The organism is Streptomyces sp. NPDC034049, assembly GCF_055575575.1.
Genome location: NZ_JBVISJ010000011.1, coordinates 115,344 through 172,817 on the forward strand (window position 1 = coordinate 115,344; position 57,474 = coordinate 172,817).

Sequence of the window (57,474 nt, forward strand, 5' to 3'; positions counted from 1 at the left end):
CCCCACCGCTCCCCCTGCTTCCCGGCTCCCCGGCTGCCCCAGGCGCGCCCTACAACCCGACGATCCCGTTCCACCGCCGCGCGAACTCACGCCGTTCCCCGGAGGTGATGTCCCGGGCGACGGCGAGCCTGGCCCGCATGGTGTCGTCGGGGAAGATCAGGGGGTCCTCGGCGAGGGCGGCGGTCTCCTCGTCCTTGGCGGAGGCCAGGACGTCGCGGGCCGCCGGGACGGGGCAGACGTAGTTGACCCAGGCCGCGAGTTCGGCGGCCACGTCGGGGTCGTAGTAGTGGTCGACCAGGCGCTCGGCGGCGGCCTTGTGCCGTGCCAGGTTGGGGATCATCAGGGACTCGGACCAGAGTTCGGCGCCCTCCTCGGGCACGACGAACCGGATGTCCGGGTCGTCGGCCTGGAGTTGGATGACGTCCCCGGAGTAGGCCTGGCAGGCGAGGACGTCCCCGCCGGCGAGGTCCTTGATGTAGTCGTTGCCGGTGAACCGGCGGATGTGGCCGGCCCGGACCCGGGAGGCTACCTGGTCGCAGACGGTGTGGAAGTCGTCCGCGGTCCAGCGCGTGACATCGACACCGTTGCCCTGCATCAGCAGCGCGAACGCCTCGTCCAGCCCGGAGAGGAGGGTGACCCGCCCCTTGAGGTCGTCCGCCCACAGGTCCGCGACCCGGCGGATCTCGCGGCCCACCCTGCGCCGGTTGTACGCGATACCGGTGATCCCCGACTGCCACGGCACGGTGAAGGCACGGCCGGGGTCGAAGGCGGGCGACCTGAGCTGCGGATCCAGATGGCGCCCGACGTTCGGCTGCCGGGCCCGGTCCATCTCCTGCACCCAGCCGAGCCGTACGAACCGGGCGCACATCCAGTCGCTGACGACGACGAGGTCGCGGCCGGTCTGCTGGTGGTTCATCAGGGCGGGGCTGATCTTGCCGAAGAACTCGTCGTTGTCGTTGATCTCCTCGACGTAGTCGACGGCGATCCCGGTGCGCTCCTCGAACGCCTCCAGGGTCGGCCGCCGGGTGTCGTCCTCGTCGTCCGTGTCGATGTAGAGCGGCCAGTTCGACCAGCTCAGCCGCTTGTCCCGAGCCGACAGGTCGACGCCGGCCCGGTCGCCGGGCGCCACGTACGCGGCGGGCACACCGCACCCGGCGATGGCGCCGAGGGACACCCCCGCCCCCAGCAGGGAGCGACGCGTGAGCATGCCCTTCTGGACCCCCGCGCCCCTATGGGCCGAAGGCCCGGAAGGGGCGCGGGGAACTGCGCGACCAGTCACAACCAACCCTCAGCCGTCGACGACCCTCAGCCCAGCGACGTCATCACGTGCTTGATCCGCGTGTAGTCGTCGAACCCGTAACCCGACAGGTCCTTGCCGTACCCGGACTTCTTGAACCCGCCGTGCGGCATCTCCGCGACCAGCGGGATGTGCGTGTTGATCCACACGCACCCGAAGTCCAGCGCCTTCGACATCCGCATCGCCCGCCCGTGGTCCTTCGTCCACACCGACGAGGCCAGCGCGTACTCCACGCCGTTCGCCCACTCGACGGCCTGTCCCTCGTCCGAGAAGGACTGCACGGTGATGACCGGCCCGAAGACCTCCCGCTGGATGATCTCGTCGTCCTGCTTCAGCCCGGAGACCACGGTCGGCGCGTAGAAGTACCCCTTCTCGCCGACCTGGTGGCCACCGGCCTCGACCTTGGCGTGGGCCGGCAGCCGCTCGATGAACCCGGCGACCTGCTTGAGCTGGTTGGGGTTGTTCAGCGGGCCGTACAGCACGTCCTCGTCGTCCGGCTGCCCGGTCTTCGTCTCGGCCGCCGCCTTCGCGAGCGCGGCCACGAACTCGTCGTGGATGCCCTCCTGGACCAGGACACGGGTCGCGGCCGTACAGTCCTGCCCGGCGTTGAAGAAGCCCGCCACCGAGATGTCCTCGACGGCCTTGGCGATGTCGGTGTCGGCGAAGACGACGACCGGCGCCTTGCCGCCCAGCTCCAGGTGGACCCGCTTGAGGTCCTTGGACGCGGACTCGGCGACGGACATGCCGGCCCGCACGGACCCGGTGATGGAGGCCATCGCCGGGATCGGGTGCTCGACCATCAGCCGGCCGGTGTCACGGTCACCGGTGATCACGTTGAAGACGCCCTTGGGCAGGATCGACCCGATGATCTCGGCGATCAGGACGGTCGACGCGGGCGTGGTGTCCGACGGCTTCAGCACGACGGTGTTGCCCGCGGCGATCGCCGGCGCGAACTTCCACACGGCCATCATCATCGGGTAGTTCCACGGCGCGACCTGGGCGCAGACGCCGACCGGCTCACGGCGGACGATCGAGGTCATGCCCTCCATGTACTCGCCGGCCGAGCGCCCCTCCAGCATCCGCGCGGCACCCGCGAAGAAGCGGATCTGGTCCACCATCGGCGGGATCTCCTCGGAGCGGGTCAGCCCGATCGGCTTGCCCGTGTTCTCCACCTCCGCCGCGATCAGTTCCTCGGCCCGCTCCTCGAAAGCGTCGGCGATCTTCAGCAGGGCCTTCTGGCGCTCGGCCGGCGTGGTGTCCCGCCAGCCCGGGAACGCGGCCTCGGCGGCGGCCATCGCCGCGTCGACGTCGGCCTGGCCGGACAGGGGCGCGGTCGCGTAGGCCTCGCCCGTCGCGGGGTTGACCACCTCGGTGGTCCGTCCGTCGACGGCGTCACGGAATTCCCCGTCGATGTAGTTGCGCAGACGACGCAGCTCGGTGCTCACTGCCGGCCCTCCAGATGGGTCCAGGTTGGGGTGTCCATTCCTTGAGACACCACCCTAATCCGCCGCCCCACGTTTTCAACACCCCCGACACCTCGCTGACTGCGAAATCCGCAAGCTACAAGCCCGTAAACAACGAATTTCATCGGTTCAGCCTTGCGGAACTGTCGAGACGTCGTGCACAGTGAGGCCGTGGCCAGTCGAAGCGCAGACCAGAAGGACTCCAGGGACTCCCGGGAGCCCAGGAACGGCACCCCGCAGTTGGACGCCGTCTCCCTCGCCATCGTCGAGCAGTTGCAGGAGGACGGCCGACGGCCGTACGCCGCGATCGGCAAGGCCGTCGGCCTCTCCGAGGCGGCGGTGCGCCAGCGCGTGCAGAAGCTGCTCGACCAGGGCGTGATGCAGATCGTCGCCGTCACCGACCCGCTCACCGTGGGCTTCCGGCGCCAGGCGATGCTCGGCATCCACGTCGACGGCGACCTGGATCCGGTGGCGGACGCGCTGACGGCCATGTCGGAGGTGGAGTACCTCGTGATCACCGCCGGCTCCTTCGACCTGCTGGCGGAGATCGTCTGCGAGGACGACGACCACCTCCTGGAAGTCATCAACAAGCGCATCCGGACCCTGCCCGGGGTGCGGTCGACCGAGAGCTTCGTCTATCTCAAGCTCAAGAAGCAGACCTACATGTGGGGAACCCGATAACCGTGAGGACGCGATACCCGTGAGCCCCAAGGACCTCAGCCAGACCGCGTACGACCACCTGTGGATGCACTTCACCCGCATGTCGTCCTACGAGAACTCCCCGGTCCCCACCATCGTCCGGGGCGAGGGCACGTACATCTTCGACGACAAGGGCAAGCGCTACCTCGACGGTCTCGCCGGTCTCTTCGTGGTCCAGGCGGGCCACGGCCGCACCGAGCTGGCGGAGACGGCGTTCAAGCAGGCGCAGGAGCTTGCCTTCTTCCCGGTGTGGTCGTACGCCCACCCGAAGGCCGTCGAACTGGCGGAACGTATCGCCTCCCACGCGCCGGGCGATCTGAACAAGGTCTTCTTCACCACCGGCGGCGGTGAGGCGGTCGAGACGGCCTGGAAGCTCGCCAAGCAGTACTTCAAGCTCCAGGGCAAGCCGACCAAGTACAAGGTCATCTCCCGCGCCGTCGCCTACCACGGCACCCCGCAGGGCGCCCTCGCCATCACCGGCCTGCCGGCCCTCAAGGCCCCCTTCGAGCCGCTGGTGCCGGGCGCGCGCAAGGTCCCGAACACGAACATCTACCGCGCCCCGATCCACGGCGACGACCCGGAGGCCTTCGGGCGCTGGGCCGCCGACCAGATCGAGCAGCAGATCCTCTTCGAGGGCCCGGAGACGGTCGCGGCCGTCTTCCTGGAGCCGGTGCAGAACGCCGGCGGCTGCTTCCCGCCGCCGCCCGGCTACTTCCGGCGGGTCCGCGAGATCTGCGACCAGTACGACGTCCTGCTGGTGTCGGACGAGGTCATCTGCGCCTTCGGCCGGCTCGGCACGATGTTCGCCTGCGACAAGTTCGGCTACGTCCCGGACATGATCACCTGTGCCAAGGGCATGACCTCGGGCTACTCCCCGATCGGCGCCTGCGTCGTCTCGGACCGCATAGCCGAGCCCTTCTACAAGGGCGACAACACCTTCCTGCACGGCTACACCTTCGGCGGCCACCCCGTCTCCGCCGCCGTCGGCCTCGCCAACCTCGACCTGTTCGAGCGCGAGAAGCTCAACCAGCACGTCCTCGACAACGAGGCGGCCTTCCGGTCCACGCTGGAGAAGCTCCACGACCTGCCGATCGTCGGCGACGTCCGCGGAAACGGCTACTTCTACGGAATCGAGCTGGTCAAGGACAAGACGACGAAGGAGAGCTTCGACGACGACGAGACCGAGCGGATCCTCTACGGCTTCCTGTCCAAGAAGCTGTTCGAGAACGGCCTCTACTGCCGTGCCGACGACCGCGGCGACCCGGTCGTCCAGCTCGCGCCGCCGCTGATCTCCGACCAGTCGACCTTCGACGAGATCGAGCAGATCCTGCGCGCGACGCTGACGGAGGCGTGGACCCTGCTGTAGTCGCGGAACCTGCTGGAGTCGTGGACCACGGCGGACCGCGGCGGACCGCGGCGCCGCGAACCGCCGACGGCAGGGCATGAACGCCTTTCGAACGGCCCGGGGCGCCCCCATCCGAGTGAGATGGGGGCGCCCCGGGCCGTGTGCTGTCCGCCCCCTGCCGCCCCGACTCCCTAGCGTGCCCCTGTAACCGATCGGCCCTGCCTTCGTTCCCCGGACGGGGGGCTCCCCCGGCAATCCTGATCCGAACCGAGGTGTACGCCCATGGTGGCCCCGCCGGACAACGACGTGCTCTGGGCACGTGGTCTGACCTACGCGCACGACGGCTCGCCCGCCCTGCACGGTGTGTCGATGAGTGTCCGGGAGGGCGAGATCCTCGCCGTCACCGGCCCGCGCGGCAGCGGCAAGACCACGCTCCTGCGGTGCCTGTCCGGACAACTTCGGGCCCAGCGGGGAGAGGTCTGGTTCAACAGCGTCCCCGTGCACACGATGGGTGCGCACGCCCGAGAACGGCTGCGTCTGGATCGCTTCGGGTGGATCGACCCCGAGCCGGTCCTCGTCCCCGAGCTGAACGCCTGGGAGAACACCGCCCTGCCGCTGATGCTGCGCGGCACCGGCCGCCGGGCCGCCAAGGCCGCCGCCCTGGAGTGGCTGGAGCGCCTCGACATCCGGGACACCGCCCGCAAGCGCCCGCACGCCCTCCTCCAGTCGGAGCGCCAGCGCGTGGTGGTGGCCCGCGCCCTGGTCTGCGCCCCCACGGTCCTCTTCGCGGACGAACCGACGGCCCCGCTGCACCGCGCCGAACACACCCATGTCCTGCGCACCCTGACCACGGCGGCCCGCTCCCACCGGATCACGGTCGTGCTCGCCACCCACGACCCCGACACGGCGGCCCTCGCGGACCGCACGGTGACCCTCCTGGACGGACGCCACGTGAAGACGGTCCGCCTGCCCGCCACCCCGGAGCCCGAGAGCCGCGCCCCGGCCGGCCGGCCCCGCCGCGCCGGATCCCCCGCCGGCGCGAGCACGGAGCGCTCCGGCCCGGAGGCGGCGGCCCACACCGCACCGGAAGCAGCACCGGCCGCCACCGCCGACGCAGCACCGACCGCCACCACTGAGGCGAGCCGCCCCACGCCCCGAGAACCCCGACGCCCCACCACCCCGGCAGCGACGGACCCCCCGGCCCAGTCGGACCACCCCTCCACCGCCGCAGAGGTAGGCCGCCCCGCAACCGAGGGCGAAGCCAGAACGCCCGCCGACGAACAGGCCCGCCAGCCCACCGAAACCACCGACCGACCAGCCCCCACCCCAGAAGTGGGCCGCCCGGCTGCCGAGGGCGAAGCCAGAACACCCGCCGACGGGAAGGCGCAGCCACCTGCCGAGGCCGACGGCCCGGCGGCCGGGGCGCGCTCCTCCGCCGCCGACGGGGAAGGCCGGGCAGCGTGCTCGCTCTCCGCCTAGCCCGCCGGGCCCACCCCGTGGTCCAGTTCCGTCGGCTTCTCGTGGCCGCGGCCGCCGGCGGCACCGGCTTCCTGCTGCTCTGCGCCCTCGGGCACGCCATGGCCCACCCGCACGCCCCGGCGGGCTCGGCGCTCCGTCTGGCCTGGTGCGTGGCCCCCGCCGCCGCCACCGTGTACTTCGCGGTGACGGTGGCCCGCACCGACCCCGGCACCCGCCCTCGCCCCGGCCTCTCCGCGATCGGCCTCGGTCCCGGCCGGCTCATGGCGATCTCCGCGGTCACCACGGCCCTGTCCACCGTCCTCGGCTCCCTCCTCGCCCTCCTCTTCTTCCTCCACCTGCGCGGCGACCTCACCGGCCTGCCCTTCGACGGCGCGGCCGCCGACGTCCTCGCCGCCGGGCGCCCTCTGCCCCTCCCGGCCGCCCTCACCCTCCTCTCCCTCGTCCCGGCCGTCGCCTCGGTCACCACCGCGCTGGTCCTGCGCCCCAAGGGCAGCGACGCCAGGCCCACCGGCCCCCGGACCCGCTTCATGGCGTACGACACCTTCGCGATCTCCCGGCGCACCGCGCCCCCGGCGGGGGCCACGAGGTACGAGGAGGAGGCGGACGAGGGGGCGGACGAGAAGGGCACGGCCGCCGCCGAGTCCGCCCAGGCGCCGCCGGAACCACCGGCTCCGCGCCCCGCCCCCGGCGGCCTCCCCTGGGGCGTCGCCGTACTGGCCGTGGGCCTCGCCTTCGAGAGCTACGCAGGCCAGTCGAACGACGGCTCCGGCCTCACCCTCCCCGGCGGCTTCGCGGACAGCCCCGCGGGCGTCCTGGGCGGCTGGCTGCTCACCGCGCTCGGGCTGATCCTCGTCGGGCCCGGCCTCACCCATCTCACCGGGCGCCTGCTCCAGTCCGTACGCCCCGGCGCACTGCGCCTCCTCTCCGGGCGCGTGCTCCAGGAGGAGGCCCGGCGCGTCGGGCGTCCCCTCGGCGTGGTGTGCGCGGTGGCCTCCGGCGCCTACGCCATGGCGACGCTGTCCTCGGGCGTGCGCCCCACCGTCGGCCCGCTCACCCTGCTGGGCGGGCTCGTGGTGGCCGGCTGCGCCGTGCTCACCCTCGCGACAGCCGCCGTCGAGGCCCGGCGGGCGCACGCGGACACCACGGCCGCGCTGCTGCGGCTGGGGGCGCCCCGCGTTCTGCCCCGGCGGGCGGCCCTGCTCCGCGCGGCCGCCCTGCTCGCCGTGTTCGGCCCCCTGACCTGGACGATCGCCGAGCTGGCGGCGCGCCCGCTGGCCGCCTGAAAACTCGTACGAAAAAAGTTCGCGCGCGGCGATGAGTTTCGCGGGGACCCCCGGTCTATCCCTGCGAACAGACCGAAACCGATACGACGGATTACGGGAGAGACCTCGCCATGTACCAGCAGATGATCTTCGTGAACCTGCCCGTGAACGACCTCGACGCCTCGAAGAAGTTCTTCACGGAGCTCGGCTACGCGCTCAACCCCCAGTTCAGCGACGAGAACGCGGCCTCCGTCGTGATCAGCGACACCATCGTGGCGATGCTCCTCACCAAGCCGTTCTACGCGACCTTCACCAAGAAGGAGATCGCGGACGCCACCAGGACCAGCCAGGTGCTGCTCTGTCTGAGCGCCGAGAGCCGCGCGAAGGTGGACGAGCTGGTCGAGAAGGCGGTCGCCGCCGGCGGCACCGCCTCGGAGAAGGTCCAGGACATGGACTTCATGTACGGCCGCGCCTTCGACGACCTCGACGGCCACACCTGGGAGGTCGTGTGGATGGACCCGTCGGCGATCGAGGGCTGAAAGCGCCACTCGTCCACCCGCCGCCCGCCCCCGCGCCCCGCCAGGGGCGCGGGGAACTGCGCGAGCAACCCCCACCCACCCGCAGCCGCCAAGCACAGTCGCCCCCACCCTCACAGGCGCCCGGCCCACCCAGCGGAGCGCAATAGCATGGGCGGGTGCAGACGATGCCCGCCCACGCGGCCCACCACGACGACTTCGAGATCGAGACGATCGAGGAGTTCGACGCGACCGTCTCGTCGCGCGGCACGCTCGCCGGATACCGGGTCCAGGCCGTCGATCTGACGGACCGTACGCGCGAACTGCTCGCCACCGACACGGCGCAGGCCGTCTTCCTCGGCTGCCCGATGCGTCCGGAGGCGGCCGCGAAGATACGCACGGACGGCGCCCTGGTCTTCCCGCCCGTCCCCGGCCTGCCCTTCGATCCGTACCGGGGCCTGCTCTACTCCCCCGACGAACTCTTCGCCTCCCTGTCCGACGGCGGCTACGAGGCCACCCCCGACGCCCGCGCGTACGCCTGGTTCCAGCGCACCAAGGCCGACCGCGACGTCTACGCCTCCATGCTGCGCGCCGTCCACGACGACTCCGTCTCGGACGCCCTCGACGAACTCCTCTCCGGCGCCCGGGTGGTGGGCGTGATGGGCGGCCACGCGATGGCACGCGGCACCGAGGCCTACGAGGGCGCCGCCCGCCTCGGCCGGACCCTCGCCCGCTCGGGTCTCACGGTCGCCACCGGCGGCGGTCCGGGTGCGATGGAGGCGGCGAACCTGGGCGCCTACGCGGCGCCGTACGACGACGGGATGCTCGCCGAGTCGCTGCGACTGCTGGCGGGGGCGCCGAAGTTCACGCCCTCCATCACCGACTGGGCGAGCACCGCCTTCGAGGTGCGCACCCGCTGGCCGAAGGGCGGCACCTCCGTCGGCATCCCCACCTGGTTCTACGGCCACGAGCCGCCGAACCCGTTCGCCTCGCACATCGCCAAGTACTTCGCCAACGCCACCCGGGAGGACGGTCTCCTCGCCCGCTCCGGTGCCGGCGTCGTCTTCCTGCCCGGGGCCGCCGGAACCGTGCAGGAGATCTTCGACAACGCGACCCCCAACTACTACGAGTCGCGCGGCGAACCGACCCCCATGGTCCTCGTCGACCGGGCCCACTGGACGCAGACGCTGCCGACCTGGCCGTTGCTCAACTCGCTGGCGCGGGGCCGTTCGATGGAGGCCCGTATAGCCCTCGTCGACCGGATCGAGGAGGCTCCGGACGCCCTGGCCCGTCTCGGGGACCGCCCAAACACTTCTTCGGATTGACATTGCTTATGGCGCGCTTATAAACCTGTGAGGCACATGGGGAGCCGCTCCCCCGGCGGCCCTCCGTCACCCCCACTCCCCTGTGCTTCCCGTGAAGGGCAAACGTGTCCATAACTCCTCGCAGTGCGCGGACTTCGCGCTCCATCGGTGTTGCTCTCGCGTCCGCCGCGCTCGTGCTCGGCGTCGCGGGCAATGCCATGGCCTGCAGCATCAAGGACTTCTCCGCCGTCGCCGAGTGCGACGGCGGCAACGGCGTCATCCGGGTGACCGACGTGGACCCGCTGGGCGTCAAGGCCGAGATCACGGTCTACCTGGAGAACAACGGGGCCGACCTGCGCATGGTCGGCAGCCGGACGATCGAGGACTCCACCGCCAAGGGTGTCACCGTCACCTTCGACGAGGACTGGGAGCCGAACGCCGAGTACCGCATCCACGTCGAGGCCGAGGACTACGTCAACGAGGACCTGCCGATCCTGGTGGCCCCCGCCGACGCCTGCACGGCCGACGCCATCACCCCGCCGGCCGCGTCCAAGGCACCCGGCAAGTCCGCCGACAAGGGCAAGGAAAAGGAGAAGGAGACGGGGAACGGGAACGGAAACGGGCAGGACGACGAGCCGTCCCGGACCAAGACCTCCCCCACCCCGTCCGCCTCCGAGGGCACCGTGCCCGCGGGCTCGAAGGACGACAACGCCCCCTCCCCCGAGGGCGACTCGGGCCTCGCCGAGACCGGTGGCGACTCCAACACCGGCACGATCGCCGGTGCCGCGGCGGCCCTGGTCGCCCTCGGCGCCGGTGCCGTGTACTACAGCATGCGGCGGCGTGGAGCCTCCACCCGCTGACCCCTGTCCGTCAGGGCCGTGGCCCGTACCCCCGCACCACGGGGTACGGGCCACCCGCTGTTCCGGGCTCGCTCACCCGAACGTGGCCCTCCGCAGCCAGAAGTCGAGCAGCTCCCGGTCCCCCAGCACCTGCAACTCCCCGCCGTCCGGCGGCATGCGGCGATAGAAAGCGAGCAGCACCTCGGTGAGCGGCCCGCGCAGCGCCACCGTCGCCTTCTCATGGCCGCGCCGTCGGCGCATCACGTCCTCGGTCAGCTCGATCACCCTCCCCCACCCTTCGGGCGGGGGGACCCCCATCTCGCTCCGCTCGGCGTCAATTTCGGGGGACGTGTCGGTGGCATGCAGATGGATGGTGCGCCCCGGGCCCCGCAGTTCCGCCGCCTCGTCGTGCGGCATGGTGCGCTGCACGAACTCGACGATCTCCAGCCACTCGTCGATCGTGTCGGCGGCGATCTCCGGTGCCACCTCGACCGCCCGTCCCACGGTGAGCGCGGCATCGGCTCCGTGGACGACGAGTTCGTGGGCCATCCGCCGGGCCCAGAACCCCGCACTCCGCTCCCACCCCCACGACCACACGGGCTCCACGGGGCCCGCCTCGCGCAGTGCGGCCACGGTCATCGCGCCGCTCTCGGCGAGCCACGCGTCCAGCGCGGCCGGGTCCCCCTGCCCTTCCGGCCCTCCGTACAGCGGGACGTCCGCCTCGGGGAACTCCTCCTTCGCCCGGGTCCGTACGTTCGCCTCGACCCAGCGCAGAGCGCCGCCGATGTGCCGCAGCAGGTGTTCCAGCGTCCAGTCGGGGCAGGTCGGCACGGTCGCCGTCAGATCGGCGCCGGAGGTCACCAGTTGCCGCACCTTCTTCACCTGGAGCTCGATCTCGGCACAGTAGCGCTCATGTCGCGGCCCGGGTTCCTGCACAAGCATCGCCATGGTGCCGCACCTTATGCGGCCGGACCGGCCCCCAGCACGACGATTTCCGCCCCGTCGAAGCTCACGCCGACCTCGTCCCCTGGCTCCGGCGCGTCCCGCAGCGCACACGCCGCCTCCAGTCGCGGCGCGCCCTCCGGCTGGAGGTGCAGGGCGACATGCGTGCCCCGGAACGTACGCGCGGCCACCGTGCAGCGCAGGCCGTCGGCCGGATCCACCAGCCGTACGCCGGCGGGCCGCACAAGCAGCGTGCACACCCCCTGCGGCGCCCCCTCCGGCACCGGCACCTTGCCCCACACGGTGTCCGCCACCTGCCCCGTCACCGTCGCCTCGACCACGTTGTCGAAGCCGAGGAAGCGGGCCACGAACTCGTCCGCGGGCCGGCGCCACACCTCAAGGGGCGTACCGGACTGGGCGATCCGACCGTCCCGCATCACCACGACCCGGTCGGCCAGCGCGAACGCCTCACCCTGGTCGTGCGTGACCGCCAGCACGGTCGTCCCCAACTCCCCGAAAAGCTGCCGGAGTTCGACGACGAGGCGCTCCCGCAGCGACCGGTCCAGCTGGCCGAGGGGCTCGTCCAGCATCAGCAGGCGGGGGCGCGGCGCGAGGGCCCGCGCCAGCGCCACCCGCTGCTGCTCACCACCGGACAGCTCCCCGACACGCCGGCGCGCGGCCCCGGGCAGCCCGACCAGCTCCAGCAACTCCCGCACGCGTACGGCGCGTTCGTCCTTCGCCGCGCCGTGCATCCGGGGGCCGAAGGCGACGTTGCCGGCCACGTCCCGCTGGGGGAAGAGCTGGTGGTCCTGGAACATCAGGCCGACACTGCGCTTGTGGGCGGGCACGCCCCGCTGGTCCCGCCCGTCGAGCGACACCCGTCCGCCGTCGAGGGGTTGCAGCCCGGCGACCACCCGCAGCAGCGTCGACTTGCCGCTGCCGCTGGGGCCCAGCACACAGACGATCTCGTGCTCGGCGACGTCCAGATCGACCCCGTCGAGCACGGGCCGACCGTCGAACCGTACGGTCGCGTCCTCAAGCCTGAGCAACATCAGAACTCTCCCGTGCGATCGGTACGGAGGCGCTCCAGCACCAGCAGGGCCACCGCGCACACCACCATCAGAATCGTCGAAAGGGCCATCGCCTGGCCGTAGTTGATTTCACCGGGCCGTCCCAGCAGCCGTGCCACGGCGACCGGCAGCGTCGGATTGTCGGCGCGCGCGATGAACACGGTCGCGCCGAACTCGCCGAGCGACACGGCGAAGGCGAACCCGGCCGCGACGAGCGACGCCCGCCGCACCATGGGCAGATCGACCTCGCGCCAGACCCGCCACGGCGAGGCCCCGAGCACGGCTGCGGCCTCCCGCAGCCGTTCGTCCACCGCGCGCAGCACGGGCAGCATGGTCCGCACGACGAACGGGACACCGACCAGGGCCTGGGCGAGCGGCACCAGGATCCAGGACGACCGCAGGTCCAGCGGCGGCTCGTCCAGCGCGATCAGGAACCCGAAGCCGACGGTCACCGCGGACACCCCGAGCGGCAGCATCAGCAGCGCGTCGAAGCCCCGGACCAGCCGGCCCGCGCGCCGGGTGAGCGCGGCGGCGGCGAGTCCGCCGACGAGCAGGGCGATGACGGTCGCGGCGGCCGCGTAGCGGAGCGAGTTCCCGACCGCCTCGATCGGCGCGACCAGGAAGATCCCGCTCTCGTCGCTGGTCAGGGCCTTGTAGAAGCCGAAGCCGGGCGCGTCGAGCGACCGCTCCACCAGCACGCCCAATGGCAGCAGGATCAGTACGACGACGGTCACGAGGACCGTGCCCAGCAGTGCCCACTGCCCCGCCCCGCGCGGCCGCCGGGCGGTGAGCGAGGCGTCCACCAGGCGCAGGGCGGTCTCCCGTCGCCGTACGGTCCACGCGTGCACGGCGAGGATCAGCCCGACCGCGACGAACTGGACCAGCGTCAGCACGGCGGCCGTCGACAGGTCGAAGATCTCCGAGGTCTGCCGGTAGATCTCCACCTCCAGCGTGGAGAAGGTCGGTCCGCCGAGGATCTGCACCACCCCGAAGGAGGTGAAGGTGAAGAGGAAGACCATCAGCGCCGCGGCGGCCACGGCGGGCCCGAGCGCGGGGAGCGTCACCTTCCGCCAGGCCGCGAACGGAGACGCCCCGAGCATCCGCGCGGCCTCCTCCTGCCGCGGGTCGAGCTGCGACCACAGCCCGCCGACGGTCCGGACGACGACCGCGTAGTTGAAGAACACATGAGCGAGGAGGATCGCCCAGACCGTGGTGTCCAGCCGCAGGCCCCACAGTTCGTCGAAGAGCCCGCCGCGCCCGACGAGGGCCAGGAACGCCGTACCGACGACCACGGTCGGCAGGACGAACGGCACGGTCACGACCGCCCGCAGCACGTCCTTGCCCCTGAAATCGAAGCGCGCGAACACATACGCGCCGGGGAGCGCGATCAGCAGTGTGAGCGCGGTCGAGACGATCGCCTGCCAGGTGGTGAACCACAGCACGTGCCGGATCCCCGTGTCCCCCAGCACCTCCGCGATCCGCCCGAGGTCCCAGCTCCCGTCGGCCTTGAGCCCCCGGGCGACGATCGCCGCGACGGGATAGGCGAAGAACACGGCGAAGAACGCGACGGGCACCGCCATGAGCCCGAGCCGGGCCGCGCCCCCCGACCGACGGGGGCCGCGCGGCACGGTCTCGGACGACGACTTCGCTACTTCAGTACCAGGGAGGTCCACGACTTGACCCACTGGTCGCGGTTCTCGGCGATCTTCTCCGGCGCCATGGTCTCGGGGTCCTTCGCCGCCGGCCCGTACTCGGTGAACTCGGCGGGCACGGACGCCCCCTCGACCACCGGGTACACGAACATGTTGAGCGGCATGTCCTCCTGGAACCGCTTCGAGATCAGGAAGTCGATCAGCGCCTTGCCGCCCTTGGCGTTCTTCGCGTTGCTCAGCAGCCCCGCGAACTCGATCTGCCGGAAGCAGGTGCCCTCGGCGACCCCGGTCGGCGCGGTCTTCGGCCGCGGCTTCGCGTAGACGACCTCGGCGGGCGGCGAGGAGGCGTACGACACGACGAGCGGCCGGTCGCCGCCGGCCTTCTTGCCGTCCGTCGACCCGGAGAACTCCTGGTAGTACGCCTGCTCCCAGCCGTCGACGACCTTCACGCCGTTGGCCTCGAGCTTCTCCCAGTAGCCCTCCCACCCGTCGTCGCCGAACTCCGCGGCCGAACCGAGCAGGAAGCCGAGCCCCGGCGAGGAGGTGGAGGCGTTCTCGGTGACGAGGAGATCCTTGTACTCGGGCTTGACGAGATCGGCGTAGGTCCTCGGCGGCTCGATCTTCTTCTCGGCGAAGTAGGCCTTGTCGTAGTTGACGCAGATGTCACCGGAGTCGATGGGCGTGACCCGGTGCTCGCCCTTGTCCAACTGGTACTCGGCGCCGACCTTGTCGAGCCCCTTCGCCTCGTACGGCTGGAAGAGGCCGTTGTCGAGCGCGCGGGAGAGCAGCGTGTTGTCGACGCCGAAGAAGACGTCGCCCTGCGGGTTGTCCTTGGTCAGGATCGCCTGGTTGACGGCCTGCCCCGCGTCGCCGCTCTTGAGCACCTTGACCTGGTACCCGGACTCCTTCTCGAAGGCCTTCAGCACGTCCTTGGAGTAGGCGAAGGAGCCGTGGCTGACGAGGGTGACGGTCTTGGAGCCGCCGGAACCGTCGGAACCGGCGTCGTCCGCCGACGAACCGCACGCGGACAGGGTGACGAGCCCGAGACCGACGGCGAGAACCGTCGCTCTCCTGGTGATGGTGATGCCCACTGGATTCATTCCTCCTGGAGGTGACCAGGAAGAGACGCGGCCCTGCCCGGGGCTCTCGGCGTTCCGAAGGCTCCCGGGCAGGGCGCAACAGCTTGAGTGATGACCGAACTTCCTACCCAGAATGACCTGGGCGAGGTTCAGAGGGTCTGCGGCCCGGATGCCGCACTCTCAGCGCTGTGGCGCTCCCCTGTCGGAATATGAACATGTGCGTACGGGTCTCAGACTACCTCTCGGTCGCCGCGAGCTGACCGCACGCCCCGTCGATCTCCTGCCCCCGGGTGTCCCGGACGGTCACCGGCACGCCATGGGCGGCGATGGCCTCGACGAACGCCTTCTCGTCCTCGGGCCGGGAGGCGGTCCACTTGGAGCCGGGGGTCGGGTTCAGCGGGATCAGGTTTACATGCACCGGCTTGCCCCTGAGCAGCCGGCCGAGCCGGTCACCGCGCCACGCCTGGTCGTTGATGTCCCGGATCAGCGCGTACTCGATGGACAGCCGACGCCCGGACTTCGCCGCGTACTCCCACCCGGCGTCCAGGACCTCGCGCACCTTCCACCGGGTGTTCACGGGGACGAGCGTGTCACGCAGTTCGTCGTCCGGGGCGTGCAGGGAGATCGCGAGCCGGCACTTGAAGCCCTCGTCGGAGAACCGGTGGATGGCGGGCACCAGCCCGACCGTCGACACGGTGATCCCACGCTGCGACAGCCCGAGCCCGTCCGGCTCCGGGTCGGTCAGCCGCCTGATCGCCCCGACGACGCGGTTGTAGTTGGCGAGCGGCTCGCCCATCCCCATGAAGACGATGTTGGAGAGCCGCGCGGGCCCGCCGGGGATCTCGCCGTCCCTGAGCGCCCGCATCCCGTCGACGATCTGGTGGACGATCTCGGCGGTGGACAGGTTCCGGTCGAGCCCGGCCTGCCCGGTGGCGCAGAACGGGCAGTTCATCCCGCAGCCGGCCTGCGAACTGATGCACATCGTCACCCGGTCCGGGTACCGCATCAGCACGGACTCCACGAGCGTCCCGTCGAACAGCCGCCACAGCGTCTTGCGCGTGGTCTCCTGGTCGGTCGACAGATGCCGCACGACGGTCATCAGCTCCGGAAGCAGCGCCTCCCGCAGCTTCGTCCGCGCACCCGCGGGGATGTCGGTCCACTGCTCCGGGTCGTGCGCGTACCGCGCGAAGTAGTGCTGCGACAGCTGCTTGGCACGAAACGGCTTCTCCCCGATCGCGGCAACAGCCTCCTTCCGCTCAGCAGGCGAAAGATCAGCAAGATGCCGCGGCGGCTTCTTGGCTCCGCGGGGGGCGACGAATGTGAGTTCTCCGGGCTTCGGCATAACCCTCCCAGTGTCGCAGATCAACTCGTGTGACCCGTCCCCGTCAGGAAGTCGGGGAGCACGGGCGCGGGCCCCCGCCCCGGCGAACCAGGACGAGGGCCCGTCTGCGGCGCGCGTGGGCGCGGGCGATTCGGATCAGCCGGAGCCCACGAAGAGCACCAGCAGGAGCCAGACCACCGGAGCGGTCGGGAGGAGGGAGTCCAGGCGGTCCATGATGCCGCCGTGGCCCGGCAGGAGCGTGCCCATGTCCTTGATGCCGAGGTCCCGCTTGATCATGGACTCGCCGAGGTCGCCCAGCGTGGCGCTGGCCGCGACGGCGAGGCCGAGGAGCAGGCCCTGCCACCAGGCCCCGTCGTCGATGACGAACTGCATGAGCAGCGCGCCCGCGACCATGGCGAAGGCGATCGCGCCGAGCAGCCCCTCCCGGGTCTTGCCGGGGCTGATGCGCGGCGCGAGCTTGTGCGTGCCGAACCGCCAGCCGACGGCGTACGCGCCCGTGTCGCTGACGACGGTCAGCAGCAGGAACACCAGGACCCGCTGAGGCCCGTCGTCGGCGGCGAGCATGAGCGCGACGAACGTGGCCAGGAACGGCACGTAGAAGGCCGCGAAGACCCCCGCCGTGACGTCCTTGAGGTAGTTCTCCGGCGGTTCGGTCATCCGCCAGACGAGGACGGCGAGCGCGGTGAGCGCCATGGCCACCCACGCGCCCTCGGGCCCGCGCACGTATCCGCTGACGACCATGGCGGCACCGCCGACCGCCAGCGGCACGAGGGGCGCCTTGATGCCCTTGCGTTCCTGCAGGCGCGAGGTGAGCTCCCACAGACCGACGACGACGGCGACCACTATCACGCCGACGAACGCGGCCTTGACGATGAACAGCGACGCGACGATGACCGCGCCGAGCGCGACGCCGACCCCTATGGCGGCGCCCAGGTCACGGCCCGCGCTCTTCTTCTGCGGGGCGGGCTGCGGGGCGTCGGGCATGGGCTCCGGCTTCTGCGGCGCGGCCCCGTGGGGCTGCGCCGACGGCGTCTCGTCACGGAACGGGGGACCGGCCTGCCGAGCGGCCCCCCGGTCGTCGTCCTGGTTCCCGCCATGCGCGGGTACGTCGGGCACGATGGGCATGGGGCGAGTCTGCTGGGCCTCAGGCGCATCGTACGTGGGACCCGCCGGGGCATGCCCCTGGACAGGTCCCCGGTCGGTCGGCGCCCAGTACCCGGCTTGTGGCGGCGCCCCCCAGGAAGAGTCGTTCATCAGACCTCGAGGAGCTCCGCTTCCTTGTGCTTGAGCAGCTCGTCCACCTGGGTGACGTACTTCGCGGTGGTGTCGTCGAGCTCCTTCTCCGCACGACGGCCCTCGTCCTCGCCGACCTCGCCGTCCTTGACGAGCTTGTCGATCGCGTCCTTGGCCTTGCGGCGGACCGAGCGGATGGACACCTTGGAGTCCTCCGCCTTGCTCTTGGCGACCTTGATGTAGTCGCGGCGGCGCTCCTCGGTCAGCTCGGGGAACACCACCCGGATGATGTTGCCGTCGTTGCTCGGGTTGACGCCGAGGTCGGAGTCGCGAATCGCCTGCTCGATGTTGCGCAGGGCGGTCTTGTCGAACGGGGTCACCACGGCCATGCGCGGCTCCGGCACCGAGAACGAGGCGAGCTGGTTGATCGGCGTCAGCGCGCCGTAGTAGTCAGCCACGATCTTGTTGAACATCGCCGGGTGCGCACGACCGGTGCGGATCGCGGCGAAGTCGTCCTTGGCGACCACGACGGCCTTCTCCATCTTCTCCTCGGCCTCGAGGAGGGTCTCTTCGATCACCACTTGCTCCTGCGTGTCTTGAGTAGGCCCGGCAGCTGTACTTGGTCTGGTCGGCGGCCGGCTGCGTCGCGTCTTGTTCCTGCACGGTTCCCGACCGGCAGGACATTGTCCATCCCCCGGTCAGGCTCCGTCCCCCGGGCAGGGGAAGGACCCGGCCTCAGGCCCGGCTTCCCTGATCACCCACGAGAGTGCCGATCTTCTCACCCTTGACGGCCCGCGCGATATTGCCCTCCTTGAGAAGCTCGAACACGAGGATCGGGAGCTTGTTGTCACGGCAGAGCGTGATCGCGGTGGCGTCGGCGACCTTCAACTCGCGGGTGATGACCTCGCCGTAGCCGAGGGAGTCGAACTTGACCGCGTCCGGGTTGGTCTTGGGGTCGGAGTCGTAGACCCCGTCCACACCGTTCTTGCCCATCAGCAGCGCCTCGGCGTCGATCTCCAGGGCGCGCTGGGCGGCGGTGGTGTCGGTGGAGAAGTAGGGCATGCCCATACCGGCGCCGAAGATGACCACACGGCCCTTCTCCAGGTGGCGCACGGCGCGCAGCGGGATGTACGGCTCCGCGACCTGGCCCATGGTGATGGCGGTCTGGACGCGGCTGTCGATGCCCTCCTTCTCCAGGAAGTCCTGGAGGGCGAGGCAGTTCATGACGGTGCCGAGCATGCCCATGTAGTCGGAGCGGGCCCGGTCCATGCCGCGCTGCTGGAGTTCGGCGCCGCGGAAGAAGTTGCCGCCGCCGATGACGACGGCGATCTCCGCGCCGTCGCGTACGACCGCCGCGATCTCACGCGCGATCGCGTGCACCACGTCGGGGTCGACGCCGAGGCCACCGCCCCCGGAGAACGCCTCTCCGGACAGCTTCAGCAGAAACCGGCCGCTCAATTTGCCGTCGTCGCTCTTCTGGGGCTTGGTGGTCATGGGATCTCGCCTCTTCACGTGTCGCACATACGAAGAAGGCCATTGCCGGTGGGGTGGTGTTCGCATCCCATGCGCGGCAATGGCCTCCTCGTCAGATCTGCTGTCGTCCGTATCGCGTCACGCGCGCACGGGGCGGCGTACGCGAACGACTGCACTCGACCCTATCGGGGCCGGGCGCTGGTCGCGTAACGGACTCAGATGCCAACCTTGATGCGCGTGAAGCGCTTCAGGGTGACACCGGCCTCGTCCAGGACCTTCTGGACGGACTTCTTGTTGTCCAGCGCGTAGGGCTGGCCGAGCAGCGTGGCGTCCTTGAAGAAGCCGTTGAGGCGACCCTCGACGATCTTCGGCAGGGCGGCCTCGGGCTTGCCCTCAGCGCGGGTGGTCTCCTCGGCGACGCGGCGCTCGGACTCGACGACCTCGGCCGGCACGTCCTCCTTGGAGAGGTACTTCGGCGCGAAGGCGGCGATGTGCTGGGCGACACCCTTGGCGAGGTCGGCGTCGGCCTTGTCGAGCTCGACCAGAACACCGATCTGCGGGGGCAGGTCGGGCATGGTGCGGTGCATGTAGGCGAAGACGAAGCCGTCGGCGAACTGCGCGAAGCGGTCCAGGACGATCTTCTCGCCGAGGTTGGCGTTGGCCTCGTCGACGTACGCCTGGACGGTCTTGCCGGCCTCGATCTCGGAGGCGAGCAGCGCGTCGAGGTCGGCCGGGGAGGTCGCGGCGACGTGGGCGGCGATGGCGTTCGCGGCGGCCTGGAACTTCTCGCCCTTGGCGACGAAGTCCGTCTCGCACTTCAGCTCGACGAGGACACCGGAGGTGTTGTCGTCGGCGATGACGGAGACCACGGCGCCGTTCTCGGCGGAGCGGCCCTCGCGCTTGGCGACGCCCTTCTGGCCCTTGATGCGCAGGGCCTCGACGGCCTTGTCGACGTTGCCCTCGGCCTCGTCCAGCGCCTTCTTGCAGTCCATCATGCCGGCGCCGGTGAGCTCGCGGAGCTTCTTGACGTCAGCGGCGGTGTAGTTCGCCATGATCTGTGAATCTCTTCTCGGAGTTCGAAGTCTCGAAGTCGGCGTCCGCCGCCGCTCGTAGGGCGGGCGCCCGCCGAAGATCTACGGGCTGTGGGTGAACGGCGGGTGGCGCGTTCGGCGCCACCCGCCGTCATGTCGACAGCCCTACGACCGTGAAGGTCAGGCCTGCTCGGCGTCCGCGGCCGGAGCCTCGGCGGCGGGGGCCTCAGCAGCGGCCTCGGCGGCGGGGGCCTCAGCAGCGGGGGCCTCGGCAGCGGCCTCGGCCGGAGCCTCGGCGGCAGCGGGAGCCTCGGCGGCCGGCGCCTCGTCGGCCTTCTTCTCGCCCTCGAGCAGGTCGCGCTCCCAGGCGGCCAGCGGCTCGCCCGCGGCCTTGTCGCCCTTGCCCTCGGTGGCGACACGGGAGCGGGAGATGAGACCCTCGGCGACCGCGTCGGCGATCACACGGGTGAGCAGCGTGACGGAGCGGATCGCGTCGTCGTTGCCGGGGATCTTGTAGTCGACCTCGTCGGGGTCGCAGTTGGTGTCGAGGATGGCGACGACCGGGATGTTGAGCTTCCGGGCCTCGCCGACCGCGATGTGCTCCTTCTTGGTGTCCACGATCCAGACGGCGCTGGGCACCTTCTGCATCTCGCGGATACCGCCGAGGGTCTTCTCCAGCTTGGCCTTCTCGCGCGAGAGCACGAGAAGCTCCTTCTTGGTCAGACCCGACGCGGCGACGTCCTCGAAGTCGATCTGCTCGAGCTCCTTGAGGCGCTGCAGACGCTTGTAGACGGTCGAGAAGTTGGTGAGCATGCCGCCCAGCCAGCGCTGGTTGACGTAGGGCATGCCGACGCGGGTGGCCTGCTCGGCGATGGCCTCCTGCGCCTGCTTCTTCGTGCCGACGAACATGACCGTGCCGCCGTGGGCGACGGTCTCCTTGACGAACTCGTAGGCGCGGTCGATGTACGACAGCGACTGGAGCAGGTCGATGATGTAGATGCCGTTGCGCTCGGTGAAGATGAAGCGCTTCATCTTCGGGTTCCAGCGACGGGTCTGGTGACCGAAGTGGACGCCGCTCTCCAGCAGCTCCCGCATCGTGACGACGGCCATGGCCGTTCTCCTTGAATTTCTCGGTTGTGCCGCGAGAACCGGACGGCTCCCGCGCCTGACGCCCGCGATGCGCCGTTGCCACGAAGGACCGAGGGGCGCTGATACGGACCGTCCGACGAATCTGACGGACCTCGTACCGGGGCGTGCGAAGTCGACCCGGTGACCCGGATCGCCACCAGAAGTGTACGGGACCCGCGAGGCCCCGGGTGACGCCGATATCCACAACCGACGAGTACTCCACAGATCCCGGCCATGATCGCGCCACTCGCGGGACGCTTTCCCCATGTCCGACGAGATGACCCACGGGGACACACCCCCACGACGTGCCCGCACATGGCCCGCCCTGCTGCTGTGCCTGATGTCGGCGCTGCTGCTCACGGCCTGGACGACGGCACCCCGCGCGGCTCCGGGGCAGGACGCCGCCGCCCCGGCACCACCGACGGCCGAGGAGCCGGTCCCGGCCGTGGCCCGCGTCTGGCCCGTCGGCCTGCGTCCCCTGGTGGCGCGGGTCTGGGAGCCCCCGCCGACCCCGTACGCCCGGGGCCATCGAGGCGTCGATCTCGCCGCGCCGGCCGGGTCTCCGGTGCGCGCGGTGGCACCGGGCCGCGTCGCGTTCGCGGGCCGGGTGGCGGGCCGAGGAGTCGTCTCGGTCGAACTGACCGGCACGGGCGACCCGCCCCTGCGCACGACCTACGAACCCGTCCGTACCTCCGTGAAGAAGGGCGACCAGGTGACGGCGGGGACGCCCCTGGGCACCCTGGAGGCCGTCCCTTCCCACTGCCCGACGGCGTGCCTCCACTGGGGACTGCGCAGAGGGGACACCTACCTGGACCCGCTCACGCTGCTCCCGCCCCGGCTCCTCCGAAGGGGCCCGTCACGCCTGCTGCCGGTGCCCGGGTGAGCGTGCCCGCCCGGCTCCCACAAGGTGCGGTCCCGATGCCGGCACCCGCGGTCTCAGCCCCGCACACCCCGCAGCGCCATGCCCACGGCCGCCTCCGTGATCGCGGAGGGGTCCTCCGCGGCCCCCAACTCGATACGCCGCACGGCCGCGTCCACGACCCCCTGCAACAGCATCGCCCCCAGCCGGGGTTCCGCCTGCCCGAGGTCCGCCAGCGCCTCCACGATCATCGCGACGAGCCCCCCGTGCGCGGCCCGGATCTTCTCCCGCGCGCCGGCGTCCAGCTCGCTCGCCGAGATCGCCACCACGGCCCGGTGCCGCCGGTCCCCGACCAGTTCCAGCTGTGTGCGGACGTACGCCTCGACCTTGTCCTCGGGCCGCTCGACCGCGGCCATCGCCGCCTCGACCTCCGCCGCCCACACGGGAAAGTCGACCTCGCACAGCTCCTCGACCACGGCGGCCCGTGACCGGAAGTACTCGTACACGGACGACCTCGCCAGCCCCGTGCGCTCGGCGAGCGCGGGGAACGTCAGCGCCTCCGTCCCACCCTCGGACAGCAGCGAGCGAGCCGCGTCCAGCAGGGCGGCTCGCTGCATCGACCTGTGCTCGGCCACGGAGGCCGCTCGAATCCTTGGCACGTCATCCACTGTACGGACGGACCGCCACCCACGGGAGTGCCTTCCGCCCACGAGCCCCCGGCGAGCCCTGCCCTGCTCTGCCTCCGTCCCCGCCCGGCCCCCCTTCGGCATCTGACCGGATCGCGACGGTCAACGGCCGAAACTCGCCAGCTTCGCCCGCAGCTGCAGCACCGACTTCGTGTGGATCTGGCTCACCCGGCTCTCGGTCACCCCCAGCACGTTCCCGATCTCCGCGAGGGTGAGCCCCTCGTAGTAGTAGAGCGTCACGACGGTCTTCTCGCGCTCGGGCAACGTGTTGATGGCCCGCGCCAGGAACCGTCGCAGCTCCCGGTCCTCGGCGACCTCGACCGGATTGTCGGCGGCGGTGTCCTCCAGCGTGTCCATCAGACTCAGCCGGTCGCCGCCCTCGCCCCCGACATGCAGCAGCTCCTCCAGCGCCACCACGTTGGCCAGCGACAACTGGCTGAACACCGAGTGGAGTTCGTCGATCGCGATTCCCATCTCGGCGGCGACCTCGCCCTCGCTGGGCGTACGTCTGAGCCGCGACTCCAGCGTGGCGTAGGCCCGCTCGACGTTGCGGGCCTTCTGCCGCACCGACCGGGGGATCCAGTCCAGCGCGCGCAGTTCGTCGATCATGGCGCCCCGGATCCGGGTGATCGCGTACGTCTCGAACTTGATCTCCCGGTCGATGTCGAACTTCTCGATCGCGTCGATGAGCCCGAAGACCCCGGAGGAGACGAAGTCCGCCTGTTCGACGTTGGTCGGCAGGCCGACGCTCACCCGGCCCGCCACGTACTTCACCAGCGGTGAATAGTGCAGGATCAGCTGCTCGCGCAGCCGGTCGTCGCCCGTCGCCTTGTACGTCCGCCACAGCTCGTCGAGTGTCGAGGGGGCGGGTGGGCGTACGGTGCCGCGAGCGGCGGTCGGTACCGCCGCCCGGTCAGACCCGGAGGTGTGCTGGGGCATTCGTCGCCTTGTGCCGTTCTGCCGTGAACTGGGGGTGCCTGGGTGAGCTGTCGGTCTGATGTCGAGTTGCCTGTCCTGAGTCGGAATCCTCGTGAGCGTAGCGTGACTGAGGAGTCGCAGTGCGCGAAGGCCGAGCGATCGCCGGTGCGCAGATACGTTCCGCTGGACGCGCCGCCGGGTCGCGGCCTTCGCGGTGCGTGAGCGATCCGGCGCGCCAACTACCGGGAACGGTAAGGCCGTCGGCGTTCCCCCGGACGGCCGAACAGGCTGCGTCAACCCGACCTCCGATCGGGCGAGACGGAGATCATCGCCTGGCGTGTCAACTTCCAGCCGTCGCCGTGTCGTTCGACGTAACCGAGTGCGCGCAGTTCGTACAGTCTCCCGACCGCGTCGTCCACGGTCGTGCCCGCGCCGCGCGCGACCTCGTCGGGGGCCGCGGCCCCTCGCGCCGGCAGGGCGGCCAGCACCTGCCGCGCGTCGGGTTCCAGCAGGTCACGGGGGAGAACGGGGCCCCGGCGGTCGGGCGCCAGCTCGCCCATGTCACCCACCAGCTCGACGACTTCGGCGGCGTCGGAGACGAGGACGGCGTCGCCCCGCAGCAGGTCGTGCACGCCGGCCGAGAGCGCCGAGGTGGCGGGGCCCGGCACCCCCATGGTGAACCGGCCCAGCCGCTGTGCCGCCCGGGCCGTGACCAGCGCGCCGCTGCGGTGGGCCGCCTCCACGACCACGGTTCCCCTGGTGAGCGCGCCGATGACCCGGTTGCGCTGGATGAACCGGCTCGGCGTCGGGTGCTCCCCCGGCGGCAACTCCCCCACCACGAGCCCCTGTTCCGCGATCCTGCCGATCAGCTGGACGTGCCCCCGGGGATAGGGCCGGTCGACCCCGCAGGCCAGCACGGCGACGGTCGCTCCGCCGGCCCCGAGCACGCCCCGGTGGGCGGCGCCGTCCACGCCGTACGCGCCCCCGGACACCACCACCCACCCCCGCTCGGCCAGCCCCGCGCCCAGTGCCGCCGCCATGTGCGCCCCGTACTCCGTGCAGGCCCGCGCCCCCACGACGGCCACCGACCGCAGGGCCCACATCCGCACATTCGCCGTCCCCCGCACCCACAGCCCCACGGGCCGCCCGTCCCCGAGATCATCGAGCTGCCCGGGCCACTCCCCGTCACCGGGGACGAGGAAGCGGACTCCGGCGTCCCGCGCCCGCTCGAGGTCGCCCGTGGGATCGGCGCGTCCGGCTCGGGCGCACAGGCCCGCCCACCGCTTCTCGGAGGCCTTCGGCAGTGGTCGCCCGCCCTCGGAGAGCCTCTGCACCACTTCTCGGGCTCCGTACTCCCGCAGCCATCGCCCGCCCAGTTCGTCGCCGGGTTCAAGGACACGGGCCAGAAAGGCCCGGTCGAGCCGCTCGCCGTCCGGTGCCCCTCCCTCGCCCGTCACGGCGTGCCCGCCGACGGACCACACGCCTCGGGCATCACGTCAGCGCGCCGATCGCCATCGGCACCCCGCGCGGGACCCCGGTGCGCAGTTGCAGACCCAGGTTGACGTCCGTCGCGTCAGGGCGGTCATGGCCGACCAGGTCGGCGATCGTCCAGGCGACCCGGAGCACCCGGTCAAGCCCGCGTGCGGTCAGCACACCCCGCTCCAGGCTCCGCTCGGCCTCGTCCATCGCGCCCGGGGCGGGATGCCATCGGCTGCGCAGTTCGCGCCCCGGTACCTCGCTGTTCGTCCGCCAGGGTGTACCCAGCAGGCGTTCGGCCGCTCGTTCCCTCGCCGAGCGCACACGGTCGGCCACCGTCGCCGTGGACTCGCCCCGGGCCCCCCGCCCCGTGAGTTCGCTCCGCGTCACCCGGTCGACCTCGACCCGCAGGTCGACCCTGTCCAGCAGCGGACCGGAGAGTCGGGCCTGGTAGCGGCGGATCGACGCAGGCGGGCACTCGCACAGGTCGTCCGTCCGCGAGAACCGACCACAGGGGCAGGGATTCGCGGCGAGGACCATCAGGAACTTCGCCGGGAACCGGACCACTCCCGCGCTGCGCGCGATCACGACGTGACCCGCCTCCAGCGGCTGCCGCAACGCGTCCAGGGCCTGACTGCTGAACTCAGGGGTCTCGTCGAGGAAGAGCACCCCGCGGTGGGCGAGTGAGACCGCTCCGGGGCGTGCGACGCCCTGACCCCCGCCGACCAGGGACTGCATCGTGGCCGAGTGGTGAGGGGCACAGTAGGGCGCGTCGTCGACCAACGGCTTCCCCGGCGGCAGCAGACCGGCGATCGAGTGGACCGCCGTGACCTCGAGCGACTCCTCCCTCGCCAGCTTGGGCAGGACGGTCGGCAGCCGCTCGGCGAGCATCGTCTTGCCCGCACCCGGCGGCCCCTCCAGGAAGACGTGGTGCCCGCCGGCCGCGGCGACCTCCACGGCGGTCCGGGCCGCGAGCTGACCGACGACATCGGCGAGGTCATGGCCCTGGTCCTGCTGCGCGGCCCCCGACGTGTGCATGCCGGTGGCCGCCCCGGTGCCCGGAAGGCGGAGGCCCGCCATGAGTGGGTCCGGGCGCCCCTCGTCGGGCTCCTCGTCCGGCACGGGTTCATCCGTGAGCACGGCGATCAACTGCCGCAGGGTGCGCACACCCAGTACCGAGACTCCGGGCACCAGCGAGGCCTCCGCGGCCGCGCACTCCGGCACCACCACCTGCTCGTATCCGGCCCCGGCAGCGGCCAGCACCGCGGGCAGGATGCCCCGCACCGGCCGGACCCGGCCGTCGAGTCCCAGTTCCCCGATCATCACGATGTCGGACAGCACTCGCGGATCGATCCGTTCGGAGGCCCCCAGGACCGCGCAGGCCACCGCCAGGTCGAAGCCACTGCCCGCCTTCGGCACCGAGGCCGGGCTGAGCCCCACCGTCAACTTCTTCTGCGGCCACTCGGCGCCCGAATTGACCACCGCCGCCCTGACCCGGTCCTTGCTCTCCGTCAGGCTCTTGTCCGGCAGGCCCACCAGGGTGAACGCCGCCACGCCCGGTTCCAGGTCGGCCTGGACCTCGACGACGACTCCCTCGACTCCGACGAGGGCCACGGAGCATGTGCGGGCGAATCCCATCAGGCCACCCCCCGCACGTGCTCCACGACGGGGGCGCCGCGGTCGGGGACGACGACGCCGACGACGTCGATGCGGACGCCGCCCGGCGGGCTGCCCCCGTGTTCCTGGAGCCAGCGTTCCGCGAGGCCGCGCAGCCGTTCGGCCTTGGTCGTCGTGACGGCCGCCATGGGATGTTCGAACGGGCCGGCCCGGCGGGTCTTCACCTCGCAGACGACCAGCGCGTCCCCGTCCCGGGCCACGATGTCGATCTCGCCGGTCCTGCCGCCGCGCCAGTTGCGCTCCAGGACCGTCATCCCGGCCGCGACCAGCCGCCGCGCGGCCAGTTCCTCGCCGTATTTGCCGAGCGCGCCCCGGGCGTTGTTGCCGCGGTTCCCGCCGTCTCGTGCCTCGCTCATGTCGGCACCACCTCCGGCGCCAACACTGAGGGCAACTCAGCCCGCTAGTGGATCTTGGTGGACAAGCAGCCGATTGTGGACAACTTCGTCACCCACACGAAGGACGGCCCGGCTCATCCACTCATGGGGCTCAGCTGCCCGGCAGCTCCAGATCGCTCTTGTTCAGCTCCTCGATGTTCACGTCCTTGAACGTGAGCACCCGTACCTGCTTCACGAAGCGGGCCGGCCGGTACATGTCCCACACCCAGGCGTCCGCCATCGACACCTCGAAGAACACCTCACCCTGGACCGAGTGCACCTGCATCTCGTAGTCGTTGGTGAGATAGAAACGCCGCTCGGTCTCGATCACGTATTTGAACAGACCGACGACATCGCGGTACTCCCGGTAGAGCTTCAGCTCCATCTCGGTCTCGTACTTCTCGAGGTCCTCGGCGCTCATGGCATGTTCCCCTTCAGCCGTGCGATCCCACCATTGTGCGTCAGTCCCGCGAGCCCCTAGACAATTTCGGTGTCGAGGACCACGGGTCTGGCGGGGGGACCCTCGTCGAGCAGTGTGCGAAGCAGTTCGGCGAGTCTGGTCGGGTACACCGTCTCATGCGTCCGGGCCAGTTCCCCGCACGTCCACCAGCGCGCTCCGGCCACACTGCGCCGTTCCAGCTCCGTGAGGCCCGCCGCGACGGGCGCCGCCCCGTGCGTATCGGGGGTCCGGGCCAGGTAGTACCACTCGTCCTGGTCCCAACGGCGCCCGGCGAAGGGGAAGGAGCACCTCCGCCGCCAGAGCACGGGGCCGAGCTCCACGTCCGTGATCCCGGTCTCCTCCTCCAGCTCCCGCAGGGCGGCCTCCTCGCGGGTCTCCGCGCCCTCCACACCGCCGCCGGGCGTGAACCACCAGTCGTCGCTCGGATCGTCCGGCTCGTGCCCGTGCAGCAGCAGGATGCGGTCCCGCGGATCCAGCAGGATCACCCGGGCCACCCTGCGCAGCCCACCCTCGTAGGTGTCCCCGTACGAGCCCCCGTGCGAATCACCGGACGTGCCCCCGTACGAGCCCCCGGACGTGCTCTCAGGCGACACCGGCCGGCTCCGACCGCGTCGTACGGCCGCGTCCGCCGAGCCGCTTGGCGACGGGCCCGTAGGCCGCGCCGCCCAGCACGAGCACCATGCCCACGACGAGCGCGGCGGTGATCAGCCGCAGCGGGCCGGGAGAGGACAGCGCGCCCAGCTTCTCGAAGCCCGTGGGGCGGGCCAGCATGCCGTCCATGGGCCAGACGACGGCGTCCACGCGCGCGTCCACGTGGCCGCGCGGCACCGTGCCGTTGCCGGCCTCCGTGAGGTGGGCGGTGGAGTCCAGGGAGCCGCTGCGCTCGTCGCCGAGGAGGAACAGCCGGCCCTTGGGGACGGTGATCTCCGGGATGCCGGTCAGCTCGGCCTGCTGGCCCGCGGGGAGGTACCCCTCGTCGATCTGCTTGCCGTTGACGGTCAGCTTGCCGTCGGTGCAGCAGGCGACCGTGTCCCCGCCGACCGCGACGACCCGCTTGACCATGGGGGCGTTGCCCCAGGTCTCCTGACGGAAGACCACGACGTCACCGCGCTTGATCTCGGAGCCGTCCACGCGCTCGGCGAGTATGCGGTCCCCGGAGGTGATGGTGGGGGACATCGAGTCGGTCGGCACGGTGTAGGGCGCGTAGGCGACGGCGCCCCAGAGGAAGCCCCCGAGGAAGAGCACACAGCCGAGGGCCACGGCCAGTCCCGACAGCTTGCTGCCGAGCCGTCCGTGGCCCTCGTCCGTACCACGTGTCGTCCCGCTCATCCCAGTGCTCCCCCAGGTCGGAGAATCGACCGTCCGGGCCCCGAGCGGGCCACGGAAGATCGGCGATCTGGGACGGCACCCTACCCGGCGGTACCCGTGCCAGAAACCCTCGGGCTTTCGGTGGCCAGAAGGCGGCGCCTGCGCCACAGCACCAACGGCACCGCGCCCGCGAGGCCGAGCGCGCCGGGAGCGGCGGCGCTCAGGTTCTGGTCGAAGGTGTCGGGAATCGGCAGCGTGGACCAGCGGGTGGGAGGCCAGGCGACCACGATGGCGCGGCCCACGACCTGGCTCACCGGGACCATGCCCTTGTTGCTGTCGTTCTGGTGGTAGCGGGAGTCCAGCGAGTTCTGCCGGTGGTCACCCATGACCCAGATTTTGCCCTCGGGCACCTTCACCTTGAACTGACCGCCGGTGTCGTCGACGGTGCAGGGGGTGTTGCCCGGGTACACGTACGGCTCGTTCAGCGCCTTGCCGTTGACCTTGAGCGGGCCCGTGCCCTTGCACTCCACGGTGTCGCCGGCCACGCCCACGACCCGCTTGATGAGGTCCTTCTCCTCGGCGGACGGCATCAGGCCGATCCAGCCGAGGACGCGCTGCACGGCGTTGGGCTCCAGGGTGGGCTCGCCGTCCAGCCAGCCGTCCGGGTCGTGGAAGACGACGACCTCGCCGCGCTCGGGCTCCGAGCCGAACCACGGGGTGAGCTTGTCGACCAGGACCCGGTCGCCCTCCTGCAGCGTGTTCTGCATCGAGTCGGAGGGGATGGAGAACGCCTGCACCAGGAACGTCTTGATCAGCAGCGCGAGAACCAGCGCGATACCGATCAGGATCGGCAGTTCCTTCCAGAAGGAGCGCTGCTTCTTCCTGGGCCGCTCGTTCCGGTCGCCGTCGCCATCGCCTTCGTCGGCCGAGGCCTGGGCGCCGTTCTCGCCGTCCGTCGGGTCGCCGTCCGGGGAATCACTCCCGGAGCCGCCGGGACCCTCGGAACGCACGGCGTTCTCCACGTCCTCCTTGTTCTCCGCGGCCGGGGAAGCCGCCTCGTCGGATCGCTCCGGCCGTTCTTCGGAACCACCGTGTCCGGACCGTGCGCCGACCGCCAAATCCCCCACATCCACTCCTCACTCCGTACCGCCGCCCGCGCCACAGCCGGTGCAGGCCCACCACTCCCATAACGAGCGGGAGTTCCGCAGGGGTCGGGAGGGGGATCAATCCATTTCGATCCGCGGGGGCCACCCTATGCGAAGCGCCGAGGGCGATGGTCGACCCGCTCGGCACGGCGGAGAACGTGTCAGGCTCCTCCAACTGCCCCCAGTGGCCGACCGGCCAGGCGATGACGACGGCCCGGCCCACGACGGATGCCTCCGGCACCGTACCGGCGAACTGAGCCGTCTTCGAATCGTCGGACTGATGGGCGCGGGAGTCCGCGGAGTTCTCCCGGTGGTCGCCCATCACCCAGAGACGGCCCTGCGGCACGGTGACCTCGAACCGCTGGGTCGAGGGCTGGTTGCCGGGGTGGATGTACGCCGTCTCGTCCAGGGGCATGCCGTTGACGGTGACGCGGCCCTGGGTGTCACAGCACTTGACGGTGTCCCCGCCGACCGCGACGACCCGCTTGATGAGGTCCTTCTCGTCGTCGGACGGCAGAAGGCCGATGAACTGCAGGCCTTCCTTTATCTGCTTGATGACGATCGGGTCCTCGGCGGTGGCCGTCGTCTGCTCGTCCTCCAGCCAGCCGCCCGGGTCCTTGAAGACGACGACGTCCCCCCGGGTGGGCTTGGAGCCGAACCAGGGCGTGAGCTTGTCGACGAGGACCCGGTCGCCGATCTGGATCGTCTGCTCCATGGAGCCCGACGGGATCACGAACGCCTGGACGAGGAAGGTCTTCAGGACGAGGGCTATGAGGACGGCGACACCGACGAGGAGCGGGATCTCCTTGACCGCGGAACGACGTCTGCGCCGCTTGATCTTGCGGGCCAGCTTGCGCCGCTCGACCCGGCTCGGCCGGGCGGCGCCGCCGGACCGCCGGGTGCCGGTGGGCAGCAGATTCTCTGCTGCGGTGCTGGGAGCGGCACCGCGGGGCTTGCCGCGGTTACCCATGCGCACCGCCGGCGGCGGGCACACGCGCGTACGCGTCGGGGCGGTCCAGACGCGTCCAGTGGTCGGCGGGCCAGGCGATCCATTCGGCCCGGCCGATCACGGCGTCGAGGGGGACCATGCCGCCACCGGGGGACCCGAGGTGGTCACGGGAGTCACTGGAGTCACTGCGGTGGTCGCCGAGGAGGAACAGTCTGCCCTCGGGGACGACCACGTCGAAGGGTACGTTCGACGGGCTGTCTCCCGGGTGCAGAAACGACGACTCGTCGACCCACCGGCCGTTCACCTCAAGCCTCCCCTCCTGGTCGCAGCAGACCACCCGGTCTCCCCCCACGCCGACAACGCGCTTGACGTAGTCGGCGTTCCCGAAATAGCCGGTGCCGTCGAACACGACGACGTCACCGCGCCGCGGCTCAGATCCGAAACGGTACGCCAACTTATTTACGAGAACGCGGTCCCCGATCCTCAATGAGTCGGCCATGGAGCTGCTGGGAATCTGGAACGGCTGCATCACGAAGTTGCTGAAGAGCGCCAGAAAAAGCAGGCAGATCAGCACGGTCAGGGTGTATCTCCCGCCCGGCACCCACGCGCCGGCGCGGTCCACCCATGCGAAACGCGACCGCTCCTCCGACCCTCCTGTGTCGGAGATCTCCTCGGAGACCTCGACGCCGGAAGGGCGGGGGGAGCGGTCGCGCTCCATGTGCTGCTGTGCTTCGGTGTCCATCGGGGCCAGATGGTATCCGGCCCCGATGTGACGACCTCTTGTGACTCGAACGCGCGATCAGTTGTCGCGCTTCTCCTTGATCTTCGCCGCCTTGCCGCGCAGCTCGCGCAGGTAGTACAGCTTGGCGCGACGGACGTCACCGCGGGTGACGAGCTCGATCTTCTCGACGATCGGGGTGTGCACCGGGAAGGTGCGCTCGACGCCGACGGAGAACGAGACCTTGCGGACCGTGAAGGTCTCGCGGACACCGGCGCCCTGGCGACGGATGACCACGCCCTTGAACTGCTGCACACGGGAGCGGTTGCCCTCGATGACGCGCACGTGGACGTTGACGGTGTCACCCGGGCGGAACGCCGGGATGTCGCTCCGCAGCGACGCGGAGTCGAGGGAGTCGAGCAGGTGAGACATTTCGTCTGCTTTCTTCGCCCATGCCACAGGTCATAGGCGGGAGCTAGGTGTTACGAGAGGATGCTGTCCGGGTCGGGGCGGGCGTCGTGTCCCCCTGTGGCAGGGGCGCGCGCCGGACGACGCACAACAGCGGCCTATTCTTCCACGCCCTCGGGCCGCCGCCAAAATCGGCCGAACGGAGCGCCCTTCGGATCCGGGGCCCAGCCCAGGATGGAGAGCATCTCGCGGTCCTTCTTGTCGAAGGCCTTCGGGTCGCAGCGCTCGATGAGGTCGGGCCGGTTGGCGGCGGTACGCCTCAGCGCCTCGTCCCGCCGCCAGCGCGCGATCCTGCCGTGGTGGCCGCTGAGCAGCACGTCGGGGATGTCCCGGCCCCGCCACTCGGGGGGCTTGGTGTAGACCGGCCCCTCCAGGAGGTTGGCCATGGCGCCGGGCGCGAAGGAGTCGTCGCGGTGAGACTCGGCGTTGCCGAGGACGCCGGGCAGCAGCCGTGCCACGGCCTCGGTGACGACGAGGACGGCCGCCTCGCCGCCGGCGAGGACGTAGTCGCCGATGGAGACCTCGTACACCGGCATGCGGGTGGCGTACTCGTCGATCACGCGCCGGTCGATGCCCTCGTAGCGCGCCGGCGTGAAGACCAGCCAGGGGCGCTCGGAGAGTTCGACGGCGAGCGCCTGGGTGAAGGGGCGGCCGCTGGGGGTGGGGACGATGAGCGCGGGCCGGGCGGATCCCGTCTCGTAGCCCTGGGCCAGCACGTCGTCGAGGGCGTCGCCCCAGGGGTCGGTCTTCATGACCATGCCGGGGCCGCCGCCGTACGGGGTGTCGTCGACGGTGTTGTGCCGGTCGTACGTCCATTCCCGCAGGTCGTGGACGTGCACGTTCAGCTGTCCGCGCGCACGGGCCTTGCCGACGAGCGAGACGTTCAGGGGTTCGAGGTACTCGGGGAAGATCGTGACGACGTCGAGCCGCATCAGGCCTCGTCCCGGGATGACGCGATCTCCGCCTGGTCGTCGATGAGACCGGGCGGGGGGTCGATGACCGCCCTCTGCTCCTCCAGGTCGATCTCGGTGACGATCTCGCCGACGAACGGGATCATCACCTCGCTCCCGTCGGGCCGTTCGACGATGAACAGGTCCTGGGAGGGCAGGTGCGAGATCTCGGTGATCCGGCCGACCTCGACACCGTCCTCGGTGACCACGTCCAGGTCCATCAGCTGGTGGTCGTAGTACTCGTCCTCTTCCTCCGGCAGCTCCTCCGGGTCCACCTCGGCGATCAGCAGGGTGTTGCGGAGGGCCTCGGCGGCGGTGCGGTCCCGGACGCCCTCGAAGCGCAGGAGCAGTCGGCCGCTGTGGACCCGGCCGGACTCGATGGTGAGGGGGCCCGTCGAGGCGGGGTCCGTGAGCAGGACGGCGCCGGGGCCGAGCCGGAGTTCCGGTTCGTCGGTGCGGACCTCGACGGTGACCTCGCCCTTGATGCCATGGGCGCGGCCGATCCGTGCGACTACGAGCTGCACTGTGCTCGATCTCCTGTCATACGACTCATGCAACGCATACAACTCATGCAACGCATACGGCTCATACAACGCATACGGCTGATGCGACGGATACGACTACGGGCCGGGGACGGCCCAGTGGCCCTCCCCGGCCCGAGCCGGTGCTGCGGATGTTCGTCAGCGGACGTGGTCCACGTCGACGAGGTCGACACGGACGCCGCGGCCGCCGATGGCACCCACGACGGTGCGCAGGGCGCGGGCGGTACGGCCGTTACGGCCGATCACCTTGCCGAGGTCGTCGGGGTGGACCCGGACCTCGAGTACGCGCCCGCGGCGCAGGTTGCGGGAAGCGACCTGCACGTCGTCGGGGTAGTCGACGATGCCCTTGACGAGGTGCTCGAGAGCCTCCTCGAGCATGCTCAGGCCTCGGTCGACTCAGACGAAGAAGACTCGGCGGCAGCCTCGTCCTTCTTCTCGGCCTTCTTCTTCTGGGTGATCGCCTCACCCTTGCCCTCGTCGTCGCCGCCCAGGGCCTCGAACGACGGGCGGGAGGACTTCGGCTGAGCCACGAGGAGCGGCGCCGGAGCGGGCTCGCCCTTGAACTTCTGCCAGTCGCCGGTCTTCTTCAGAATGGCGAGCACGGGCTCGGTCGGCTGCGCGCCGACACCCAGCCAGTACGCGACGCGCTCCTCGTCGACCTCGATGACCGACGGGTGGTACGTCGGGTGGTACTTGCCGATCTCCTCGATCGCACGGCCGTCACGGCGGGTGCGGGAGTCGGCGACGACGATGCGGTAGTGAGGCGAACGGATCTTGCCCAGACGCTTCAGCTTGATCTTGACTGCCACGGGAGTGGGTTCTCCTGGATTTGACGTGATTGGGCACGGCGAGAGAGCCGCGTGGGGTTGCGGTACCCGAGTGCCCGATGGACGCGTCAGCCGGAGGAGAGAGGGGTCCTGTGCGACTGTCGAGTACAGCTAGCCATTGTGCCACACGCTGCGGTTCACCTCCGACCGGGCTGCGCGGAGCCATGCCGAAGCGGCACCCGGCGCCAGGGCTTTCGCTCACCGGCGCTCGCCGGGTGCCGCCTGCATCCACCCTCCCCCGCTCTCGGCCTCGCTCGAGCGGGAGGGGCCCCATCGCCCCAGCGGCACGACTGTCCGCGGCAAGGACGGCCACCGACCGACCACGAGCCCGACACGGCTGCCACGAGCAGCCGTCTGTTCAGCTCGCCGTCTTCTCGGCTCGCCCTCGCCTCACGCCGCGCCCACGACCTCCGGGATCCGGAAGGGCTTGCCGCAGCCGCCGCAGACGATGGGCGCCTGGGCGAGCACGGACGGGACGACGCGGACGTTGCGGCCGCAGTCGCAGACGGCCTTGACCCGGACGCCGCCACCGGAGGAGCCGTGACGGGCGGCCGGGCCCCGGAAGCTGCGGGCCGTGTCCGCGGAGGTCGCCGCGGTGTGGGCCTTGAGGGCGCGCTGCAGTCTGTCGATGGTCGGGCGGTAGCGACGCTTGGCCTCGGGGTTCAGCGTGACCAGCGAGAAACCGCTGCTGGGATGCGGTTCCTCGGGGTGGTCGAGGCCCAGCTCCTCGGCGATCGCGAGGAATCTGCGGTTGTGGTACCGGCCGGCGCGGGAGGTGTCGCGGACCCCGCGCGCGGCGGCGATGCCATGGACTGCCTCATGGAGCAGTCGCTCGAAGGAGAGTTCGTGCCCGCAAGCGGACGACGACTCTCCGATCAGGGACTCGGGAGCGGCAAGATCCGGCAGCTCGGGGTGGTGCCGTTGAATGTCGGCCCACGCCTGTGCCAGCTCTGCGGCGAGAACAGGTGGTGTCTGTGTCGTGCTCACGTAATGACAACGAGCCTGAGTGCCGCTGTGTTCCGATTCCGGGCCATCCCAAATAATTTGCACGTACCCGTCAGTTGCGACTAGTGCGTCCTGACGAGGGCGGGTGCGCTGATCTGCGGAGAAGCCTCGCAGCTCGCCACAAGGCGGTACGTAGTAACACGTACGCCCCGGCGCGTAGACAAGGTCCGCGCGCCGGGGCACCTGGGTTCGGCAGATGCGCAAGGGACGTTTCGGTCGCTCTCCCGGCGGAACGGAGTGCTCTAGTAAGCGCGCGCCACGACGGCGACGTTACCGGGTGCGTCGTAGGAGTCGGGCACCGACCCGTCCTCGGCGACCAGACACCTTACGGTCACCGCGTGCTCCCCGAGCCTGTTCTCGCCGTCCTCGCCCAGCGTCGACCAGGGGATCCGGGCCCAGCCGCCGGCGGTGGCCGCCTCGATCGCCTCGTCGAGGGTGGACACCTCGGTCGTACGGGACTCGCGCCGCTCGCGCGACTGCCTCAGCAGGAGCGCCTGGTCCTCCTCCAGGACGGTGGGGAGCAGGTGCGCGAGCGAGTCGAGGGCGACCGGCTCCTTGCCGCCCGGGATGCGGCGGGCCAGCATCGCGGTGCCGTTCTCCAGATCACGGGGGCCGACCTCGATGCGTACCGGGACGCCCTTGAGCTCCCAGTCGACGGCGCGGCGGCCGAACGGGACGTCCGTGCGGTCGTCCACCTGCACGCGGACGCCCGCCGCCTTCAGCCGGGCACCGAGTTCGCGGACCTTGGCCAGAACCGCGTCGTCCCCCTTGATCGCGACGACGACGGCCTGGACCTGGGCCAGCCGGGGCGGCACCCGGAGGCCGTGGTCGTCGCCGTGCATCATCACCAGGGCGCCGATCATGCGGGTGGTGGAGCCCCAGGAGGTCTGCCAGACCAGTTCCTGTGTGCCGTCCTTCGACAGGTACCGGGTGTTGAAGGCCTTGGCGAAGTTCTGGCCCAGTTCATGACTGGTGGCCATCTGCAGGGCCTTGCCGTCGCCCATCATGCCTTCGAGCGTGAGGGTGTTGATGGCGCCGGCGAAGCGCTCCTTGACGGTCTTGCGGCCGGGGACGACGTCCATCGCGAGGACGTTCACCATGAAGTCCTCGTAGACCTCCCGGTGGATGTGCGCGGCGAAGTCGCGCGCCTCCTCGTACGTCGCGTGCGCCGTGTGGCCCTCCTGCCAGAGGAACTCGCTGGTGCGCAGGAAGAGCCGGGGACGGAGTTCCCAACGGACCACGTTCGCCCACTGGTTGATCAGCAGCGGCAGGTCGCGGTAGCTCTGCACCCACTTCGAGAAGGAGGCGTTGATGATCATCTCGGAGGTGGGGCGGACCACGGCGGGCTCTTCGAGGTCCTTGCCGCCGCCGTGCGTCACGACGGCCAGCTCGGGCGCGAAGCCCTCGACGTGCTCGGCCTCCCGGGTGAGGTACGACTGCGGGATCAGGAGGGGGAAGTACGCGTTCTGCGTGCCCGTCTCCTTGATCCGGGCGTCCATCTCCTGCTGCATCCGCTCCCACAGCCCGTACCCGTACGGTCGGATGACCATGGTGCCGCGCACCGGACCGTTGTCCGCCAGCTCGGCCTTGGTGATCAGATCCTGGTACCAGCGCGGGAAGTCGTCCGCGCGGGGCGTGAGTACGGGTGCCTTTGCCATGGCGGAATGGTACGGGGGCATATTGCGACGATGTGAATTCTTTTTTCCTTCCCTGGACAGTTCGCAAACCGGTGTCCGCGACCCCTGGACGACTCGCCGAGTGCGGAGTTACCTGGCATACGGGGGGAGTGCGAGCGCGCACTGCCACGGGGGCCAGTAAATCCGGCAACGGCAACTCACGGCGGATTGGGGCGCTTTCGATATGACACCTACGCTCGTGCGGCAGCAACTGCCTCGCGCGGGGACCGCATCCCGCGTGGACCGGTGTGCACGCGCGCGTGACTGGGCGGAGATCCAGGAACGGATGCTGGTACCGCTGTACGAGGCCGTGTACCGGCGGCTGGACGTCGGCACCGGGACGCGGCTGCTCGGCCTCGGCTGCGGGTCGGGGCTCGCGCTGCTGATGGCGGCGGGGCGGGGAGCCGCGGTCACCGGCGTCGAATCGGCGGCTCCGGAGAGAGCGGCACTGGCACGGGAGCGGCTGCGGCCGGAGTCCTGGGGCACGCGCGCGTGCGCCGGCGCCCGGGTCGTCGAGGGCGGCCCCGAGGACGTGACCCGCGCGCCCGGTGAACCGCTCTACAACCTGGTGACCGCCTTCGAGCCGATCGGCTGTCTGGCCGGCGACTCCGAGGGTCTCGGTGAACTGCTCGCCTCGGCGACCCCGCTCGCGGAACGCGGCACCCCCGTGGTCCTCGCCGGCTGGGGCCCACCGGAGCGCTGCACCACGTCCGGCGTGCTGCGCGTGGCCACGAAGCTCGCCGACCCGCTGCGCAGCGCCGGCAGCTGGCGCCCGGCGCTGCGGGACGACCTGGAGGAGGTCGCCCAGCGGGCCGGCTTGAGGCCGGACGGCTCCGGACGCGTGGCCTGCCCCTTCGGGTACGCCAACGTGGACAACGCCGTACGGGGGCTGCTGTCGACCGGCCTGTTCGACGCGGCGGTCAGGGCCACCGACCAGGCCCAGGTGGACAAGGAACTGACCGAGGCACTGCATCCGCACCGCCGCCGGGACGGGACGGTCTGGATGCCGAACGTCTTCCGCTACCTGATCGCGCGGACGCCCTGAGAGGCCGATGCCCCGAGCAGTGTCGACGCCCTGAGAGGCCGGGCGTCGACACCCTGAGGAGGTCTTCGAGACGTCTTCCGGCGCGGGTGTGAATGGTGTGAAGAAAGCGGGTCGGTAGCGCTTTCGCTTGGCCAAGTGCCGCACGGCACCCATAGCCTGGCGCATCGTCCAGGGGAACTACACATCCGCGCACGGGAGTTGTCACCGAGAAGCACGACGAGCGACACCACACCCACGCCGTCCACGCACGGCATCCGGCGCCGCGCGCCCGGCCACACCCCCCGGCCGGTCACGCGGCGTCCGCCGTTCGTCCCCGCGGAACCGCGGTCAGCCCATGAACTTCTTGAACTCGTCCGGCAGTTCGAAGTCCTGGGCGCCCTGCTGGCCCGGCAGTCCGAGGGCGCCGCCCTGGGCCGCGGCGGCCCGGCGCGCGGCCTCCTCCTGTTCCTGCTGCTTGCGCTTCATCGGGTTGCCCGAGCGCTGCTTGCCCTTGGCCTGCTTGGGCTGCTTCTTGCTCCGGCCGGGGCCGCCACCCATGCCCGGCATACCCGGCATCCCGGGCATGCCGCCACCCTGGGCCATGCGGGACATCATCTTGCGGGCCTCGAAGAACCGCTCGACAAGGTTCTTCACCGCGCTGACCTCGACACCGGAGCCCTTGGCGATACGGGCGCGGCGCGAGCCGTTGATGATCGTCGGCTCCTGGCGCTCGGCCGGGGTCATCGACTTGATGATCGCTGCCGTGCGGTCGACGTCGCGCTCGTCGATGTTGTTGATCTGGTCCTTGATCTGCCCCATGCCGGGCAGCATGCCGAGCAGCTTGCTGATGCTGCCCATCTTCCTGACCTGCTCCATCTGGGCCAGGAAGTCGTCGAGCGTGAAGTCCTGCCCCTTCTTGGACGCCAGCTTGGAGGCCATCTTGGCGGCCTCTTCCTGGCTGAAGGTCTTCTCCGCCTGCTCGATCAGGGTGAGCAGGTCACCCATGTCGAGGATGCGGGAGGCCATCCGGTCGGGGTGGAACGCGTCGAACTCGTCGAGCTTCTCACCGTTCGACGCGAACATGATCGGCTTGCCGGTGACCGAGGCGATCGACAGGGCGGCACCACCGCGGGCGTCGCCGTCGAGCTTGGAGAGGACGACGCCGTCGAAGCCGACGCCGTCGCGGAAGGCCTCCGCCGTGTTGACGGCGTCCTGACCGATCATCGCGTCGACGACGAAGAGGATCTCGTCCGGGGAGACCGCGTCCCGGATGTCGGCGGCCTGCTGCATCATCTCCTGGTCGATGCCCAGGCGGCCCGCGGTGTCGACGACCACGATGTCGTGGACCTTCGACTTGGCGAACTCGATGGAGTCCTTGGCGACCTTGACCGGGTCGCCCACGCCGTTGCCCGGCTCGGGGGCGTAGACCGCGACACCGGCGCGCTCGGCGACCACGCTGAGCTGGTTCACCGCGTTCGGGCGCTGGAGGTCACAGGCGACGAGGAGCGGCGAGTGACCCTGCTCCTTGAGCCAGCGGCCCAGCTTGCCCGCGAGGGTCGTCTTACCGGCGCCCTGGAGACCCGCGAGCATGATCACGGTCGGCGGCTGCTTGGCGAAGCGCAGACGGCGGGTCTCGCCGCCGAGGATCCCGACCAGCTCCTCGTTGACGATCTTGAGGACCTGCTGGGCGGGGTTGAGCGCCTTGGAGACCTCGGCGCCGAGTGCGCGCTCCTTGACGTTCTTGATGAAAGCCCGGACGACAGGCAGCGCGACGTCCGCCTCCAGGAGCGCGATGCGGATCTCGCGCGCCGTGGCGTCGATGTCCGCCTCGGAGAGGCGCCCCTTGCCGCGCAGGTTCTTGAAAGTCGCTGAGAGGCGATCGGAGAGCGTATCGAACACGGCGGTGTCGGTCCTCGGAGTCGGGGGCGGTGGGCTGCCCTCCAGGGTATCTGTCTGGGTGTGGTCGGGTCTCCACCCCTGTGGATAGTGGCGGCGGAGCCCGGCCGCGTCGGGTGCGGCACCGGACGGCGCCGCACCCGACGTGCTCAGCCGCGCAGGGCCTCCTCCAGCTTCCGCGCCACCGAGACCGCCTCGTCGCCGGGCAGCGGTGCCCCCGTCGGTCCGGTGACGTAGAAGGCGTCCACGGCGTTGGCGCCCAGGGTGCTGACGTGCGCGCTGCGCACGCTGACGTGCGCGTCCTCCAGGGCCCGTCCGATCCGGTGCAGGAGGCCGGGGGCGTCCTGGGCGCGGACCTCGATGACCGTGGCGTGCCGGGAGGCCGCCGCGGCCACCGTGACGCGCGGCGGGGGCGCGACCACGCCCCGCCGCCGGGGGTAGGCCGCGTCGCGCTCGGCCAGCCGTCCGGCGATGTCCAGGGAGCCGTCGAGCGCCCGTACGAGGTCGGCGCGGAGCCGGGCGGCCTGCGGCAGCGAACCGTACTCGGCGGCGACCCGCCAGTTCAGCAGCAGGACCGAGCCCTCGACGCCGTCCGGGAGGTCGAAGGTCCGCAGTTCGGCCGTGCGCACGGTGAGCCGGTGCATGGCGAGTACGCCCGCAACCGTGGGCAGGACGCCCGCCTGGTCGGGCACGGCGATGAGGAGTTCCACACCGAGCGGCTCGGGGTCGGCCTTCTCGTCCTTCTCCTCGGTGGCGGCCTCCGTCTGCGCGCGCAGCGACAGCACCGGCCCGCCCGTGCGGAACGCCTCGATGGCGAGCCGCTCCTGCTCGGCGCTGGTCTCACCGGGCTCCGGCTCCTCCGGGGCGTCCCCGGCGAACAGGGCGTCGACCCGCTGGACCAGTTCGGAGACGAGCGAGGCCCGCCACGACGACCAGGCGGCGGGTCCGGTGGCCAGCGCGTCCGCCTCGGTCAGCGCGTGCAGCAGTTCGAGTGTGCCCGGCGATCCGACGGCGTCGGCCACCGAACGGACGGTGGCCGGGTCCTCCAGATCGCGCCGGGTGGCGGTGTCGACGAGCAGCAGATGGTGCCGGACGAGGGTGGACAGGACCGCCACGTCGTCGCGGTCGAAGCCGATCCTGGCGGCCACGTCCTTGGCGATGATCTCGCCGGCGACGGAGTGGTCGCCGGGCCAGCCCTTGCCGATGTCGTGCAGCAGCGCGGCGACGAGCAGCAGGTCGGGCCGGTGCACCCGGCGGGTCATCTCGGAGGCCTGGACGGCGGTCTCGATGAGGTGGCGGTCGACGGTCCAGATGTGCACGGCGTTGCGCTGCGGCCGGCAGCGCACCCGCTCCCAGTCCGGCAGCAGGTGGGTGATGAGACCCTCGGCCTCCAGCGCCTCCCAGACGTCGACCGTCGGACGCCCGGACCCCAGCAGGGTGACGAGCTGTTCGCGGGCCTCCGCGGGCCAGGGCGTGGGCAGCGGCCGGGCGGTCGCCGCGAGACGGCGTACGGCGTGCAGGGACAGCGGCAGTCCGGCCTGGGCGGCAGCGGCGGCGGCGCGCAGGGGCAGCACCGGGTCCCGCTCGGGCCGGGCGGCGCGGGCGAGCACGACCTCGCCGTCCTGCTCGACCACGCCCTCGGCGAGCGGCGACCGCTCGGGCGCGGGCTTCCCGCCGCCCAGCATGGCGCGCAGCCGGGGCCGCACGGCGCGCGACCGCAGCACGCGCCCCACTTCACGCCAGGTCACATCGCTGGCGTACGAGATGACACGCGCCGCCTCGTACACCTGGCGCAGCAGGGTGTCCGCGTCCAGCAGCCCCAGTTCGGCGGCGACCTGGTCCTGCTCCTGGAGCGCGAGGCGGTCGGTCGCGCGCCCGGTGGTGAGATGGAGCGCGTCCCGTACGTCGAGGAGGCGCCGCCGTGCGTCGGCGAGCCCCTCGCGCGGGGCGTCCGCCAGCCAGGAGGCGGCGACGGCGCGCAGGGCGGTGGCGTCGCGCAACCCTCCGCGCGCCTCCTTGAGGTCGGGTTCCAGCAGGTACTGCAGCTCGCCCTGTCGCTCGGCCCGTTCGGCGCACAGCTCCTGGAGTTCCGGGAGGCGTTTGGGCGCCTGGTTGCGCCAGTCGGCGAGGACGGAGGTCCGCAGCCCGGCGGTCAGGCCCAGATCACCGGCGATGTGGCGGGCGTCCAGCAGCCCGAGGTGCACCTTGAGGTCCTCGCCCGCCGTCTTGCGGGCCTCGGCGGGGGTGCGCACGGAGTGGTCGAGGGCCAGCCCCAGGTCCCAGACGGGATACCAGATGCGGTCGGCCAGCGCGGCCACCGCCGCGTCGTCGGACCCGTCGTGCAGGAGCAGCAGATCCAGGTCGCTGCGGGGCGACAGCTCGCCGCGCCCGTATCCCCCGACGGCCACGAGGGAGACCCCGCGCGGCTCGGCGGCCCCCGCTCCGAAGAGGCCGGCCAGCCAGTCGTCGGTCAGCTCGGACAGGGCCGAACGGCGCGGCGGCCCGGACTGCGCCTCCTCCTGGAGGAGGCGCAGCCGGGCCGCCGCATAGCCGCTGGGTCCCGAGTCCTCTGCATCCGTACGTACGTCCGTACTCGTCACCCAGTGACTCCTGTTCTTCTCTTCGGTCAGAGCGCGTCCGGGCCGCGCTCACCGGTCCGGACCCGTACGGCCGTCTCGACCGGGAGGGACCAGACCTTGCCGTCACCGATCTTGCCGGTGCGGGCGGCCTTGACGATGACGTCGATCAGCTGCTCGGCGTCGTCGTCCTCGGCCAGAACCTCGATCCGGATCTTGGGAACCAGGTCGACCGTGTACTCCGCGCCGCGGTACACCTCGGTGTGTCCCCGCTGCCGACCGTACCCACTGGCCTCGGTCACCGTAAGTCCGTGCACCCCGAAGGCCTGCAGGGCTTCCTTGATCTCGTCGAGCCGGTGCGGCTTGACGACCGCGGTGATCAGCTTCATGCCTCGACCTTCTTGCTCTCAGTGGCGGCAGCGACGCTGCTCGTGGTGCTGGAGATGTGCGAACCGGCGGCCGAGCTGAAGTCGTACGCGGTCTCGGCGTGCAGGGTCTGGTCGACACCGGTGACCTCGTCCTCCTCGGACGCCCGGAAGCCGATGGTCTTCTGGATGGCGAAGGCGATGAGCCAGGTCACCACAAAGGTGTAGCCGATGACCGAGAAGGCGCCGGTGGCCTGCTTGCCGAACTGGTCCCAGCCGCCTGCCTCGGTGGCGAGGAAGCCGACCATCAGGGTGCCGATGACACCGCCGACCAGGTGGACGCCGACGACGTCGAGGGAGTCGTCGTAGCCCAGCTTGTACTTGAGGCTGACGGCCCAGGAGCAGACCGCGCCGGCGACGACACCGATCAGGATGGCGCCGAAGGCGTTGACGTGACCGCCGGACGGGGTGATCGCGACGAGGCCCGCGACGGCGCCGGAGCAGGCACCGAGGGTGGTGAACGCACCGTGGCGGATGCGCTCGTAGATCAGCCAGCCGATGATGGCCGCGGCGGTGGCGATCTGCGTGTTGATGGCCATGCGGGCGGTGGTGCCGTCGACACCGAGCCAGGAGCCGGCGTTGAAGCCGAACCAGCCGAACCACAGCAGGGCGGTGCCGATCAGGACCAGCGGCAGGCTGTGCGGCCGCATCGGGTCCTTCTTGAAGCCGATCCGCTTGCCGACGACGAGGACCGCGGCGAGCGCGCCGATACCGGCGTTGATGTGGACCGCGGTACCACCGGCGAAGTCGATGACGCCCATGTCGAAGAGCCAGCCGCCCGGCGCCCAGACCCAGTGCGCGACCGGGAAGTACGCGAGGGTGACCCAGAGCGCGACGAAGATCATCCAGGCGCTGAACTTGACGCGGTCGGCGAGCGCGCCGCTCATCAGGGCCGGGGTGATCACCGCGAACAGCATCTGGAAGAGGATGAACGAGAACGCGGCGATCTTGTGGGGCTCGCCCTTGGCGTTGGTGACGAAGCTGTCGACGGTGCTCGTGATGTCGATGCCCTGGAGACCGATGGCGTCGAGGTTGCCGATGAAGTGGCCGACGTCACCGCTGAAGGCGAGCGAGTAGCCGTACAGCACCCACAGGATGCTGACGATGCCCAGCGAGATGAAGGACATCATCAGCATGTTCAGCACGCTCTTGGCACGGACCATGCCGCCGTAGAAGAGCGCCAGGCCCGGCGTCATCACCATGACGAGCGCCGCACTGATCAATACGAATCCGGTATCTGTGCCGTTCAATGCCGGTATCTCCTCGTGGTCGGAACGGCCCGTGCGGATGCTGAAGCTGGGGAGCTATCGGGGAGGGCCGACTGTGCTGAGGAGACTGACGCAGCACCGTTTCGCCGGGAGTTTGGAAATGTTTCCCGGAGGTGACGAAGGCCCCCATCACGTTACAGACAGGTGAAACGTGAATCGCGGAGGACGCATCCCGTGTGGGGCCCAGCCTCTGCGGGGGCCTAGGCGGATAACGGTTTCGTATCCGATGGAACTTCCGGTGGGACTTCCCCGAACGGACCGACCGCGGCAGACCATCCGATGACCTGGCATGGGGGAGCCGAGTCGGGCAGATCGGGACGGCCGGCCGCGGGCGGCGTGGAGGGGGCCCGGCGATGTGCCGGGGCCGGATCAGACCGCTTCGGCGGCCTCGGGGAGGTGGACGGCGAGCTGGTCGGTGAGGTCGACGACCTCCGCGAGACCACCGAAATCGCGTACGGCCGTGTCCACCGTCTTGCGGATGCGGGTGTTGACGCGCTCGGAGCGGACCTTGCGCGCGACGTCCATGGCTTCCTTGGCCATGGCGGCGCCCTGCTCGGGCTCACGCTGGAGCAGGTGCACGGTGGCCATGCCGATGAGGTTCAGCGCGTACGACCGCTGGTGTTCGGTGTCGGCGGCGAAGAGGTCGACGGCCCGGCGCATCACGGGCTCGGCGAGCGAGGCATACATGGGGCTGCGGCCGGCGACATAGGCGAGGTCACGGTAGGAGTGGCTGTTCTCGCCGTGCAGTTCGGCCTCGTTGAAGAAGCGGATCCAGTCGGGATCCGGGTCGTCCCACTCCTCGGCGTCCGCGAAGACGTCCTCGGCCATCCGCACGGCCCGCTTGCACTTTCCGGGCTGGCCCATGTTGGCGTAGGCGCGGGCCTCCATCGCATACAGCATCGACTGGGTGCGCGGACTCGCGCAGTCCCGGCTGCCGTACTGGGCGAGATGGATCAGTTCGAGGGCGTCGTCGGGGCGGCCGAGGTGGATCATCTGCCGGCTCATGCTGGACAGGACGTACGAACCGAGGGGCTTGTCGCCGGCCTCCTTGGCCGCGTGCAGGGCGAGGACGAAGTACTTCTGGGCGGTGGGCTGGAGGCCGATGTCGTAGCTCATCCAACCGGCCAGCTCGGCCAGTTCGGCGGCGACCTTGAACAGCCTGCGGGTGGTGGCCTCGGGCTGTGGCTCCTGGAGGAGGTCGGTCACCTCGTGCAGCTGGCCGACGACCGCCTTGCGGCGCAGTCCGCCGCCGCACTGGGCGTCCCACTGCCGGAACATCACGGTCGTGGATTCGAGGAGGTCCAGCTCCGGCTGGGAGAGCCGACCGGCGCGGCGGGCGGCGGGCGACGGCTCGGGCTCCGCGCGCGGGGCGGGGGGCGAGGGGACGAGCCAGCGCTGCATCGGCTCGATGAGGGCCGGGCCCGCGGACAGGGCGAGCGAGCTCCCGAGGAAGCCACGCCGCGCCAGCATCAGGTCGCTGCGCGAGAACTCACTGATCAGCGCCACGGTCTGCGGGCCCGTCCAGGGCAGGTCGACACCGGAGACGGAGGGGGACTGGTGCGCCGCGCGCAGCCCCAGGTCCTCGACGGCGACGACACAGCCGAACCGCTCGGAGAACAGCTCGGACAGGATCCGCGGGATCGGCTCGCGCGGGTTCTCCCCGTCGAGCCACCGGCGTACGCGGGAGGTGTCGGTGGAGATGTGGTTGGCGCCGAGCTGGCGGGCCCGGCGGTTCACCTGCCGGGCGAGCTCGCCCTTGGACCATCCGCTGCGGACGAACCACGAACCGAGCAGTTCGTTCGGGCGTTTCTCAGCGTTCGTCCCGCTTCCGCCGTTGCCGCCCACTGGAACGCCCCCATCCCTGAAACCACCTGTGCGCTGTGTGCGCCAAGCCCTACCAGAATGCCGGTTACCGCGCCGTACGTCCGACCCTCGTCACCCATCGAACGGAAAGACGACTTGCCTCCGGCATACCCACGAGCGCGTACGTCCCCAGGCCCCGTGTACTCAAAGTAATCCTACGATCACGCGTTCGGCCACGGCGATCCCGGAAACGCCACCATTCGCCACCCCTTCGAATGAACTAACGGTCGCCCGTCCGCGATTCACTTGACACATGACGGCCGGGAGTGGCGGAGCGATGCATTCAGGGGCGCGCGCCGACGACCACGCCACCCGGCGTGCCGTAGTGCGCCGCCCATGCGGAAGCAGAGCGTCGCATTCCGACTCCGTCGCGTAACCACCCGCGCGCTGGACCCGTTGGAGGGGGCATGGGCTTCACGATCGGCGGCATCCGGGAGATGCGATCCGGCACGCGTCGACGCGGCCGTACCTCGGAGTGCACGGCCGTGGCCGAGTTCACCGGCCTCTGGGGATGGGATGTCGTCCCCGGCGCGCGGGCGGCTTCGGGCGCGTGCTCGTGCGGCAGGACCACCTGCCCCGCGCCCGGCGCGCATCCTCTCGGCTTCGCGCCTCCCGTCCCCGCCGGAGCGACGCTCGACGAGGTGACCGAGGCCTGGGCCGAGTTCCCCGGCGCCTCCGTGATGCTGCCGGTGGGCCGCTCGTTCGACGTCATCGAGGTCGCCGAGTCGGCCGGGCGGCACGCGCTGGTCCGTCTGGAACGCATGGGCCTCCCCCTCGGCCCCGTGACCGCCACCCCCGAGGGCCGCGCCCACTTCTTCGTCGCCCCCGGCGCCGCCGCCGAGCTGCCCTCCCTGCTCTACCGCATGGGCTGGGACGACCCCTCCGCCCTGGACCTGCGCGGCCTCGGCCCCGGCACCCATGTCACCGCCCCGCCCTCCGACCGCGGCGGCCTCGGCCCGGTCCGCTGGCTCCGCTCCCCCGCGCTCGACTCGGCGACCAGGCCACCGGCCGCGCGCCTGCTGCTCGGCACCCTGGCCTACGTGGCGCACCGGTCCCGGGCCTGACCCCGGCCGCCGCCCACACAGCGAAGCGCCCATCCCCGACTGCACCTCGGGGGCGGGCGCTTCTCCGTCACCACTTCCGAAATTTCGGAGGCTCTCGCGGTCTCAGTCGCCGATCAGCGCGTCCACGAACGCCTCCGGCTCGAACGGCGCCAGGTCGTCCGCGCCCTCTCCCAGGCCGACGAGCTTGACGGGCACACCCAGCTCGCGCTGTACGGCGATGACGATGCCGCCCTTGGCGGTGCCGTCGAGCTTGGTGAGGACGATGCCGGTGATGTCGACGACCTCGGCGAAGACGCGCGCCTGGACGAGGCCGTTCTGACCGGTGGTGGCGTCGAGGACCAGCAGGATCTCGTCCAGCGGCGCGTGCTTCTCCACCACGCGCTTGACCTTGCCGAGCTCGTCCATGAGGCCGGTCTTGGTGTGCAGCCGGCCGGCGGTGTCGATGAGGACGACGTCGGCGCCCTCCTCGATGCCCTCCTTGACCGCGTCGAAGGCGATCGACGCCGGGTCGCCGCCCTCGGGACCGCGCACGGTACGGGCGCCGACGCGCTCGCCCCAGGTCTGGAGCTGGTCGGCGGCCGCGGCGCGGAAGGTGTCGGCGGCGCCGAGGACGACGTTCTTGCCGTCGGCGACGAGGACGCGCGCGAGCTTGCCGGTGGTCGTGGTCTTGCCCGTGCCGTTGACGCCTACGACCATCACGATGCCCGGGGTGTCGAGCGGCGATTCGGTGTGGACCGCGCGGTCGAACTCGGGGACGAGGATCTTCAGCAGCTCCTCGCGCAGCAGCGTGCGCAGCTCCGCCGGGGTGCGGGTGCCGAGCACCTTCACCCGCTCGCGCAGCCGTTCGACCAGTTCCTGGGTGGGCTGGACGCCGACGTCGGCGGTGAGGAGGGTGTCCTCGATCTCCTCCCAGGTGTCGTCGTCGAGGTGCTCGCGCGAGAGCAGCGTGAGCAGCCCCTTGCCCAGCGCGTTCTGCGAGCGGGAGAGCCGGGCGCGCAGCCGTACCAGACGACCGGCGGTCGGCTCGGGGATCTCGATCTCGGGGGCGGCGGGCGGTTCCTCGACGGCCACGGGTGCCGACGCCGAACCGTCCGGGAGGTCCACCTCCTCGATCGTCCGGCGCGGTTCGTCGCGCGGTGTCTCGGCCTCGTCGCCGACATGCGGCTCGGCCGGAGGTGCGGTGATGTCGGGTGTGGTGGGGGGAGCCGGGGGCAGCGGCTTCTTCCTGCGGCTGCCTACGACGAGCCCGCCCAGCACGCCGAGCACGACCACGGCGATGACTACAGCAAGGATGAGTTCCATAACGGGACCAGTATGCGGGACCACCCCCCGACGCGTTCGATCGCCGTACGGGGGGACACGGCCCTTCCACGACCCTGGCCACCTGACGAGCCGTCAGCTAACGTCCCCCTCCACAGCCGCCCGAAGGGGGTCCCATGCCCGTCACGGTCGTCCGTTTCAATCTGGTCGAGCCCGGCGCCACGCCCGCCTCGCTCCGGGCCCGCTACCGGGCCGCCGTCGAGATGGCCGCGTACGCCGACGAGCGGGGCTTCGGCACCGTGCAGACGGAGGAGCACCACGGGGTCGAGAACAACTGGCTGCCGTCGCCGTTCGTCTTCGCGGGGGCCGTGTTCGGGGCCACCCGGCGGATCGCGGTCACGGTGTCGGCGATGATCGGGCCACTGCACGACCCGCTACGGCTGGCGGAGGACATCGCCGTACTGGATCTGGTGAGCGGTGGCCGGCTGGTGACCGTCGCCGGGATCGGGTACCGGCCGGAGGAGTACGCGCAGTTCGACGTGGTCTGGAAGGAGCGCGGCAGGCTCCAGGACGAGGTGCTGGAGACACTGCTCCGGGCGTGGACGGGTGAGCCGTTCACCTACCGGGGGCGCACGGTCCGGGTCACCCCGCGTCCGGGCACCGAGCCGCATCCGCTGCTGCTGGTCGGCGGTTCCTCGAAGGCGGCGGCCCGCCGGGCGGCCCGGCTGGGGCTCCCCTTCTTCCCGAGCGCGCATCTGCCGGAGCTGGAGGCGTACTACAAGGAGCGGCTCGTCGAGTTCGGCACCGAGGGCTGGACGATGATGCCGGCCGCCGAGACGCCGCTGCTGCACGTGGCGGAGGATCCGGACCGGGCGTGGGCCGAGTACGGCGGGCACTTCCTGCACGAGGCCCGGACGTACGCCTCCTGGCAGTCGGCCGGCATCCGGTCGGCCGTGCGGTCGGGGGCGTCGACGGTGGCGGAGCTGCGCGCGGAGGGCGTGTACCGGATCGTCACGCCGGACGAGTGCGTGGCGCTGGGGCTGGACAACTACGTGCTGCATCCGCTGGCCGGCGGGATGCCGGTCGAGGAGGGGTGGCGGGGGCTGCGGCTGTTCGCCGATCGGGTGCTGCCGCGCCTCGCCGGCTGACGTTCGTCCACCCCGGCGAACCGCTGCCCCGGCCCGCTCGGCGGTCGGACCGGGGCGGCGGCGGGGCACGGGCTAGCCCATCTCCTCCAGTGCCTTGCCCTTCGTCTCCTTGACGAACTTCAGGACGAAGGGGATGGAGAGCGCGGCGAAGACCGTGTAGATCACGTACGTCACGGAGAGGTTCCAGTCGGCCAGGGACGGGAAGCTCGCGGTGATGGCCCAGTTGGCGATCCACTGGGCGGAGGCGGCGACGCCCAGGGCGGCGGCGCGGATCCTGTTGGGGAACATCTCGCCGAGCATGACCCAGACGACGACGCCCCAGGAGAGCGCGAAGAAGAGGACGAAGACGTGGGCGGCGATCAGGGCGACCCAGCCCTGGGTGGCGGGGAGCTTGCCGTCGACCAGGTCGTAGGAGAAGGCCCAGGCCTCCAGGGCGAGGCCGATGACCATGCCGACGGAGCCGACGAGGGCGAGCGGCTTGCGGCCGATCCGGTCGACGAAGATCATCGCGATGACGGTGCCGACGATGTTGATGATCGAGGTCGTGAAGGAGTAGAAGAACGACTCGCTCGGGTCGACACCCACGGACTGCCACAGTGTCGCGGAGTAGTAGAAGGCGACGTTGATGCCGACGAACTGCTGGAAGACCGACAGTCCGATGCCGATCCAGACGATCGGCTTGAAGAGGAAGCTGCCGCCGAGCAGGTCCTTGAAGGTCGACTTGTGCTCGCTGTTCATCGCCGACTCGATCTCGGCCACCCGGGCGTCCAGGTCGACGTCCTTGCCCTCGACCTCGGCGAGCACCTCGCGGGCGCGCTCGCGCCGGCCGACGGAGATCAGGAAGCGGGGGGACTCGGGGATCGCGAAGGAGAGCAGGCCGTACAGCACGGCGGGGACGACCATGACACCGAGCATGATCTGCCAGGCCTCCAGGCCGAGCAGTTCACCGCGCTGGTCTCCGTCGGCGGCGTTCAGAATGCCCCAGTTCACCAGCTGGGAGACAGCGATACCGACGACGATCGCGGCCTGCTGGAACGAGCCGAGCCGGCCACGGTAGGCCGGCGGGGCGACCTCGGCGATGTAGGCGGGGCCGATGACGGACGCCATGCCGATGGCGAAGCCGCCGACGATCCGCCAGAAGGCGAGGTCCCAGAGCGCGAAGGGGAGCGCGGAGCCGACGGCGCTCACCGTGAAGAGGGCGGCCGCGATCTGCATGCACCGGATGCGACCGATGCGGTCGGCGATGCGGCCCGCGGTGGCCGCGCCGACGGCACAGCCGATCAGGGCGACGGCGATGACCTGTGCCAGGGCCGTGGAGCCGATGTCGTAGCGGTGGCGGATGGCCTCGACGGCGCCGTTGATCACGGCGCTGTCGTAGCCGAAGAGGAAGCCGCCCATCGCGGCCGCCGCCGCGATGAAGATCACGTGGGAGAGATGGTCGGGCTGAGCGCCGACCGCTCCTGCCCTGGGCTGCGCTGTGCTGGTCACGTCTGTACTCCTCGGCGGGCACGTCGCCGATGTCGGGGGAACGGGCCTGATGATCTGCTGGACCAGCCCCGCCTACCCCCGCTCGGAAACACCTAACGCAGCCGCTGGCTGATCACCTTCGAGACACCGTCACCCTGCATCGACACGCCGTACAGTGCGTCGGCGACCTCCATGGTGCGCTTCTGGTGCGTGATCACGATCAGCTGTGACGCCTCCTGCAGCTCCTGCATGATCCGGATCAGCCGCTGGAGGTTGGTGTCGTCGAGCGCCGCCTCGACCTCGTCCATCACGTAGAACGGGCTGGGCCGCGCCTTGAAGATCGACACCAGCATGGCGACGGCGGTCAGCGACCGCTCCCCGCCGGAGAGCAGCGACAGCCGCTTGACCTTCTTGCCGGGCGGCCGGGCCTCGACGTCGACGCCGGTGGTGAGCATGTTGTCCGGGTCGGTGAGGATCAGCCGTCCCTCCCCGCCCGGGAAGAGCCGGCCGAACACGCCCTCGAACTCCCGCGCGGTGTCCCAGTACGCCTCGGTGAAGACCTGCTCGACCCGCTCGTCGACCTCCTTCACCACCTGCAGCAGATCAGCGCGGGTCTTCTTCAGGTCCTCCAGCTGTTCGCTGAGGAACTTGTGCCGCTCCTCCAGCGCCGCGAACTCCTCCAGCGCCAGCGGATTGACCTTGCCGAGCTGCTGGTACGCCCGCTCTGCCGCCTTGAGCCGCTTCTCCTGCTCGGCGCGGTGGAACGTCTTCGGCTGGTTGCGGGGGTGCTCCGGGTCCTCCGGCAGTTCCTCCCCCTCCGCCGGCGGCGACGGCGGTACGAGCTGGTCGGGCCCGTACTCCGCGATCAGCCCCTCCGGTTCGACGCCCAGTTCCTCCAGCGCCCTGGTCTCCAGCTGCTCGATCCGCATCCGCTTCTCGGCGCCGAGCACCTCGCCCCGGTGCACGGAGTCGGTCAGCTTGTCCAGCTCCGCCTTCAGGCCGCGCCCCTCGTCACGGGCCTGCGCGAGCTCCTGCTCACGGCGTGCCTTGGCCGCGTCGGCGGCGGTGCGTTCCCGCTCCGCGCGGGCGAGGGAGACCTCGACGTGCCGGAGCAGCTGCCGGGCACCGGAGGCGACCGCCTCGGCCACGGCCGCCTCGTGCCGCAGCCGTGCCCTGCGCTGCTCGGCACGAGCCCGCGCCTCACGCTCGGCGCGCGCGGCCCGGTCGAGCGCATCCGCGCGCCCCGCGAGCCCCTTGACCCGCTCCTCGTGCGTCCGCACCTGGAGCCGGGCCTCCATCTCGGTCTGCCGCGCGTTGGCCCCGTCCGCCGCGAGCCGATCCCGTACGAAGGTGTCCGGCTCCTCCTCGACGGGCATCTCCTCGGCCACCGCGAGCCGTTCGGCCAGCTCCTCGGCATCCTGTACGGCCTTGTCGAGCGCCTCCTGGGCGCGTGCGGCGGCGGCCGTGGACCGCTCGGCCTCCCCGGCGGCGCCCCGTGCCTGCCCGGCGAGGCGCCCGAGCTGCTGTGCGACCGCCGACTTCTCCCGCTCGCCCGCCCGGCGCCGCTCCCCCAGCTCCTCCACGATCCCGGCCCGCTCCCGGCGCAGCTCGACCGCGTTCTGCTGGGCCTCGGCCAATTCCTCGCACCGTACGGCCAGCTCCTCCAGCTCGGCCGCCGCCTCGTCGACGGCGGCCTGCACCTCCAGCAGGCTCGGTGCCCCGGCCGAGCCGCCGTGGGCGAAGTGGGCCCCGAGCAGGTCGCCCTCGGCGGTGACGGCGGTGAGGTCCGGGCGCGCGTAGACGAGGGCCTCGGCGTCTTCGAGGGAATCCACGACGACGATGCGGTGGAGGAGGCGGCGGACGGCGGGGGTGAGGTCGGAGGGGGCTCGCACCAGGCGCTCCGCGGGAATCCCCGGGTGCGGCCGGTGTTCGTCCGCGGGTCCGTCGTGGCTGGTCGCGCGGTTCCCTGCGCCCCTTTGGGGCTCGGCCTCGGGAACCGGCGTCGGGTCCTCCAGCCCTCCCGCGGTCAACAGCGCTGCTCGTCCGGCGTCCTGCTTGCGCAGCAGCCGGATCGCCTCCGCCGCGGCGGAGGGTGAGGTCACCGCGATGGCGTCCGCCGCCGCACCGAAGGCGGCCGCGAGGGCGACCTCGTGTCCCGGGGTGACCGTCAGCAGTTCGGCGGCCGGACCCAGTACCCCGCCGAGGCGGTCCTTCGCACCGAGAAGCGCGCCCGTGCCGTCCTTGCGGCGCAGGCCGAGGGCGAGGGCTTCGTGGCGGGCCTGGGTGGCGGCGCGGCGCCGTTCGGCGGTGGTCGTGGCCTCGCGGGCGGCGGCGAGGGCGGTCTCGGCCTCGACCAGTGCCCGCTTGGCGGCGTCGTGCTGTTCGGCCAGGTCGGAGTCGTCGGCGTCGAGATGGTCGACCTCGGCCTTGAGCGTCTCGTACTCCTCCTGGGCGGCGGTGGCACGTTCCCGCGCCTCGTCGCGGGCGGCGGCGAGGCGGTCGATCTCGGACTGGGCGGAGGCCGCCCGGGAGCGGGCGGCGTTGACCTGGCCACCCAGGCGGGCGAGGCTCTCGCGACGGTCGGCGATGGAACGGGCCACGTCCTTCAGCCGGCGCTCCTCGACCATCAGTTCGCGCTCCAGCTCGGCGCGGTGCTCGACCGTGTCCTCCAGGGCTCGCTCGGCCGCTTCGAGAGCCGCTTCGAGTTCGGCCTCCTGCTCGCGGATGCGGGCGGCCTCGCGCTCCATGTCCTCGGGGTCCCGGCCGCGCCGTTCCTCGGGCGGCGCGGAGGTGGCGCTCTTGATCCGGGCGTCGGCGAGCGAGATCGTGCCGCGCACCCGTTCGGCGAGCTGCGACAGCTCGTACCAGGTCTCCTGGGCGCGCTGGAGGCGCGGGGTCAGCCGGCGCACCTCGCCCTCCAGGTGCGCCTCGCGCTGGAGCGCCTTCTTCAGCTCGGCCTCGGCGGCCTCCTTGCGCTGCTTCAGCGCCGCCTCGTCGGCGACCTCCGTCCGGAGCGCCGCGTGCAGACGTACGAGGTCGTCGGCGAGCAGGCGCAGACGGGCGTCGCGCAGGTCGGCCTGGATGACGGCGGCCCGGCGGGCGACGGCGGCCTGGCGGCCCAGCGGCTTGAGCTGGCGGCGGAGTTCGTCGGTGAGGTCCTGGACGCGGGCCAGGTTGGCCTGCATGGCGTCCAGTTTCCGGAGCGCCTTCTCCTTGCGCTTGCGGTGCTTGAGGACGCCGGCGGCCTCCTCGATGAAGGCGCGGCGGCCCATGGGGTCGGCGTGCAGGACGGAGTCAAGCTGGCCCTGGCCGACGATGACGTGCATCTCGCGGCCGATGCCGGAGTCGGAGAGCAGGTCCTGGATGTCGAGGAGGCGGCAGGTGTCGCCGTTGATCTGGTACTCGCTGCCGCCGTTGCGGAACATGATCCGCGTGATCGTGACCTCGGAGTACTCGATGGGGAGGGCCCCATCGGAGTTGTCGATGGTCAGGGACACCTCGGCGCGGCCGAGCGGGGGACGCCCGGTGGTGCCGGCGAAGATGACGTCCTCCATCTTGCCGCCGCGCAGCGACTTGGCGCCCTGTTCGCCCATGACCCAGCTGAGCGCGTCCACGACGTTGGACTTGCCCGAACCGTTGGGCCCGACGACGCACGTGATCCCCGGTTCGAACCGGAGCGTGGTCGCCGATGCGAACGATTTGAACCCACGGAGGGTCAGGGCCTTGAGGTGCACGGCGCTGGACTCTACCTTCCGGCCTTGTCTCACTCCATGAACGCGCGGTTTCACCCATGAACGTGCAGGGCACATCAGACGTTGAAGAGGGTGAGAAAGGTCGGGGACCGAGACGGGGGCTCGGGGACACGGAACAGCTCGGGACCTACCGCCCCGTTCACGGGGACAGAAAGAAGGGACGCCTCGAGAGAAGGCGTCCCTTGCAGATCTGACAACTTAGCGGTTGATACGGGCAGCCCAACCACTGCTGTCTGTCGTGGTGCGATGCAGTGATCAGGTGAGCGCAGGCTCCGCCTGGCGTGCGTCGAGCTCCATGAGCGAGTCGTGAGAAGCGGCAGCCGTCAGCGCGTCGTTCTCCGCCTGGATGCGTCCGAGCTCGGATTCCAGGTCCTGGACGCGCTGCTGGAGCCGTCGCATCTCGGCGAGGAGTCGCGGGTCGGAGCCGCCGACGTAACCGAGAAGCGCCTTTGCCATGATGGATGGTCCTCCACAATGAGTGACCGACCGAAGCGGTGTGGGTCGTGAGGGAATCGCACCCGCATTGCTTGGCACTGTTGAGTTTTTGCTGCCGTCTTCATGCCAAACAGCTAAGGTGCGCGGGGTTGCTTTTAGCGTCTCACCAAAAAGTTTGACGGTCAACACGATCACGCCCCGCTTTGGCGGGCATCCCTCTGCCGCGCGGCCCCGATCGGGCGACGCTGCGGCGACTGCGGGGCCTCTCCTGGCCGGCGGAGCGAGGGGATCATCCTTTCTTCGGAGCCTGCCATGACAAACCCGTCTTGGCAATCACCTGCACATTTCTGGTTTGTGCATGCTCCTGGCATATGCCGGTGGCGCTCCCCTCCGCTCTCGGGCGACTCGCCCCGCGGGTGCGCTCAGCGGATGGCGAAGCCCTCGTAGCCCCCTCGGGGTGTGTCCCAGATCTCGGTCACTCCCACCACGCGCCCGGGCGTGTCGTCTCCCTGGAGCCACTCCAGGAGCCCCTGGCACGCCTCGCGCGGCCCCTCGGCGACCACCTGGACCCGCCCGTCGGCCAAATTGAGAGCAAAACCACTCAGGCCGCCGATCTCCAGGGCCCTGGCCCGGGTGAACCAGCGGAAACCCACACCTTGCACCCGTCCACGCACCCAGGCGACCAGCCGTACATCCTCGCTCATGCCTGCACGCTAACGGGCCAATGTCTCCCGGGCCTCTCCCTCCCCTCGCGCCATGCTGTACCGTCCCCACCCAATGAATCTCATATGAAACTCACTCCTTCGTGTGAGATTCGTGAAGACGACGAACACAACGTTGACGAACTCCCCAACGTTGACCGCAGGACACCGCAAGGACGAGGAAGGCCAAGACATGGGACGCCACCGACGCTCCGCCGCCGGCCGCGCCGCCAGGGGGGGCCGCGCCGCCGGGGTCGCTGACCGGGGCTTCGTTTCCGAAGAGCCGCACTACGGTCCGGAGAACCTGTACGGCTTCGCCGCGTTCCTGGAGGCCGACGCCCAGGCCGCTTCACGGGGCGGTGGCTCGCGCCGTCGCAAGAAGAAGACCGTGACGCCTGTGAAGACCGGTCTCCTCGGTGTCTCCGCCGCCGTCGCCCTCGGCACCGTCGCGGTGGCCACCGGGGCGCTGCCGGGCGGCGACCAGTACACGATCAGCGGGGGCAACGCCAACGAGACGGTGGTGCCCGCCGGCTCGCCGACGGGTGCGGCGAGCCAGCAGGGCGGGACGGACGGCGCCGCGCAGGGGCAGCAGCAGCGCGAGGACGAGTCCACCAGCCGTGACGCCGAGCGCGAGGCCACCCCGTCGAACACGCCGGCCCCCTCGACTCCCCCGTCCGCGGAGAAGCCCGCCGACGAGGCGGACAAGGGCTCCGGCTCCCAGAAGACCAGGACACCGTCCGACCAGCCCACCAAGGAGAAGGAGAAGGGCAAGGAGAAGGACACCACTTCTCCGGCGGAGCTCTCCTCCGAGACCCAGGCCGAGGCCGCGGTCCTCCTGCTGGTCAACGAGGAGCGGGCCAAGGCGGGCTGCGAGCCGGTGGCCGCCAGCAGCGATCTGGCGAAGCTGGCCGAGGCGTTCAGCGAGGACATGGCCCTGCGCGGCTTCTTCGACCACACCGACCCCGACGGCTCCGACCCGTGGGACCGCGCGGCCGCCCTCGGGATCACCGGCCTCGGCGGCGAGAACATCGCCCGCGGCCAGGCGACCGCCGAGGCGGTCATGGAGGCCTGGATGAACAGCCCCGGCCACCGGGCGAACATCCTGAACTGCGACTTCAAGACCCTGGGAGTCGGCGTCGTCCTGGGCGACGGCGGCCCGTGGTGGACACAGGACTTCGGCTACTGAGACAGCCGCGGGCGGAGAGCCGCGAGCCCTTCCGGCCAAGGCGCCACGCCGAACTCGCGCGGCGACCCCGCCCTACGGTCCTCCACGCTCCCAGTCGTCCTCGCCGCCCGGGCCGACCGTGAGGGCTTCGACTCCGAGACCGGTGAGATGCCAGGACGCGAAGTGCGGGTCGGGGCCGATCCGGAGTCCGGCACGGTCGTGGAAGTCAATCACCAACG

Annotated in this window: 53 protein-coding genes and 1 pseudogene (2 of these 54 running past the window's edge); 12 read left to right on the forward strand and 42 right to left on the reverse strand. The window is 70.9% G+C overall.

The genetic code is table 11. The annotated features are described in order from the left end of the window. Positions 1-49: 49 nt before the first annotated feature. Together ACZ52C_RS28745 and ACZ52C_RS28750 are read right to left on the reverse strand one after the other, a co-directional pair. Positions 50-1,207 carry a polyamine ABC transporter substrate-binding protein gene (locus ACZ52C_RS28745; protein ID WP_469077491.1) on the reverse strand — a complete coding sequence of 386 codons (1,158 nt, stop codon included), beginning with the start codon at positions 1,205-1,207 and terminating at the stop codon, positions 50-52. 98 nt (positions 1,208-1,305) lie between these two features. Further along, positions 1,306-2,742, reverse strand: a complete 1,437-nt coding sequence (locus ACZ52C_RS28750; protein ID WP_469077492.1) for a gamma-aminobutyraldehyde dehydrogenase — start codon at positions 2,740-2,742, stop codon at positions 1,306-1,308. Positions 2,743-2,916: 174 nt separating this feature from the next. Here ACZ52C_RS28750 and ACZ52C_RS28755 point away from each other — a divergent pair, with 174 nt between their 5' ends. From ACZ52C_RS28755 to ACZ52C_RS28785, 7 genes and pseudogenes are all read left to right on the forward strand, one after another. Continuing rightward, positions 2,917-3,441: an Lrp/AsnC family transcriptional regulator gene (locus tag ACZ52C_RS28755; protein WP_086805192.1), complete on the forward strand. Its 525-nt coding sequence runs from the start codon at positions 2,917-2,919 to the stop codon at positions 3,439-3,441. 19 nt (positions 3,442-3,460) lie between these two features. Then, complete coding sequence (locus tag ACZ52C_RS28760; protein WP_469077493.1) at positions 3,461-4,825, forward strand: aspartate aminotransferase family protein; 1,365 nt, start codon at positions 3,461-3,463, stop codon at positions 4,823-4,825. Between the two features lie 261 nt (positions 4,826-5,086). Beyond that, positions 5,087-5,803: pseudogene (locus tag ACZ52C_RS28765) on the forward strand (ABC transporter ATP-binding protein); the annotation flags it as partial. A gap of 461 nt (positions 5,804-6,264) precedes the next feature. Further along, a complete protein-coding gene (locus ACZ52C_RS28770) occupies positions 6,265-7,566 on the forward strand; it encodes a hypothetical protein (RefSeq protein ID WP_469077494.1) in 1,302 nt (433 codons plus the stop codon). A gap of 110 nt (positions 7,567-7,676) precedes the next feature. Beyond that, positions 7,677-8,084, forward strand: coding sequence for a VOC family protein (locus ACZ52C_RS28775; RefSeq protein WP_469077495.1), 408 nt, complete (start codon positions 7,677-7,679; stop codon positions 8,082-8,084). A gap of 155 nt (positions 8,085-8,239) precedes the next feature. Continuing rightward, positions 8,240-9,385: an LOG family protein gene (locus ACZ52C_RS28780; protein WP_469077496.1), complete on the forward strand. Its 1,146-nt coding sequence runs from the start codon at positions 8,240-8,242 to the stop codon at positions 9,383-9,385. A 104-nt stretch (positions 9,386-9,489) separates the two neighbouring features. Further along, entirely contained in the window at positions 9,490-10,224 is a 735-nt protein-coding gene (locus ACZ52C_RS28785) for an LAETG motif-containing sortase-dependent surface protein (protein ID WP_469077497.1), read from the forward strand. 72 nt (positions 10,225-10,296) lie between these two features. On the opposite strand, the gene ACZ52C_RS28790 is transcribed toward ACZ52C_RS28785, so the two are convergent. From ACZ52C_RS28790 to rpsB, 10 genes are all read right to left on the reverse strand, one after another. Beyond that, positions 10,297-11,151 (reverse strand): maleylpyruvate isomerase N-terminal domain-containing protein, encoded by an 855-nt coding sequence (locus ACZ52C_RS28790; RefSeq protein WP_469077498.1) that lies wholly within the window; start codon positions 11,149-11,151, stop codon positions 10,297-10,299. 11 nt (positions 11,152-11,162) lie between these two features. Then, positions 11,163-12,197, reverse strand: coding sequence for an ABC transporter ATP-binding protein (locus ACZ52C_RS28795; protein WP_469077499.1), 1,035 nt, complete (start codon positions 12,195-12,197; stop codon positions 11,163-11,165). Continuing rightward, entirely contained in the window at positions 12,197-13,795 is a 1,599-nt protein-coding gene (locus ACZ52C_RS28800; protein WP_469077500.1) for an ABC transporter permease, read from the reverse strand. Before ACZ52C_RS28800 ends, ACZ52C_RS28795 begins: the two co-directional genes overlap by 1 nt. A gap of 68 nt (positions 13,796-13,863) precedes the next feature. Beyond that, positions 13,864-14,967, reverse strand: a complete 1,104-nt coding sequence (locus ACZ52C_RS28805) for a thiamine ABC transporter substrate-binding protein (RefSeq protein WP_469077501.1) — start codon at positions 14,965-14,967, stop codon at positions 13,864-13,866. Positions 14,968-15,181: 214 nt separating this feature from the next. Then, a complete protein-coding gene (gene rlmN / locus ACZ52C_RS28810; RefSeq protein ID WP_319241506.1) occupies positions 15,182-16,288 on the reverse strand; it encodes a dual-specificity RNA methyltransferase RlmN in 1,107 nt (368 codons plus the stop codon). Between the two features lie 135 nt (positions 16,289-16,423). Next, the gene (locus tag ACZ52C_RS28815) at positions 16,424-17,542 is read right to left on the reverse strand and encodes a phosphatidate cytidylyltransferase (protein ID WP_469077502.1); all 1,119 of its coding nucleotides are present in this window, start codon (positions 17,540-17,542) and stop codon (positions 16,424-16,426) included. Beyond that, on the reverse strand, positions 17,542-18,099 hold the full coding sequence (gene frr, locus ACZ52C_RS28820) for a ribosome recycling factor (RefSeq protein ID WP_469077503.1): 558 nt from the start codon (positions 18,097-18,099) through the stop codon (positions 17,542-17,544). The genes ACZ52C_RS28815 and frr overlap by 1 nt, the downstream gene beginning before the upstream one ends. A gap of 157 nt (positions 18,100-18,256) precedes the next feature. Next, entirely contained in the window at positions 18,257-19,015 is a 759-nt protein-coding gene (pyrH, locus tag ACZ52C_RS28825; protein WP_045561445.1) for a UMP kinase, read from the reverse strand. A gap of 194 nt (positions 19,016-19,209) precedes the next feature. Continuing rightward, the gene (gene tsf, locus ACZ52C_RS28830; RefSeq protein ID WP_468471639.1) at positions 19,210-20,046 is read right to left on the reverse strand and encodes a translation elongation factor Ts; all 837 of its coding nucleotides are present in this window, start codon (positions 20,044-20,046) and stop codon (positions 19,210-19,212) included. A gap of 159 nt (positions 20,047-20,205) precedes the next feature. Next, positions 20,206-21,135: a 30S ribosomal protein S2 gene (gene rpsB / locus ACZ52C_RS28835; protein ID WP_469077504.1), complete on the reverse strand. Its 930-nt coding sequence runs from the start codon at positions 21,133-21,135 to the stop codon at positions 20,206-20,208. A gap of 283 nt (positions 21,136-21,418) precedes the next feature. On the opposite strand from rpsB, the gene ACZ52C_RS28840 reads away from it, so the two are divergent. After that, on the forward strand, positions 21,419-22,036 hold the full coding sequence (locus tag ACZ52C_RS28840) for a murein hydrolase activator EnvC family protein (RefSeq protein ID WP_469077505.1): 618 nt from the start codon (positions 21,419-21,421) through the stop codon (positions 22,034-22,036). A gap of 53 nt (positions 22,037-22,089) precedes the next feature. Here ACZ52C_RS28840 and ACZ52C_RS28845 read toward each other — a convergent pair whose 3' ends face one another. The 18 genes from ACZ52C_RS28845 to proS all read right to left on the reverse strand — a co-directional run bounded on the left by ACZ52C_RS28845 (position 22,090) and on the right by proS (position 37,173). After that, positions 22,090-22,647 carry a TetR/AcrR family transcriptional regulator gene (locus ACZ52C_RS28845; RefSeq protein ID WP_469077600.1) on the reverse strand — a complete coding sequence of 186 codons (558 nt, stop codon included), beginning with the start codon at positions 22,645-22,647 and terminating at the stop codon, positions 22,090-22,092. 153 nt (positions 22,648-22,800) lie between these two features. Beyond that, positions 22,801-23,637 carry an RNA polymerase sigma factor WhiG gene (gene whiG / locus ACZ52C_RS28850; RefSeq protein ID WP_469077506.1) on the reverse strand — a complete coding sequence of 279 codons (837 nt, stop codon included), beginning with the start codon at positions 23,635-23,637 and terminating at the stop codon, positions 22,801-22,803. Between the two features lie 272 nt (positions 23,638-23,909). Continuing rightward, entirely contained in the window at positions 23,910-25,073 is a 1,164-nt protein-coding gene (dprA, locus tag ACZ52C_RS28855) for a DNA-processing protein DprA (RefSeq protein ID WP_469077507.1), read from the reverse strand. A 34-nt stretch (positions 25,074-25,107) separates the two neighbouring features. Then, a complete protein-coding gene (locus ACZ52C_RS28860) occupies positions 25,108-26,730 on the reverse strand; it encodes a YifB family Mg chelatase-like AAA ATPase (protein ID WP_469077508.1) in 1,623 nt (540 codons plus the stop codon). Then, positions 26,730-27,125, reverse strand: coding sequence for a YraN family protein (locus ACZ52C_RS28865; RefSeq protein WP_045561453.1), 396 nt, complete (start codon positions 27,123-27,125; stop codon positions 26,730-26,732). The genes ACZ52C_RS28860 and ACZ52C_RS28865 overlap by 1 nt, the downstream gene beginning before the upstream one ends. A 130-nt stretch (positions 27,126-27,255) precedes the next feature. After that, entirely contained in the window at positions 27,256-27,564 is a 309-nt protein-coding gene (locus ACZ52C_RS28870) for a DUF2469 domain-containing protein (RefSeq protein ID WP_005311352.1), read from the reverse strand. Positions 27,565-27,620: 56 nt separating this feature from the next. Further along, a complete protein-coding gene (locus tag ACZ52C_RS28875; protein WP_469077601.1) occupies positions 27,621-28,106 on the reverse strand; it encodes an NUDIX hydrolase in 486 nt (161 codons plus the stop codon). Between the two features lie 79 nt (positions 28,107-28,185). Next, positions 28,186-28,932, reverse strand: coding sequence for a signal peptidase I (gene lepB / locus ACZ52C_RS28880; protein WP_469077509.1), 747 nt, complete (start codon positions 28,930-28,932; stop codon positions 28,186-28,188). 80 nt (positions 28,933-29,012) lie between these two features. Next, positions 29,013-29,921, reverse strand: coding sequence for a signal peptidase I (gene lepB / locus ACZ52C_RS28885; protein WP_469077510.1), 909 nt, complete (start codon positions 29,919-29,921; stop codon positions 29,013-29,015). Next, on the reverse strand, positions 29,887-31,026 hold the full coding sequence (lepB, locus tag ACZ52C_RS28890; protein ID WP_469077511.1) for a signal peptidase I: 1,140 nt from the start codon (positions 31,024-31,026) through the stop codon (positions 29,887-29,889). Before lepB (ACZ52C_RS28890) ends, lepB (ACZ52C_RS28885) begins: the two co-directional genes overlap by 35 nt. Further along, a complete protein-coding gene (gene lepB, locus ACZ52C_RS28895) occupies positions 31,019-31,747 on the reverse strand; it encodes a signal peptidase I (protein WP_469077512.1) in 729 nt (242 codons plus the stop codon). Before lepB (ACZ52C_RS28895) ends, lepB (ACZ52C_RS28890) begins: the two co-directional genes overlap by 8 nt. Positions 31,748-31,804: 57 nt before the next feature. Further along, positions 31,805-32,155, reverse strand: a complete 351-nt coding sequence (gene rplS, locus ACZ52C_RS28900) for a 50S ribosomal protein L19 (protein WP_033526928.1) — start codon at positions 32,153-32,155, stop codon at positions 31,805-31,807. Between the two features lie 134 nt (positions 32,156-32,289). After that, complete coding sequence (gene trmD / locus ACZ52C_RS28905) at positions 32,290-33,123, reverse strand: tRNA (guanosine(37)-N1)-methyltransferase TrmD (RefSeq protein ID WP_469077513.1); 834 nt, start codon at positions 33,121-33,123, stop codon at positions 32,290-32,292. Next, entirely contained in the window at positions 33,123-33,665 is a 543-nt protein-coding gene (rimM, locus tag ACZ52C_RS28910; protein WP_469077514.1) for a ribosome maturation factor RimM, read from the reverse strand. The genes trmD and rimM overlap by 1 nt, the downstream gene beginning before the upstream one ends. Positions 33,666-33,821: 156 nt before the next feature. Beyond that, the gene (locus tag ACZ52C_RS28915; protein ID WP_033526925.1) at positions 33,822-34,061 is read right to left on the reverse strand and encodes an RNA-binding protein; all 240 of its coding nucleotides are present in this window, start codon (positions 34,059-34,061) and stop codon (positions 33,822-33,824) included. Positions 34,062-34,063: 2 nt separating this feature from the next. After that, positions 34,064-34,492, reverse strand: coding sequence for a 30S ribosomal protein S16 (gene rpsP, locus ACZ52C_RS28920; RefSeq protein ID WP_469077515.1), 429 nt, complete (start codon positions 34,490-34,492; stop codon positions 34,064-34,066). Between the two features lie 408 nt (positions 34,493-34,900). Continuing rightward, complete coding sequence (locus ACZ52C_RS28925) at positions 34,901-35,497, reverse strand: hypothetical protein (protein WP_033526923.1); 597 nt, start codon at positions 35,495-35,497, stop codon at positions 34,901-34,903. A 260-nt stretch (positions 35,498-35,757) separates the two neighbouring features. After that, on the reverse strand, positions 35,758-37,173 hold the full coding sequence (gene proS, locus ACZ52C_RS28930; protein ID WP_469077516.1) for a proline--tRNA ligase: 1,416 nt from the start codon (positions 37,171-37,173) through the stop codon (positions 35,758-35,760). Positions 37,174-37,477: 304 nt separating this feature from the next. Between proS and ACZ52C_RS28935 the strand changes: the two genes are divergently transcribed. Further along, the gene (locus ACZ52C_RS28935; RefSeq protein ID WP_469077517.1) at positions 37,478-38,236 is read left to right on the forward strand and encodes an SAM-dependent methyltransferase; all 759 of its coding nucleotides are present in this window, start codon (positions 37,478-37,480) and stop codon (positions 38,234-38,236) included. Positions 38,237-38,563: 327 nt separating this feature from the next. On the opposite strand, the gene ffh is transcribed toward ACZ52C_RS28935, so the two are convergent. The 5 genes from ffh to nsdA form a co-directional block, all read right to left on the reverse strand. Then, entirely contained in the window at positions 38,564-40,114 is a 1,551-nt protein-coding gene (gene ffh, locus ACZ52C_RS28940; RefSeq protein ID WP_239757485.1) for a signal recognition particle protein, read from the reverse strand. A gap of 146 nt (positions 40,115-40,260) precedes the next feature. After that, positions 40,261-42,711, reverse strand: coding sequence for a [protein-PII] uridylyltransferase (locus ACZ52C_RS28945; RefSeq protein ID WP_469077518.1), 2,451 nt, complete (start codon positions 42,709-42,711; stop codon positions 40,261-40,263). A gap of 26 nt (positions 42,712-42,737) precedes the next feature. Further along, positions 42,738-43,076, reverse strand: coding sequence for a P-II family nitrogen regulator (locus ACZ52C_RS28950; protein ID WP_003997576.1), 339 nt, complete (start codon positions 43,074-43,076; stop codon positions 42,738-42,740). Then, complete coding sequence (locus ACZ52C_RS28955; protein ID WP_469077519.1) at positions 43,073-44,362, reverse strand: ammonium transporter; 1,290 nt, start codon at positions 44,360-44,362, stop codon at positions 43,073-43,075. Before ACZ52C_RS28955 ends, ACZ52C_RS28950 begins: the two co-directional genes overlap by 4 nt. 387 nt (positions 44,363-44,749) lie before the next feature. Next, positions 44,750-46,225 (reverse strand): transcriptional repressor NsdA, encoded by a 1,476-nt coding sequence (gene nsdA / locus ACZ52C_RS28960; RefSeq protein WP_469077520.1) that lies wholly within the window; start codon positions 46,223-46,225, stop codon positions 44,750-44,752. Between the two features lie 425 nt (positions 46,226-46,650). On the opposite strand from nsdA, the gene ACZ52C_RS28965 reads away from it, so the two are divergent. Continuing rightward, a complete protein-coding gene (locus ACZ52C_RS28965; RefSeq protein ID WP_469077521.1) occupies positions 46,651-47,307 on the forward strand; it encodes a bifunctional DNA primase/polymerase in 657 nt (218 codons plus the stop codon). Between the two features lie 102 nt (positions 47,308-47,409). Here the strand turns inward: ACZ52C_RS28965 and ftsY are convergent, their stop codons facing one another. After that, a complete protein-coding gene (gene ftsY, locus ACZ52C_RS28970; RefSeq protein WP_365669288.1) occupies positions 47,410-48,609 on the reverse strand; it encodes a signal recognition particle-docking protein FtsY in 1,200 nt (399 codons plus the stop codon). A 134-nt stretch (positions 48,610-48,743) separates the two neighbouring features. On the opposite strand from ftsY, the gene ACZ52C_RS28975 reads away from it, so the two are divergent. Beyond that, positions 48,744-49,715, forward strand: coding sequence for an LLM class flavin-dependent oxidoreductase (locus ACZ52C_RS28975; RefSeq protein WP_469077522.1), 972 nt, complete (start codon positions 48,744-48,746; stop codon positions 49,713-49,715). 72 nt (positions 49,716-49,787) lie between these two features. Here ACZ52C_RS28975 and ACZ52C_RS28980 read toward each other — a convergent pair whose 3' ends face one another. The 4 genes from ACZ52C_RS28980 to ACZ52C_RS28995 form a co-directional block, all read right to left on the reverse strand. Next, complete coding sequence (locus ACZ52C_RS28980) at positions 49,788-51,203, reverse strand: sugar porter family MFS transporter (RefSeq protein ID WP_469077523.1); 1,416 nt, start codon at positions 51,201-51,203, stop codon at positions 49,788-49,790. 92 nt (positions 51,204-51,295) lie between these two features. Beyond that, a complete protein-coding gene (gene smc / locus ACZ52C_RS28985; protein ID WP_469077524.1) occupies positions 51,296-54,916 on the reverse strand; it encodes a chromosome segregation protein SMC in 3,621 nt (1,206 codons plus the stop codon). A gap of 273 nt (positions 54,917-55,189) precedes the next feature. Continuing rightward, positions 55,190-55,390, reverse strand: a complete 201-nt coding sequence (locus tag ACZ52C_RS28990) for a hypothetical protein (RefSeq protein ID WP_005479841.1) — start codon at positions 55,388-55,390, stop codon at positions 55,190-55,192. A gap of 401 nt (positions 55,391-55,791) precedes the next feature. Next, a complete protein-coding gene (locus tag ACZ52C_RS28995; RefSeq protein WP_469077525.1) occupies positions 55,792-56,073 on the reverse strand; it encodes an acylphosphatase in 282 nt (93 codons plus the stop codon). A gap of 190 nt (positions 56,074-56,263) precedes the next feature. Here ACZ52C_RS28995 and ACZ52C_RS29000 point away from each other — a divergent pair, with 190 nt between their 5' ends. Next, on the forward strand, positions 56,264-57,256 hold the full coding sequence (locus ACZ52C_RS29000) for a CAP domain-containing protein (RefSeq protein ID WP_469077526.1): 993 nt from the start codon (positions 56,264-56,266) through the stop codon (positions 57,254-57,256). A 72-nt stretch (positions 57,257-57,328) separates the two neighbouring features. On the opposite strand, the gene ACZ52C_RS29005 is transcribed toward ACZ52C_RS29000, so the two are convergent. Continuing rightward, positions 57,329-57,474: the 3' portion of a DUF6188 family protein gene (locus tag ACZ52C_RS29005; protein WP_469077527.1), read on the reverse strand. It continues 97 nt past the right edge of the window; the window shows 146 of its 243 coding nt (coding positions 98-243); its start codon lies off the right edge, out of view; it ends in the stop codon at positions 57,329-57,331. Continuing rightward, positions 57,466-57,474: the final stretch of a hypothetical protein gene (locus tag ACZ52C_RS29010; RefSeq protein WP_469077612.1), read on the reverse strand. It continues 258 nt past the right edge of the window; the window shows 9 of its 267 coding nt (coding positions 259-267); the start codon falls outside the window, past its right edge; its stop codon occupies positions 57,466-57,468. Before ACZ52C_RS29010 ends, ACZ52C_RS29005 begins: the two co-directional genes overlap by 106 nt.

Bases quoted from the DNA above. Each gene is read 5' to 3' on its own strand.
- proS (WP_469077516.1), bottom strand. From the start codon at position 37,173: ATGGCAAAGGCACCCGTACTCACGCCCCGCGCGGACGACTTCCCGCGC.
- ACZ52C_RS28870 (WP_005311352.1), bottom strand. From the start codon at position 27,564: ATGAGCGCCGAGGACCTCGAGAAGTACGAGACCGAGATGGAGCTGAAG.
- ACZ52C_RS28965 (WP_469077521.1), top strand. From the start codon at position 46,651: ATGGGCTTCACGATCGGCGGCATCCGGGAGATGCGATCCGGCACGCGT.
- rpsB (WP_469077504.1), bottom strand. From the start codon at position 21,135: ATGGCCGTCGTCACGATGCGGGAGCTGCTGGAGAGCGGCGTCCACTTC.
- pyrH (WP_045561445.1), bottom strand. From the start codon at position 19,015: ATGACCACCAAGCCCCAGAAGAGCGACGACGGCAAATTGAGCGGCCGG.
- lepB (WP_469077512.1), bottom strand. From the start codon at position 31,747: ATGGACACCGAAGCACAGCAGCACATGGAGCGCGACCGCTCCCCCCGC.
- ACZ52C_RS28915 (WP_033526925.1), bottom strand. From the start codon at position 34,061: ATGCTCGAGGAGGCTCTCGAGCACCTCGTCAAGGGCATCGTCGACTAC.
- ACZ52C_RS28815 (WP_469077502.1), bottom strand. From the start codon at position 17,542: ATGAACGACTCTTCCTGGGGGGCGCCGCCACAAGCCGGGTACTGGGCG.
- tsf (WP_468471639.1), bottom strand. From the start codon at position 20,046: ATGGCGAACTACACCGCCGCTGACGTCAAGAAGCTCCGCGAGCTCACC.
- ACZ52C_RS28860 (WP_469077508.1), bottom strand. From the start codon at position 26,730: ATGGGATTCGCCCGCACATGCTCCGTGGCCCTCGTCGGAGTCGAGGGA.
- ACZ52C_RS28805 (WP_469077501.1), bottom strand. From the start codon at position 14,967: ATGAATCCAGTGGGCATCACCATCACCAGGAGAGCGACGGTTCTCGCC.
- ftsY (WP_365669288.1), bottom strand. From the start codon at position 48,609: ATGGAACTCATCCTTGCTGTAGTCATCGCCGTGGTCGTGCTCGGCGTG.
- ACZ52C_RS28840 (WP_469077505.1), top strand. From the start codon at position 21,419: ATGTCCGACGAGATGACCCACGGGGACACACCCCCACGACGTGCCCGC.
- ACZ52C_RS28995 (WP_469077525.1), bottom strand. From the start codon at position 56,073: ATGAGCGAGGATGTACGGCTGGTCGCCTGGGTGCGTGGACGGGTGCAA.
- rplS (WP_033526928.1), bottom strand. From the start codon at position 32,155: ATGTCTCACCTGCTCGACTCCCTCGACTCCGCGTCGCTGCGGAGCGAC.
- ACZ52C_RS28865 (WP_045561453.1), bottom strand. From the start codon at position 27,125: ATGAGCGAGGCACGAGACGGCGGGAACCGCGGCAACAACGCCCGGGGC.
- ACZ52C_RS28975 (WP_469077522.1), top strand. From the start codon at position 48,744: ATGCCCGTCACGGTCGTCCGTTTCAATCTGGTCGAGCCCGGCGCCACG.
- lepB (WP_469077509.1), bottom strand. From the start codon at position 28,932: ATGAGCGGGACGACACGTGGTACGGACGAGGGCCACGGACGGCTCGGC.
- ACZ52C_RS28790 (WP_469077498.1), bottom strand. From the start codon at position 11,151: ATGGCGATGCTTGTGCAGGAACCCGGGCCGCGACATGAGCGCTACTGT.
- ACZ52C_RS28800 (WP_469077500.1), bottom strand. From the start codon at position 13,795: ATGGCGGTGCCCGTCGCGTTCTTCGCCGTGTTCTTCGCCTATCCCGTC.
- ACZ52C_RS28775 (WP_469077495.1), top strand. From the start codon at position 7,677: ATGTACCAGCAGATGATCTTCGTGAACCTGCCCGTGAACGACCTCGAC.
- rlmN (WP_319241506.1), bottom strand. From the start codon at position 16,288: ATGCCGAAGCCCGGAGAACTCACATTCGTCGCCCCCCGCGGAGCCAAG.
- ACZ52C_RS28795 (WP_469077499.1), bottom strand. From the start codon at position 12,197: ATGTTGCTCAGGCTTGAGGACGCGACCGTACGGTTCGACGGTCGGCCC.
- whiG (WP_469077506.1), bottom strand. From the start codon at position 23,637: ATGCCCCAGCACACCTCCGGGTCTGACCGGGCGGCGGTACCGACCGCC.
- trmD (WP_469077513.1), bottom strand. From the start codon at position 33,123: ATGCGGCTCGACGTCGTCACGATCTTCCCCGAGTACCTCGAACCCCTG.
- lepB (WP_469077511.1), bottom strand. From the start codon at position 31,026: ATGGGTAACCGCGGCAAGCCCCGCGGTGCCGCTCCCAGCACCGCAGCA.
- ACZ52C_RS28990 (WP_005479841.1), bottom strand. From the start codon at position 55,390: ATGGCAAAGGCGCTTCTCGGTTACGTCGGCGGCTCCGACCCGCGACTC.
- ACZ52C_RS28935 (WP_469077517.1), top strand. From the start codon at position 37,478: ATGCTGGTACCGCTGTACGAGGCCGTGTACCGGCGGCTGGACGTCGGC.
- ACZ52C_RS29000 (WP_469077526.1), top strand. From the start codon at position 56,264: ATGGGACGCCACCGACGCTCCGCCGCCGGCCGCGCCGCCAGGGGGGGC.
- ACZ52C_RS28950 (WP_003997576.1), bottom strand. From the start codon at position 43,076: ATGAAGCTGATCACCGCGGTCGTCAAGCCGCACCGGCTCGACGAGATC.
- ACZ52C_RS28745 (WP_469077491.1), bottom strand. From the start codon at position 1,207: ATGCTCACGCGTCGCTCCCTGCTGGGGGCGGGGGTGTCCCTCGGCGCC.